At 57.5% G+C, this 44,726-nt stretch carries 37 protein-coding genes; 2 read left to right on the top strand and 35 right to left on the bottom strand.

Going from position 1 to position 44,726, the window contains the following annotated elements:
- The coding region (locus tag Q2B33_RS06285; protein ID WP_300913913.1) for a PAS domain-containing protein at positions 1-444 on the bottom strand (444 nt) is incomplete at its 3' end.
- A 144-nt stretch (positions 445-588) separates the two neighbouring features.
- The gene (locus Q2B33_RS06280) at positions 589-1,671 is read right to left on the bottom strand and encodes an HD-GYP domain-containing protein (protein WP_300568389.1); all 1,083 of its coding nucleotides are present in this window, start codon (positions 1,669-1,671) and stop codon (positions 589-591) included.
- Positions 1,672-1,858: 187 nt separating this feature from the next.
- Between Q2B33_RS06280 and Q2B33_RS06275 the strand changes: the two genes are divergently transcribed.
- Positions 1,859-3,499 (top strand): PocR ligand-binding domain-containing protein, encoded by a 1,641-nt coding sequence (locus Q2B33_RS06275; protein ID WP_300568391.1) that lies wholly within the window; start codon positions 1,859-1,861, stop codon positions 3,497-3,499.
- Positions 3,500-3,625: 126 nt separating this feature from the next.
- On the opposite strand, the gene Q2B33_RS06270 is transcribed toward Q2B33_RS06275, so the two are convergent.
- From Q2B33_RS06270 to Q2B33_RS06185, 18 genes are all read right to left on the bottom strand, one after another.
- Positions 3,626-4,882, bottom strand: coding sequence for an ABC transporter permease (locus Q2B33_RS06270; RefSeq protein WP_300783490.1), 1,257 nt, complete (start codon positions 4,880-4,882; stop codon positions 3,626-3,628).
- Positions 4,879-5,799, bottom strand: a complete 921-nt coding sequence (locus Q2B33_RS06265; protein WP_300568395.1) for an ABC transporter ATP-binding protein — start codon at positions 5,797-5,799, stop codon at positions 4,879-4,881. Before Q2B33_RS06265 ends, Q2B33_RS06270 begins: the two co-directional genes overlap by 4 nt.
- A gap of 242 nt (positions 5,800-6,041) precedes the next feature.
- Positions 6,042-6,377, bottom strand: coding sequence for a PadR family transcriptional regulator (locus tag Q2B33_RS06260; protein WP_300568397.1), 336 nt, complete (start codon positions 6,375-6,377; stop codon positions 6,042-6,044).
- A 570-nt stretch (positions 6,378-6,947) separates the two neighbouring features.
- Positions 6,948-7,508: a hypothetical protein gene (locus tag Q2B33_RS06255; protein ID WP_300815443.1), complete on the bottom strand. Its 561-nt coding sequence runs from the start codon at positions 7,506-7,508 to the stop codon at positions 6,948-6,950.
- A gap of 258 nt (positions 7,509-7,766) precedes the next feature.
- Positions 7,767-8,642, bottom strand: a complete 876-nt coding sequence (locus tag Q2B33_RS06250) for a hypothetical protein (RefSeq protein WP_300568401.1) — start codon at positions 8,640-8,642, stop codon at positions 7,767-7,769.
- Positions 8,643-8,911: 269 nt separating this feature from the next.
- Complete coding sequence (locus Q2B33_RS06245; protein ID WP_300783493.1) at positions 8,912-10,075, bottom strand: DUF6056 family protein; 1,164 nt, start codon at positions 10,073-10,075, stop codon at positions 8,912-8,914.
- A gap of 12 nt (positions 10,076-10,087) precedes the next feature.
- Positions 10,088-10,822 (bottom strand): histidine phosphatase family protein, encoded by a 735-nt coding sequence (locus Q2B33_RS06240; protein WP_300568405.1) that lies wholly within the window; start codon positions 10,820-10,822, stop codon positions 10,088-10,090.
- Positions 10,810-11,451 (bottom strand): hypothetical protein, encoded by a 642-nt coding sequence (locus tag Q2B33_RS06235; protein WP_300568407.1) that lies wholly within the window; start codon positions 11,449-11,451, stop codon positions 10,810-10,812. Before Q2B33_RS06235 ends, Q2B33_RS06240 begins: the two co-directional genes overlap by 13 nt.
- Before the next feature lie 207 nt (positions 11,452-11,658).
- Entirely contained in the window at positions 11,659-12,471 is an 813-nt protein-coding gene (locus Q2B33_RS06230) for a helix-turn-helix domain-containing protein (protein WP_300783497.1), read from the bottom strand.
- Between the two features lie 295 nt (positions 12,472-12,766).
- Complete coding sequence (locus Q2B33_RS06225; protein WP_300568409.1) at positions 12,767-14,875, bottom strand: HAD-IC family P-type ATPase; 2,109 nt, start codon at positions 14,873-14,875, stop codon at positions 12,767-12,769.
- Between the two features lie 283 nt (positions 14,876-15,158).
- Positions 15,159-15,380, bottom strand: a complete 222-nt coding sequence (locus Q2B33_RS06220; protein WP_300568412.1) for a cation transporter — start codon at positions 15,378-15,380, stop codon at positions 15,159-15,161.
- 297 nt (positions 15,381-15,677) lie between these two features.
- On the bottom strand, positions 15,678-15,908 hold the full coding sequence (locus Q2B33_RS06215; protein WP_300815346.1) for a hypothetical protein: 231 nt from the start codon (positions 15,906-15,908) through the stop codon (positions 15,678-15,680).
- A gap of 85 nt (positions 15,909-15,993) precedes the next feature.
- Positions 15,994-17,538 (bottom strand): ATP-dependent Clp protease ATP-binding subunit ClpX, encoded by a 1,545-nt coding sequence (gene clpX / locus Q2B33_RS06210; RefSeq protein ID WP_300568415.1) that lies wholly within the window; start codon positions 17,536-17,538, stop codon positions 15,994-15,996.
- Positions 17,539-17,823: 285 nt separating this feature from the next.
- Positions 17,824-19,167, bottom strand: coding sequence for a S1C family serine protease (locus Q2B33_RS06205; RefSeq protein ID WP_300568418.1), 1,344 nt, complete (start codon positions 19,165-19,167; stop codon positions 17,824-17,826).
- Between the two features lie 121 nt (positions 19,168-19,288).
- The gene (locus Q2B33_RS06200; protein ID WP_300568421.1) at positions 19,289-20,212 is read right to left on the bottom strand and encodes a glycosyltransferase family 2 protein; all 924 of its coding nucleotides are present in this window, start codon (positions 20,210-20,212) and stop codon (positions 19,289-19,291) included.
- A 183-nt stretch (positions 20,213-20,395) separates the two neighbouring features.
- On the bottom strand, positions 20,396-21,484 hold the full coding sequence (locus Q2B33_RS06195) for an LCP family protein (RefSeq protein ID WP_300568424.1): 1,089 nt from the start codon (positions 21,482-21,484) through the stop codon (positions 20,396-20,398).
- 15 nt (positions 21,485-21,499) lie between these two features.
- The gene (locus Q2B33_RS06190) at positions 21,500-22,906 is read right to left on the bottom strand and encodes an undecaprenyl-phosphate glucose phosphotransferase (protein ID WP_300568427.1); all 1,407 of its coding nucleotides are present in this window, start codon (positions 22,904-22,906) and stop codon (positions 21,500-21,502) included.
- Between the two features lie 70 nt (positions 22,907-22,976).
- Positions 22,977-23,999, bottom strand: a complete 1,023-nt coding sequence (locus tag Q2B33_RS06185) for a glycosyltransferase family 2 protein (RefSeq protein ID WP_300568430.1) — start codon at positions 23,997-23,999, stop codon at positions 22,977-22,979.
- 215 nt (positions 24,000-24,214) lie between these two features.
- Between Q2B33_RS06185 and Q2B33_RS06180 the strand changes: the two genes are divergently transcribed.
- Positions 24,215-24,823 (top strand): hypothetical protein, encoded by a 609-nt coding sequence (locus Q2B33_RS06180; protein ID WP_300568433.1) that lies wholly within the window; start codon positions 24,215-24,217, stop codon positions 24,821-24,823.
- A gap of 136 nt (positions 24,824-24,959) precedes the next feature.
- Here the strand turns inward: Q2B33_RS06180 and Q2B33_RS06175 are convergent, their stop codons facing one another.
- The 15 genes from Q2B33_RS06175 to Q2B33_RS06105 form a co-directional block, all read right to left on the bottom strand.
- Positions 24,960-26,552: a beta-L-arabinofuranosidase domain-containing protein gene (locus Q2B33_RS06175; RefSeq protein WP_300568436.1), complete on the bottom strand. Its 1,593-nt coding sequence runs from the start codon at positions 26,550-26,552 to the stop codon at positions 24,960-24,962.
- Positions 26,553-26,674: 122 nt separating this feature from the next.
- Entirely contained in the window at positions 26,675-28,486 is a 1,812-nt protein-coding gene (locus tag Q2B33_RS06170; protein ID WP_300568439.1) for an extracellular solute-binding protein, read from the bottom strand.
- A gap of 55 nt (positions 28,487-28,541) precedes the next feature.
- Positions 28,542-29,444 (bottom strand): carbohydrate ABC transporter permease, encoded by a 903-nt coding sequence (locus Q2B33_RS06165; protein ID WP_300568442.1) that lies wholly within the window; start codon positions 29,442-29,444, stop codon positions 28,542-28,544.
- Between the two features lie 16 nt (positions 29,445-29,460).
- Positions 29,461-30,417: an ABC transporter permease subunit gene (locus Q2B33_RS06160; RefSeq protein WP_300568445.1), complete on the bottom strand. Its 957-nt coding sequence runs from the start codon at positions 30,415-30,417 to the stop codon at positions 29,461-29,463.
- Positions 30,418-30,581: 164 nt separating this feature from the next.
- Positions 30,582-32,390: a sensor histidine kinase gene (locus tag Q2B33_RS06155; protein WP_300568448.1), complete on the bottom strand. Its 1,809-nt coding sequence runs from the start codon at positions 32,388-32,390 to the stop codon at positions 30,582-30,584.
- The gene (locus Q2B33_RS06150; protein WP_300568451.1) at positions 32,387-33,925 is read right to left on the bottom strand and encodes a response regulator; all 1,539 of its coding nucleotides are present in this window, start codon (positions 33,923-33,925) and stop codon (positions 32,387-32,389) included. The genes Q2B33_RS06155 and Q2B33_RS06150 overlap by 4 nt, the downstream gene beginning before the upstream one ends.
- A 260-nt stretch (positions 33,926-34,185) precedes the next feature.
- Complete coding sequence (locus Q2B33_RS06145) at positions 34,186-35,109, bottom strand: Rpn family recombination-promoting nuclease/putative transposase (RefSeq protein ID WP_300568454.1); 924 nt, start codon at positions 35,107-35,109, stop codon at positions 34,186-34,188.
- Between the two features lie 300 nt (positions 35,110-35,409).
- Positions 35,410-35,964 (bottom strand): hypothetical protein, encoded by a 555-nt coding sequence (locus Q2B33_RS06140; RefSeq protein WP_300568457.1) that lies wholly within the window; start codon positions 35,962-35,964, stop codon positions 35,410-35,412.
- 52 nt (positions 35,965-36,016) lie between these two features.
- A complete protein-coding gene (locus Q2B33_RS06135; RefSeq protein WP_300568460.1) occupies positions 36,017-37,792 on the bottom strand; it encodes an ABC transporter ATP-binding protein in 1,776 nt (591 codons plus the stop codon).
- A gap of 309 nt (positions 37,793-38,101) precedes the next feature.
- Positions 38,102-39,880 carry an ABC transporter ATP-binding protein gene (locus tag Q2B33_RS06130; RefSeq protein ID WP_300568463.1) on the bottom strand — a complete coding sequence of 593 codons (1,779 nt, stop codon included), beginning with the start codon at positions 39,878-39,880 and terminating at the stop codon, positions 38,102-38,104.
- 132 nt (positions 39,881-40,012) lie between these two features.
- Positions 40,013-40,243, bottom strand: a complete 231-nt coding sequence (locus tag Q2B33_RS06125; RefSeq protein ID WP_296470451.1) for a helix-turn-helix transcriptional regulator — start codon at positions 40,241-40,243, stop codon at positions 40,013-40,015.
- A gap of 130 nt (positions 40,244-40,373) precedes the next feature.
- Positions 40,374-40,841, bottom strand: coding sequence for a DUF2975 domain-containing protein (locus Q2B33_RS06120; RefSeq protein WP_300568467.1), 468 nt, complete (start codon positions 40,839-40,841; stop codon positions 40,374-40,376).
- A gap of 39 nt (positions 40,842-40,880) precedes the next feature.
- Positions 40,881-41,672 carry a TatD family hydrolase gene (locus Q2B33_RS06115; RefSeq protein WP_300568470.1) on the bottom strand — a complete coding sequence of 264 codons (792 nt, stop codon included), beginning with the start codon at positions 41,670-41,672 and terminating at the stop codon, positions 40,881-40,883.
- Positions 41,673-41,915: 243 nt separating this feature from the next.
- Entirely contained in the window at positions 41,916-42,545 is a 630-nt protein-coding gene (locus tag Q2B33_RS06110) for a histidine phosphatase family protein (protein WP_296470442.1), read from the bottom strand.
- A gap of 27 nt (positions 42,546-42,572) precedes the next feature.
- Entirely contained in the window at positions 42,573-44,003 is a 1,431-nt protein-coding gene (locus Q2B33_RS06105; protein ID WP_300568473.1) for a DUF6709 family protein, read from the bottom strand.
- Positions 44,004-44,726 lie beyond the last annotated feature (723 nt).

Here is a 44,726-nt window from a genome sequence, read left to right as displayed (position 1 = left end):
GCGCAGCTCATGGGTCACATTGGCCACGAATTCCGACTTGACCCTGGCCGCCTGTCTGGCCTCCTCCCGCACCTGTTCGATCTCCCTTCCCAGGTGCTCCTGCTCCAGGATATCGTTGGCCATGCAGACGAAGATGCCTCTGGCCTGATCCCGAAGGAATCTGGCCTCCACCGGAAAGCAGGTACGGTTCCTGCGGTACATCACCAGATGGGGCTTCTCCTCCCCCTCCGGGATGCCGGATACGCTCCCCGGGAATCTGAAGACGCCGGGAAACACCTCCCCCATCTGCCTGCCCCGGAGGCTGTCCTCCGCGCCCTCCGGCGCGTATCCCAGCCTGCTCCTGGCAGCGGCATTGGCATAGGTAATCTCACCTGTCCCGTCAAACATCAGCACCATCTCCAGCGCGTCCTCCACGGGAAATGCGCCCGTCCAATCCTCTCCCATATCGTCCCTCCGCCGGCATCTGTTTTCCCCATAAATGAAAACAGCCCAACAATAGAATTCCCGCTTCGCGAAAATTCTATTGTCATGAATGAAAACAGCAGCAGAAGCGTCATCCCCACTTTGCTGCCGTTCCTATTGCAATAACTAGGACGCTCCCAGCATTTCCATGATATTGTGGAAATCTTCCCTGGCAAGCCTGAAGCATTCCAATATATCCGGCGCGAACTGGCCGCATTCGCCGTTGGTAATCATCTCGAACGCCTTCTCCTCCGAGAAGGAACTCTTATACACTCTCGGGCTTACCAGTGCATCATAGACATCCGCTATGGCGACGATCTGCGCGCTGATGGGGATATCGTCTCCGGCCAGGTGATCCGGATACCCCCTCCCGTCCCACCGCTCATGATGGTGGCGGCAGATTTCATAACAGAAACGGTAGAATTCGCTGGTCCTGTCCTTATAGAATTTCTCCAGGATGTCGCAGCCGATGGTGGTATGCGTCTTCATGATATCGAATTCTTCGTTGGTCAGGCGGCCCGGCTTCAGCAGGATGGTGTCCGAGATGCCGATCTTCCCGATGTCATGCATGACGGACGCTCTGGATATCCCGTCCACCGTCACGGGGGTCAGGCCGTACTTGGGAAAATGCTCCATCAGGTGGTTCGCCATGATCCGGGTGTAGTACTTGATACGCTTGGTATGGTCCCCCGTCTCCGCGTTCCGGGACTCCACCACGGTGCTCAGGGCGTCCACCATGAACTCGTTGGTCTCCCTGATTTCCTTCTCCTGGGCCCTTATGGCGATCTCCTGCTCCTTTAAGCGCCGCTCCATATTGCGCTTGTTCTGGTACAGCTCTATGATATTCTTGCTGCGGCGCCTCACGATATGGGTCAGGAAGGGCTTATGTATCACGTCCGCCACGCCGAAGTCATAGGCCCTGCCCTCGCTGTCCTCAATGCTCTCCCCTGTGATAAGTATTACAGGGATGGCTTCCAACAGTCTCTTCTCCTGCATATGCTCCAGCACCTTGAAGCCGTCCATGATGGGCATCACCACATCCAACAGGATCAGTACGATATTTTGATTCCTATCAATCTGCTCCACTGCCTCCAGGCCGTTCCCCGCCTCCAGCAGTTCATACTCGTCCAGGCTGTCCTCGAACATCTGCATGAGTATGATACGATTTATTTCCTCGTCATCGACAACCAGTATCTGCTGCTTATCCATCTCTCCACCATTATTTCTGAATGTATTCGTTACGAAATCATGATACCACTTTCCAAAAAGAATGTCAATTCATTAAAGCTTTGCAGCACAAAAAGAAAATGCACAAAATTAAACCCTTCCAAGGCCATATTCTATAGACAAATGCCCTGTAGCTGTGGTAAATTAGAATTACTAAAAGAGGTGAATTATGGATACATATACATTTCAGGACATATTCGACATGGATTTCCTGCAGAAGCTGATAGATTCCCTGTCCGTGGCGCTGCAGGTGGGCATCAGCATACGCGGCCCCAAGGGCGAGCGCTTCACCAAGGACAGCGACTACTGCCGCTTCTGCCGGGACGTGGTGAAGAAGTCCCCGGTGGGCAGGGCTCGGTGCGACCTTTCCGACAGGGCCTTAAGCGCCCACAATGACGAAAAACCATATATCTGCCACTGCCAGTCCGCCGGGCTCACCGACGCCAGCGTCCCGATCATCGTGGAGGGCAGGCATCTGGCCAGCATTTTGGTAGGGCAGGTGCGCCTGGCGGAGGACGTGCCGGAGGAGGAGGAATACCGCACCAATGCCCGCATCCTCCAGCTGGACGAGGAGGAATTCCTGGAGCATGTGCGGGCGATTCCCACCATCACCAGGGCGCAGTTCGAGCATATCTTAGACCTGCTGTCCCTCCTGGCAGGCCAGTTCTCCCAGCTGGGCTGCGGGAACCTGCGGCTCCAGGACGCGATCCGCTCCCTGGAGAGCCAGCGGCTCCTGCACCAGCAGGAGAAGACCGTCCTGGAGACCCTGGCGGAGAAGGATTCCATGACAGGGCTCTACAACCGCCGGAAGTTCGAGGAGGTGGCGGACATGTATGCCGGCCAGAAGGGCCGCCGGATCTGTATGGTGTCCGCGGACGCCAATTTCCTGAAGCTGACCAACGATATCTTCGGCCATAAGGCCGGGGACCAGCTCCTGATCAACATCGCCAAGATCATGGACAGCCTGGCCAAGAGCGACTGGCTGGTGGCCCGCTGTGGCGGGGACGAGTTCCGGGTCATCCTGCCGGACACCACCCTGGAGACCGCCCTTGACTACTGCCGCCGGGTGGCCAGGGACTGCGGCAAGGACACCACACTCTCTTTGCCCCTGTCGGTGGCTTTGGGCGCGGCGGACTGGGACAGCGAGAAGGAGACCCTCCAGGACTGCTTCTCCAGGGCGGACGTGAAGATGTACCAGAACAAGCAGGCCCTCAAGCATGAGCAGCACGTCCCCGAGTACATCATGGAGCGGCTCTACGACAGGCAGATCCTCAGCAGGATCGTGGTGGACCATGCCGCGGAGATGGCCCAGGCCTTTTCCCTCTGTCTGGGCCTTTCCCGGGAGCAGGCCCGGGAGGTGGGTCTGGCCGCCCGGTTCCAGGACATCGGCATGGCGAAGCTCCCGGAATCCTTCTACATCCGCGGGCAGTCCAGGACGGAGGAGGAGACCCTGCGGATCCGGACCCATGTCACCCAGGGCTACACCATGGCAAGACAGTTCGAGGAGCTGTACAAGGTGGCGGACGTGATTCTCCACTCCCACGAGAACTGGGACGGCACCGGCTATCCAAACCAGCTGGCCGCGGAGCAGATCCCCCTGGAGGCCCGTATCATCCACATCGTGGGCGATTACACCTACTGGACCATGCCCACCATTTCAGGGGGGAATTATCCCAGAGACGCTGTCCGGCGGAAAATGGCAGAGCTGGCCGGCAGCATCTACGATCCTGGGCTGACGGAGGATTTCTTCCGCTTCCTGGAGGGCTATCGCCCCTCCGAACCGGAGCCGGACGCGGGGGAGCAGGACTGACCCCCGGAGCAGGCCCCGGAAGCGGGCCGCAGAGCGGAGCCATAAAATGGAACTATAAAATTGAACCCGGAATCGCTAAAGGCCCGCAGGCGGATGCATCCGCTCTGCGGGCCTGGCTTTGGCATATCAGTCGCTTTTGCGCATATCTTTCAGCGCTGTGCCGATTTTAATCGGATTGCCGTACCGCAGTGTACCCATGCGGTATAGCTTTGCCCCCAACACGCCGGTGCCTATGATGGACAACACCAGTATCAGAAAGGACAACACGATCTCCCATGCCGCCACGCTGCCCATGGCCACCCGGGCGAACATGGTGCTGTAGGAGCTGATCGGCAGGAAGGACAGCACCTTGATCACTGTCCCGTCCACATTCATCAGCTGGAACAGGGAGAAGAAGTACACGCCCATCACCACCACCATCAGGCCGGAGACGCTCTTGCTGATGTCCTCGGTCTTGCTCACCAGAGCGCCCATGGCCCCGTAGAGGAAGGCGTAGAACAGATAGCCCCCCAGACCGAAGAAGGCGAAGGCCAGCAGCACGTCCCCGGGAATGTGCAGGAACATATCCAGCATGCCGCCCCACTGCTCCCTGTTGATCTGGTAGGACAGAAGCACCGCCCCCAGAATCACGCCCATCTGGAACACGCCGCCGATGGCCCCGGCAATCACCTTGCCGAAGAGCAGGCTGTTGGGGGAGGTGCTGGTGACGAGCACCTCGATGGCCCGGTTGCTCTTCTCGTTGGTGACGGACACCGCAATCATCTGGCCGTAGTACACAATCAGCATGAACACGATGATGACAAGCACGTAGCAGTACCAATAGTTGCTGCCGGAGGCCTTGTTCAGAATCTGCTCCGTGACCGTGATCGGCACATCGTACATGGCCGTAATCTCCCCCAGATCCCAGCCCTTCTCCTGGCTGTAGCTCATCCGGTAGAAGAGCTTCATGGCCTGGTCGAAGACATCTGTGTTCCTGTCCGTCATGGCCTTGTTGTAGACATAGTATTCATACTGGGTGGCCCCGGTGACCACGAATCCGGCCTCAGCCTCCTGGGCCTCCACCGCGGCCCTCAGGGCATCCGCGTCCTCAGCCTCCTGCCAGAGCACTCCCGGGAACATTCCCCCAAGCGCCTCCTCCTGCAGGACGCCCGCCTGGTCCACGTACAGGTACAGGGATTCCTCCCCCTCCCCGCCGTCACCCTCTGTCTCCTCCCCGCTGCCGTCGGTCACCTGCACGCCGGTGAAGCCGGACATGTCCACGAACCTGGGCAGGAACAGGGCCGCCACCCCCAGGACGGCCAGGACTACGGTGAGCCCCATGAACACCTTGTTGGTAAAATATTCCTTCAATTCATATTTCAGTACGATTGCGAATCTTTTCATTCATCTTCACCCACCTTTACTACAAATATATCGTTCAGCGACGGCTCATAGATGCCGAACCGCTCCACTTCCACGTCGGAAGCCGCCAGCGCCGCCATGACGCCCCGCCTGTCCGCGCCCTCTTTCAGCTCCAGAATCAGGAATTCCTTCTTCCTGCCGGAGAGGCTCACCAAATCCGGCCATTCCTGCTCCACCTTCCGGGCCAGCTCTTCCACGGACAGATTCTCCGACGCCAGCATCAGGCGGTTCTTTCCGTACTCCCGCTTAATGTCCCGCAGCCTGCCGGCCAGCACCACCTCGCCCTGGTTGATGATGGCGATCTCGTCGCAGAACTCCTCCACATAGCTCATCTGGTGGCTGGAGAATATCACGATCCTATTCTCCGCTATGAGCTCGTTGACCACGTCCTTCAGAATCTGGGAGTTCACCGGGTCCAGGCCGCTGAAGGGCTCATCCAGAATCACGATCTCCGGGTCGCTCACCAGCGTGGCTGCCAGCTGCACCTTCTGCTGGTTGCCCTTGGACAGGGTCTCCAGCTTCCTGGTCTCATACTCGGAGACCTCCAGCCTGGCGAGCCATTTTTTCGCGCTCTCTCTGGCCTCTCTGGGGTTCATTCCCCGGAGGCATGCCAGGTATATCATCTGGTCGATGACTGTCCTCTTCGGGTACAGCCCCCGCTCCTCCGGCAGATAGCCTATCCTGTGCCTGGCGGGCACGAACTTTTTGCCGTCCAGCAGGATTTCCCCGCTGTTCGCATGGAACACGTCCATGAGGATGCGGATCGTGGTGGTCTTGCCCGCGCCGTTCCTGCCCAGCAATCCCAACGCCTTACCGCTCTCCACATGGAAGTCGACGCCATGGAGCACTTCCCTGTCCCCAAAGCTCTTGCGTATGCCTTTCACTTCTAATCTCATCATGACACCAATCTGCGCGCTGCGGCGCGCGCTCACACATAACCGGCCGGATGCGCTTTTTTATCCGGCCGTCCCTCCTGTCCGGCGCAGTGCGGCTTCTATGCGCACCACGCCATTCAGGCACAGTCCTCCTTCCAGACACGGTATGCCTCCCGGCAGACCGCGCCATTTAGGCACAGCCCGCTCTCCAGGCCCACTGTGCTCTCCGGACCCATGCCGCGCGGCGTTTTGCCGCAGCAGCCTCCTCAATCCACCGTTTGTGCCCCCCCTGACAGGATTTTCAGCCCGTCGGACAGTTGCTGGCCCAGGCGTTTTGTCTCCTCCCCCAGCAGCTCCAGGCCCATCGGTGTCAGCAGATAGGCCTTCTTGCCCTCCTCCTGGCGCGCCTCGATAATGCCGTCCGATGTCAGCCGCCCCACCATGGTGTAGAGGGTGCCCGTGCCCAGCACCAGCCGCTCCTGGGTCAGCCGCCCCACGAACTGCATGATGGCATAGCCGTGCCGGGGCGTGGTCACTGCCAGCAGGGTATAGTAGATAGTCTCGGTCATGGGTATGTACTTTTTCCGTAAAGCCTCATCCAACGATATCCCTCCTGACGTAAGATTTCGAAAGTATGTCTACCATCAACATGTCGAGTCTCGACATATCGATGATAGATATAAAATAGCACATCTGCGGTGCGCTGTCAACCATGAATTTCATGCCGCCGCAATGCCGCCCCGATCCTGTTGTAATCCCGCCCCAATCCCATATCCGCCATGCCGGAAATTTTCTGCGCCGAAAAAGGCCCGCCAGGCAATTTCACTTACCTGACAGGCCCCTCTCCCCTCGCCGGGATTCCCCCTTATGCTTCTTCATATGCTCTCGGAACCTCCAGGCCGCATATCACGCGGCTTTCCGGAGCTCCTTTAAGCGATTCCCCCGCTTTTCCAGGCGCCTTCCTGCCCCAATGCCTGATTCTGCTTTCTGAAATTCCGAGAGTCTGTTCTTCCGCATACCGCCCCAGCCCGCACCGGCAATCTGTCTGCGGCAGTCTCAATCAGGCGCGCCACGGCCTGAAAAGAATCGGCAGTTCGCACACCCTTGACGGCCTGGAACTGCGAAGCAACGAACCGCTGCAGCCCCAGCGCAAAGGCGCACACTCTTAACGGTCATAGAACTGCGCCTGCGCCGCGTACAGCCTGGCGTACTCCCTCCTGGTTCCGCTCCTTGAGGCGCTCCCTGTACCGGCCTATGAGGTAATCGGCGTTCCCGCAGGCCTTCAGCTCCCTGGTGAAGTTCCGTGACCGCAGGTATTCGCCCAGAATGGTGTAGCGCCTCTCCTTCTTCCAGTAGGTCTCCATCTCCATATAGATATTGTAGTTATTCCTGCTGGACAGGACGGTTTCCAGGGCAAAGGGCGCCAGGACCGTGATCAGCAGCCACCAGCGTATGCCGCATATATAGCAGAGCGTGCCTATGCCGGCGATCAGCCCGGAGAACCGGAAGTAGACATACATGGGGAACAGATGCCTGGCGGCGTTCTCCACCCGGTTGTAGGCCTTGTCGATGCTCTCCATGGACTCCTCATTCTCGAAATGCTCGTATTTCAATGTCTTGAGCTTGCGCAGCATCCGGCCCTTATAGGCTGTCTTCAGGATCAATTGGGAGCGGGGCTCCACGTACTGGAAGATGATGCCGGAAAGAATCTCCGGGAGAAGGGCCGTGGCCACGAACAGGGCAGGGCAGGGAAGACAATGTAGTCTTCCATCGGCAGTTGGCCCCGCGCCACCGCCAGGCCGCCGTCGAAGACATTCTGGTTCACATAAATGCTTATGGGGACCAGGATTCCGTCTATGATCGTGGCCAGGAAAGTCAATATGACGATCCAGGGGGATTCCGAGAAGAGGATGCTGATGAGGTCTTTGTAGGCTTTGAAGATTTTTTCATGATATGCTCCTTTGCACGGCTTTTGGTCCTTCGAATCTTTTTCACAGGTGGTACACGCTCATGATTTCCAGCATCCGTTCCACAGCCCGCAGCCAGAAGCCGCCGAACAGAATCCAGCCCCAGGCGTTCAGGCCCGGATGGGCATCGTGCAGCTTCTCCCACAGAGAAAAGGCGGCCGCAAGCAGCAGATATACGATGAGATAGACACAGATGTCCGACAGCGCGGGGAACAGCAATGAGACAGCCGACAGCGCAAGCGCCGCAAGCCCTGCTGCCCGGGGAAGCCAGGGATGGGGGCGCGTCTTTTCGGAGCTTCCCGCTCCCTCCGCTTTCCCTGCCAGGTCCTTCGGGCTCCCTGCTTTCCCTGCCAGATTCTCCGGGTTCTCCGCTTTCTCTGCCAGCTCCTCCACGCTCACAGCTCTCCCTGCCAGCTCCTCCGCACTCCCTGCCCGCACCATGCCGAAGGCCAGTATCAGCACAGGCAGACCAGCAGACAGCGCAGGCAGCAGCTCCCCCAGCCATTCCAGCAGGGCCGCCCCCGGCTGCCCCATGGAAATCGCCTGGCGGAGGGCCATTTCCTCCGTGCCGTCCGCCAGGTGGACCAGCAGGGCCATGCTCACCACAGGCAGAAAGGCCAGGCTGGCGGAGGCAAAACGCAGGAACGGCGCCGGGCGCAGCCGCTTTTGCAGGAGGCAGGGCAGCAGGAGCAGCAGCAACAGGCAGAGCATCCCCGCCGCATCCACCGCGAAATCGTACATCCGGCGATCCTCCGCCCCCGCCTTGATTGCCAGATAAAGGCCCGCGCCCTCCGCAGTCTGCATGTCATGGAGCGTCAGCCCGGCCATCGCGATGAGAAGCAGGGCAGACAATGCCTGAATCCATTCCGCATATCGCTTCCGCAAGCCCTTCCCTTTCATTCTTTTCCCATCCTTTCCCGATTTGTCGCTACTCGTTCCTGTTTGTTTCTATTTATTGCCGTTTATGGCCATCTGCTTCTATTTATTCCCGCGAACAATAAGCCAAGCGGCCATGCTTACACGGCCAGTTGGCAAATGCCGCGAGGCTCAAATACCAAAGTGTCCGAAGGACACCTTCTGCTCCGCGGCGTTGCAGGCTTGATACCACGTTGCTTGCAGCGGGGTATTTGATTTTCCATTTGTTCCTGTAATCGGCATTCGTTTTTCCGTCAACCATTTTGCTGTACCACGGCCAGCACATACACCGCATAGGCCCAGTAGCACAACGCCATGCCCCCCGCGTAGATTCCCATGTCCCGCCGCTTCGCCAGGATGCCCTTCAGCACCGACAGGCTCAGCGCGATGCATGCCACCATTGTCCCGAAGGTGGCCCTGTCCGGATAATGGGGCGACAGCACCATGGCCCCGTAGGACAGGACGGCCAGGGCCAGCAGCATCCACTGGGCGGGCCGAAGCCTCTCCTTCAGACACACCGTCCAGAAGAGAAGCACCGCCGCCAGCAAAAGGGCCGCCGGGAACAGATAGTCCGCCCCCGCCCGCAGCATGGAGAACAGCCGTTCATACAGGAAAGCGCCCAAAGGCAGTTTCTCCACAGCCTGGGCCCGGACGAAGTTGCCGGGGGCGGCCACCACCAGGATGCTTCCCAGCAGGCATGCCGCGGGGCCGCCCGCCATCCAGGCTTTAAGCCTGCGCTTTTTTCCCTTCACCAGATAGCCCACAGCCGCCAGGGCCGTCACCAGGCTGGCGGGGCCCATGTTCTCGTTGCTCCAGCCCGCCATCAGCCCCAGGGGCCAGATCCAGAGGTTCACAAGCGGCAGGTCGTCCGCCTCCGGCTCCTCCGTCTGCCTGAGGTAGGGCCACAGGAACGCCAGAATCCACACGGTGGAATAGACATAATTCACCGTCCCCGCCTGCCAGAACATGCTCATCTTCACATTGGCATTCAGGGCCACGATCAGGGAAGAGGCGCACAGAAAGCAGAAAAGCTTTCTCCAGCCTGCCGTCACGCACACCATCCAGCCCAGCACAAGCGTGGCAATCATATTCAGCATATCCGCCCCCAGCTCCCCGCACATCAAAGTGAGCTGCAGGATGCCATGTGTCACGCAGCGTCCCCCCCAGTTCAGGAAATGCCAGACCTGGCTCTCCATCACGTCCCCCAGGCCCTGCAGAGGGCGGTCGGTGGCCAGGTTGGTGGCATACCAGAGGTCGTCCATCATGAAGGGTATCCGCCTGTGGCCCAGCCACTCCATGACGGCCAGAATCAATATGCCCGCTACTATCGCGGCGGTTGCGCAAAATGCCCTGTTTTTCTTTTCCATATGCTCACCGGACTCCCCAATCCTTACATGCTCCATGTCCCGAACCGCCATGCCGCCCCCCGCTCAGCCATGCCTCTCCCCCTGGCTGTCATAGGTCTCGCAGAACCTGGCCGAGAAGGAAGGCTCCTCCCCCGCCACGTACAGATGGGAGATGTCGCCGAAGGCGCTTACGCGGAAAATGGCTTTCCCGGGGCAGCGCTCCTCTGTATGAACCGTGGTCACAGAGGACGGCGCGGCACAGAGATGGTGCCAGAGTATCATGGGTGAGGTGTTCATCAGGCGGCTCAGCAGCACGCACTCCATGCCGAAATGGCAGAAGAAGACAATCGTGTCGCGGTTGGGGCGCTCCGCTCTGTAGAAATCGCCCTCCCGGACATAGCCATGCTCCGCCAGCACGGCGTCGAAGTTCTCGACTACTTCCGCGTAGGCTTCTCCCACTCTGCCCTCCCGCATGATGTCCGTATCCGCCCAGCTCTCCCGCCGGAAATAGGCCTCCTCTGCCGTCCAGTCCTGAGGCAGCCAATCCCATGCAATGCCCCGGCTCCCCTCCGCCACGTCGGGCCTTTTGATGCCGGGCCAGAATTCCCGCAGCCACTGGCACTCTATGGCTGTCTTCCCCATCTTCTGCAGAGTCAGGGAGGCCGTGTCCTTTGCCCTGCCCAGGGAGGACACGTAGACTTTCGCCACATCCATCCGTGAAATCCTGCGGGACAAAAGCTCCGCCTCCCGCCATCCCTTTTCCGTCAGGGAGTCCTTCTCATAGTCCGGGTCTCCGTGCCTGATAATCAGCAATCGCATGTCTGTCCTTCCTCCTGTTCTTCCCCCGCCTCGCCGAAGAACCTGTCGCAGAAGCGGTCCCATTTCTCTTCGTATTCCCCGTGGCTTAGAAGTGCCAGATCCGCGGGCGTATATACGCCGCGCTTCCTCGCTTCCTCCACGAACCTGTAGACCCAGTCGTCCGATGTCTCCGCCACGGCGCGGACATGGCTCCAGCCCTGCGTGACCGCGTAGTACAGCCGCGTGTGCCCGTCCAGGGAGATAAATCTGTCCTCCCAGGGCAGCACCTGGATGATGATGTCGTCGGCCTTGTGGATGAAGCTGCCCACTGCCCGGACCTTGTCCTCATCCACGTAAAACTGGGAGGGCTGAATCTGCTCCAGCCCAAGGGTCAGGAGCCGCGCCGGGGGATATTCCCTGATGACTACACATTTTTCGTCATAAAACCGGGTGATATGAGGCGTATAGAAGCGGAACCTCTCTATGACCTGTCCACAGGCCTCCGGGCCCGCCCCTCTGACGACGGCCTCGCTGTCGGATATGATCTCCACCTCACAGGGCATGCCGTCCACCAGAAAGCAGCCGTGCTGGCAGAGCACCCGCTGGGAGAAACGCCCGTCCCGGTAGGTGTCTATTCTTTCGATTTCCATAAAAATCCCCTCTTTCCTTCCGAAATCCGGCGGTTCCCTGTCAGCCCTGGCCGCAGATTTCCAGTCCTGCCCATTATAGCATCAATGCGCCGGCTTTTCCATTCTTTTTTGCCTCTTCCCGGAAACCCGGAAGCCTTTCACCGGCCCGCGGCAGGCCGGACAGCGCCCCGAACCGTCGCGCAGGCCCTTTTCCCAAAAAAGCGGCTGTCAGGACAGAAGCTCGCGCATGATGCTTTTCAGGGAATCGCCGTCCAGGTATTCCAGCATGTCCTCTATGGACTCTTTCTTCCGCGCCTTGCGTATCGCCAGCTCCTCCAGCTGCCTGTCCTCCATGTAATCATAGAACGCCTCCACAGGGTTGCCTGCCTCATACTGCCCCAGCGCGAGCTCCCCTATGTCGTCATCGTCCAGGTACTCCAGCATGTCCTCTATGGACTCCCCCTTCCCTATCCTCTGTTCCGCCAGCTTCCTGAGCTGACTGTCCTCCATATATTCATAGAAGGCCTCCACAGGGCCGCCCGTCTTGTACTGCCCCAGCGCAAGCTCCCCTATGTCGTCATCGTCCAGGTACTCCAGCATGTCCTCTATGGACTCGCCCCTTTCTATCCTGCGCTCCGCCACCTCCCGCAGGGTCTCGTCGTCCAGATACGGGTAGAAGGCTTCGATGTGGTCTCCGTTCTTCAACAGCATGCTGTCTGCCAGCTGCTCCACCTGATCCGGCCGCAGTATGGGAACCGCGGCCTCCAGCTCCTCTTTCGACACCTCGTTGTGCTCCACATATTCCTGGATGCCGTCCTCCATGGCGCTGTGGAGGAGCTCCACCCTTCCGTCCAGGAGCTCGTCCACCGTGCAGTCGAACAGGGCCGCCAGCTGGGGCAGCTTGGAGATGTCCGGCATGCTGTTGCCCCGCTCCCAATTGGACACGGCCTGGAAGCTTACATCCATTTTGTCTGCAAGCTCTGTCTGCGTCATATTCCGTGATTTTCTCAATGAGACGATTTTTTTACCCACCTGTTTCATATTGAACATAATCTTACCCTCGCTTTGAATGTTTGAAAAAGCTTTTTCTGAATGGATTGTAACACAGAAACCCGCATCCTTGCTATAAAGAAATGCTTGAATTTCAGCCATCCCCATGATTCAAGCAGCCCTTGAAGGGATGGCTTCCATCCAAGGCTTCCAATAAAGCTCCCGCAAAGCCCGGGGAATGCACCCTGGCCGTCCAAAAAAGGCCCTGCAGGCTGCCATGGGTCGCTCCCCCGGCAGGCCGCTGCAAGGCCTTTTGTACTACAATTTTGTAATTATTCTTTCCCTGTCAGGCAATGCTCCGGGCACCGGAACCGGAAACCTTCAGGCACCGGATGGCGTTCAGCACCGCCAGCACCATGACGCCCACGTCCGCGAAGATGGCGATCCACATATTGGCCAGGCCCACGGCCCCCAGGAGCAGGCAGGCCGCCTTCACAGCCAGGGCGAATACGATGTTCTGATAGACGATGGCCAGGCATTTCCGGGAGATCCGTATGGCCAGGGCCAGCTTCATGGGATTGTCGTCCATGAGCACGATGTCCGCCGCCTCGATGGCCGCGTCCGACCCAAGGGCCCCCATGGCCACGCCGATGTCCGCCCGGGACAGCACCGGCGCGTCGTTGATGCCGTCCCCCACGAAGGCCAGGTTCTCCTTGGGCCCTTTCCGGGTCAGCAGGGATTCCACCGCCTCCACCTTGTCCCCGGGCAGCAGCTCGCTCTTCACCTCGTCCAGGCCCAGCTGCCCCGCCACATGCTCCGCCGTGAGCCTGGCGTCCCCTGTGAGCATGACGGTCTTCTTCACGCCTGCTGCCTTCAGGGCGGCGATGGCATCTTTCGCCTGCTCCTTCACCACGTCGGCTATCAGGATATAGCCCGCGTAGGCTCCGTCCACCGCCACATGGACGATGGTGCCAATCTGCTGCGTCTCTTCATAGGGCAGCTTCAGGCTCTCCATGAGCCTGGCGTTTCCCGCCGCCACGCTCACGCCGTCCACCAGGGCTTTCACGCCGTGGCCGCTGATCTCCTCCACATCGGATACGAGAGAGGGACGGAGCTCTCTGCCGTAGGCTTCCTTCAGGCTCTTGCTGATGGGATGGTTGGAGTAGCTCTCGGCGTAGGCCGCCAGCTCCAGGAGACGCTCCTGGGCCGCCTGCCGACCGCCGGCTGCCGCGGAACCGGTTTCCTTCGAATGATGTCCACCATCAGCTTCCGGCCCTGTCCCTTCTGCCTGCGTCCATCTCCCGGCTTCCCGAGCCTGCCCTGCGCTCTCAGCTTCCGGGCTGTCTTCCCGGAGCCCCATCGGCGCCCCCTCGCGGGCCTGCCCAAGCTTTTGCGCGAATTCCGCCGCCGGGCAGATTTCCGTCACCTGGAACACGCCCTTGGTCAGCGTCCCCGTCTTGTCGAAGACCACATACTTCGTCCTGGCCAGGGCCTCCAGGTAGTTGGAGCCTTTCACCAGTATGCCGCAGGAGGACGCCCCGCCGATGCCCCCGAAGAAGCTCAGGGGAATGGATATCACCAAAGCGCAGGGACAACTGATGACCAGGAAGGTCAATGCCCGGATGACCCATGTGCTCCAGTCCGCCGGGTTGCCCAGGAGCAGGTTGACCACCGAGGGAACCACCGCCAGGGCCAGGGCGCTGTAGCAGACGGCAGGGGTATAGTATCTGGCGAACTTGGTGATGAAGTTCTCCGTCCGGGCCTTCTTCATGCTGGAATTCTCCACCAGGTCCAGGATCTTGGACACTGTGGACTCCCCGAATTCCTTCGTGGTCCGGATCCGCAGCAGGCCCGTGAGGTTCACGCAGCCGCTGACGATCTCCTCCCCCTCCTTCACCTCCCTGGGGACGCTCTCTCCGGTGAGGGCGCTGGTGTTCAGGGTGGAGCTTCCTTCCGTCACGATGCCGTCGATGGGTACTTTTTCCCCGGGCTGCACCAGAATCACCGTGCCCACCTCCACATCGTCAGGATCCACCTGCTCCAGGTTGCCCTCCTGATCCTCGATGTTGGCATAATCGGGACGGATGTCCATGAGGGCGCTGATGTTCTTCCGGCTGCGCCCCACGGCCACGGCCTGGAACAGCTCGCCGATCTGGTAGAAGAGCATGACCGCCACGCCTTCGGCGAACTCGCCCTCCAGCCCCCTGCTCTCATTGTAGATGCCCAGCAGCATGGCCCCCACCGTGGCCACGGCCATCAGGAAGTTCTCATCGAACACCTCCCCGTGGCAGATGCCCAGCACCGCCTTGCGCAAGATGTCATAGCCTATGATGAAGTAGGGCACCAGGTACAGCGCGAACCGCGGATACCCCTCCACGGGCACGAAGTGCAGCGCCACCATGAGGACTGCCGCTGTGATGATGCGGTACAGCACCTTTTTCTGTTTCTTTGTCATGTCGTTATCCTACCTTTCCATAATCAATCCGATTGAAAGGAGAGCCGCCTTTCTCTGCCGCCACATGCACACCGGGCTCAGGCTTTCCCCAGCCTTCTGCACGGTTTGGAGCCGCCCAAGTCTACACGATATGGGCCCGAACGCATTCTCCGGCGCGGAATAGAGCATCCCGCTTTGCCGTAGACATGGCCAGCCCCCCTCTCCAAGCGTTTTCCTATATGGCACATATTTTCCTATGTGACGCAAAAGAACCGCCGAAGCGATTCTTTTGCGGGACGGCCCTTTAGTCCAGAAAAATCTCGCAATCGTCCTCCACCTTCTTGCAGGCCTTGCGCACGGACTGCATGACTCCCTTCTCGTCCGCGCCCTCCGTGAACTCCACTTTCATCTTCTGGGTCATGAAGCTGACGGTGGCCCCCTGGACGCCCTCCACCTTCTTCGCCGCTTCCTCCATCTTCAGGGCGCAGTTCGCGCAGTCTACCTCGATTTTGTAGGTTTTCTTCATAAGTCCTGTCTCCTCCTCATTTTGGGTTTTATAAGAATGGATGTTTTTTCATATGAACCATTGTTCATATGTTTATATTACCATATTTTCAGGGGATGTCAAGTCCTGATTGAAAAAATCATCGCTGAAAATCATCCGGTTATGTAGAGCCATGCCATCAAGATTGTCTTTTCTTTATGAAAAATCTTTTCTTTATGAAAAAATAGAGCATATAGATCCTAATCCTCTATATGCTCTAACGCTATTGCCATATTAGGTTTTGACTCCCATGATTTCATTCGCCGCAAATGCCTTTAATCATGCTTTATGGAAAGCTTTCCATAAAGCATGGACCACAGCATTAATTAGTGCCTCCCTCATGGGAACCGGTTCAACCAGATTCTTTTCCACTCGTTTCGTATTGGTCACCTTCGCTTTTGTGGTATTCTCTATCTTCATTTTTTCGAGGACATTATTTGTGGCCTTAATCAGCGAACTCCCTGCATACTTCGCAATCTTAATGGATACTCCGTTTTCATCTGCCAGCAAATAAGCGATATAATTATATTTCCCATCCGGCGCAAGCAGTTCAAGGCTATTGGCAAACTTTACGTTCAGTTCAAGCCCCCGCTCCTCACTGCGCCGGTATCTCCTTCGGCCGCTGCGCCGTCTCCAGCAGCAGGTTCCCCCGGATGTCGATGACAGGCCCGCCTGTGCCCTGGATGTACTCTTTCGTGATGGTGACCCGGCCGATGTTGTCGTCCTTGGGTATCTCGTACATGATGTCCAGCATGAAGTCCTCGATGATGGAGCGCAGGGCCCTGGCCCCGGTGTCCCGCTCCATGGCCTTGTCCGCGATGGCCTCCAGGGCCTCTTCCGTGAACTCCAGCTTCACCTCGTCCAGCTCCAGGAGCTTCTGATACTGCTTCAAGATGGCATTCTTGGGCTCCTTCAAGACCTTCACCAGCATGTCCCTGGTGAGGCCCCGCAGGGTGAATATGATCGGCAGACGGCCGATGAACTCCGGAATCATGCCGAACTTCCGGATGTCCTCCACCGTCACCTTGGAGAGGATGTCCTTGTCCTTGTCGTACTTGTCCTTCAGCTCGGCGTTGAAGCCGATGCCCGCGGTCTTGTTCAGCCGCTGCTTGATGATCTCCTCCAGGTCCGGGAACGCGCCTCCGCAGATGAACAGGATGTTCCTGGTGTTCACCGTGGCCAGGGGCACCATGGCGTTCTTGCTGTTGGCCCCCACAGGCACCTCTATCTCGGCGCCCTCCAGGAGCTTCAGCATCCCCTGCTGGACGCTCTCGCCGCTGACGTCCCGGGTGTTGGTGTTCTTCTTCTTGGCTATCTTGTCGATCTCGTCGATGAAGATGATGCCCCGCTCCGCCTTCTCCACGTCATTGTCCGCGGCCGCCAGGAGCTTGGACACCACGGACTCGATGTCATCGCCGATATAGCCCGCCTCCGTCAGGGAGGTGGCGTCCGCGATGGCCAGGGGCACGTCCAGGAGCCTGGCCAGGGTCTTCACCAGGTAGGTCTTGCCGCAGCCCGTGGGGCCGATCATGAGCATGTTGGACTTCTCGATCTCGATATTGTCCATGGTGCCGGTGGCGACACGCTTGTAGTGGTTATAGACCGCCACGGAGATGACCTTCTTGGCATGGTCCTGTCCCACCACGTACTCGTCCAGGCTGGCCTTGATCTTATGGGGCGCTGGGATATTGCGGATGTCCAGCGCAGGCGCCGCATCGGCTTCCTTCTTCTTTTTCTTGATTTTCTGTTTGTTGGGGATGCCCCCGTCCCCACGCAGGTCCGCCAGGTTCACGAAGCTGATGTTGGGGAATCCCCCCTGCTTCGTCATCTGATCCAGCTCGTTCTGGAGCTGGGGATTGTTCAGCATCCCCTGGTAGTCGAACTGGCTCACGGTCTCCATGGTCTTGTGCATGCAGTCGCTGCAGACGCAGATATTGTTGGGCAGCTTGAACATCTTTCCCGCCTTGCTCTCCGGGCGGCGGCAGATGAAGCAGACGTCTTCGTAGTCCTTGTTATCGCTCTTTCCCGCGTTCTTGGTGGCAGAGGCGTCCGGGTGGCCTTCGGTCAGGTCCGCCTCTTTTCCCCCGTTCTCCTCCCCGGACTTCTGCTCTTCCTCTTTTTCGTCATATATGTCAGACATGGCATTGTCTCCTTATTTTTTGCGTATTTGGAACCATGTCTCCAGTATACTGGAAAATGCGGCTGTGTACAAGTGAACTTTTTCTAAAGGAATCATAAATGTGCCTGTGCGGAAGCCCTGCGCCAAGCGGCCCCAATCTGCCAGCCCATATTTGGGGACAGACACACTGACACTTTTGGGCCAGACGCGCTGACACGGGAGCGGCAGCCAGGACATCCATCAGATGCGGTGGCAGAAAAACCCGGGCAGGTCTCCCTGCCCGGGTCTTTTGTCATAATGCCATTCCTATTCCGCCGCAGGCTGGCTCCCCAGCGTCACCTCCAGCTCCAGGTCCTCGTACTGGCCCTCTTCGAAGCGCTTCACCGTCACATTGACAGTCTCGCCCGCCTTATAGTATTCCACCTGCTTCTTCAGCTCCATGCGGGTAGAGACCTTCTGGCCGTCGAACTTCACGATGACATCGCCGCGCCTGATCCCCGCCTGCTCCGCCGCGGAGCCTTCCGCCACCTCGTATACATACACGCCTCCCGGGATGCCCAGCATCTGGGTGATCTGATCCGTCACGTCCTGCATGGTGATGCCCATATAGCCTACCTCGCCGTCCGCCACCTTGTCCGTCCTGGTCTCACGCTCCAGAAGGTCCGCGATGATGGGGCTGGCGGAGCTGATTGGGATGGCATAGCCCATGCCCTCTACCTGGGACGCCGCTATCTTGTTGGAGTTGATGCCGATCACCTCTCCGTTGATGTTCAGCAGCGCGCCGCCGGAGTTGCCGGGGTTGATGGCCGCATTGGTCTGGATGAAGATGCCCGTAGACCCGTCGTCCATGGTCATCTCGCGGTCCAGGGCGCTGATGATTCCGTTAGTGACAGACTGTCCATATCCTAACGCATTGCCGATTGCGATTACCGGCGTGCCAAGCTTCAGATTGTCGCTGTCCCCCATGGTGGCAATGGTGATGGCCGCCTTTGTCTCTGGGGTCACATTCTCCAGGGGCACCGCAATCACCGCCAGATCCATGTCCGCATCCGTCCCCTTGATGTAGGCCTGGGCCACGGAGCCGTCGATGAAGGTGACATCCAGCGTGTCCATGCCCTGGATCACATGGTTGTTGGACACGATGAGAAGCTCGTTCTCATTCTCGGCCACGATGATGCCGGAACCGCTGGACGCGCCCTGCTGGCTGTACTGCTGCCCCCAGAAGGTGGTTCCGGTCTGGGTGTAATTGTTCACGATGGACACCATGGCCGGCATCACTTTCTCCACTACATCGGAGACATCCGAGTTCACATAAGTGATGTTGCTGACATTCTTCAGCATGGATTCCGCCATGTTGTCCGGCAGGCCGGGCTGGTTGTCGCTCTCCGTGGAAACCTCTTCTGCCTTCTCTCCGGCTATCCTGTCCACCCCCATGTGCACCACATAGAACCCTGCCCCGGCGAACAGGCCGAACACAAGGCCCAGGCTCATGCTCAGCAAAATCTTGCGGAAAGCCCCCTTCTTCTTTTTGCCGCCCTTGGCGGGTTCGGGAGCCATGCCGAAGTCCGTCCGCTGACTGCCGCTTCCCTCTGTCTGGTAGGTGGTGTAGCTGCCATTGTCGGAATTGGAATAAATATCGTTTTCGTACATAATGATTACCTCCTCTATGAATATTTGCTTTGTTGTTTCATCTTTATGTACTTCAGTATATCTTCCAATTGTGTTGGAATTGTGTTCTCTATATGAAACGATTGTGAAAAGTTCTCTGCCGTCATTTTTGCCAGTATTCCCTGTTCGTAGTCAGGTGCAGCACCAGAAAGCGGGGCAGGCTTTCATAATGCTTCCCCAGGAGATACCCCGCGTATTTGAAGGCGCACTGCACACAGAAGCCCGGGAAGCGGTGCGGCTGCCCCTTCTCCACAAGATAGCTCCAGGTCCCCTTCACGAAGCGCATCCCTTCGGACTCCGAGGCCGCCAGGCCGAACACCTCCGGATGCCGGGCCTGGGACACGCCCAGGTCGAAATTGCGGCGGAGCTGCTGCAGGTTCGAGTAATTGTGGGAGTGGATCACACGGGCCCGGGCCTCATAGGCGATTCCGTACCCCGCCTGCAGGGCCCCGGCGGCATATATCATATCCTCATTGAAAATGGCCCGCCGCACAAATCCTCCCAGTTCATCGTAGATATCCCTCCTGTAGGCCGCGCAGACATTGGAGCAGAAAAAGGCCTTGACGCCCATGCCCTCCAAATCCTCCAGGGTCTTCACCCGGGAGGCCTCCGGATAATTGAAATGCCTGGAAGCCTTCTCGAAGACAGAGGAAGCGGCGTCCGGAAGCTGTCTGGCGTACGCCGCCGCCACTTTCCCGTCCAGGGCCTCCACCAGCCGTTCCAGCAGATGCCTGTCCGCCGGCATTGCGTCCTGGGTCATCATCACGAATGCCTGGGCGTCCGAATAGCCCACAGCCTCTCTCCTCGTTCCCCCATGGTCGAAATCCCGTTTATCCAGGTGGTGTACCTCCGCCTTCGGATATCTGTGCGCGAACTCATTTTCCTTTATCAGCGCATCGAAATATTCCCGCCCCGTATTCATCAGGATGATTCTGTGGATGGGCACGGACTGCTCCAGCAGCCTGTCCAGCAGCGTGAACAGCCCCTCATCGGGCTTATATATGGGAATGATGACATCGATCTTCAAGTGAACTACCTCCTGCTCTCCTAATGCCGCCGATTGGGCATAGGAAGGACTTTCCCTGCCCGCCGCGGGGCCATTCGCTGTTTTATCATTATATCTTAAATGTTACATCGTTTTGCGCACGGGCCTGCACATCTAAAAAAGGAGAGCGCCAACTCTCCTTTTCAGATATGCGTCCGTTTATCCTCACTCCATGTAAGGGGAGGTGTCGGAAAGGATCCTCTGGCTGTACTCCCTCACGCTGTCCGAAACCGTGTATGCGGCGTCCTCGAAGAGGAACTGGTGCAGCCATTCCACATTGGTTACCAGGTCAGTGGGGATGACGCAGGCCCCCTTGGCCCCCATATTGGCGTTCCCCCGGAAATCCGGCTGGGGGAAGCCCTCCTCTTCCACGATGCGGTAGTTGGCGATGTTCCCCAGCAGGTCCAGGATATCCTTGGAATCGAGGCTGGTATAGATATCGTCGATGCAGTCGTTGAACACCTTGGTCAACGTGGCCAGATCCGCCTCCTTGGCCCGGTCCTCGATGGCCTGTATCACCTCCCGCTGGCGGGCCGCCCGCTGGAAGTCATCCCCCTTGGTCTGGCGGATGCGGCAGTAGGATGTGGCCTGCACGCCGTTCAAGAGCTGGTAGCCGGGCTCCGTCACCGGGGTATACTGGCATTTGAGCACATTGGACACGTCCACCTGGTAATTGTTGATATGCTTCAGCTCCTCGCTGTCCACGTCCACATACACGCCGCCCAGCCCATCGATGACCTCGCTCAAGCCCTTATAGCCCACGGCGACGAAATTGGTGATGTCCATGTCCAGGTTCATGTTCAGCATCTTCACCGCCTGCTCCGCTCCTCCGTAGGAGTAGGCCCCGTTGCACTTCTGGTACTCGTCCGTGCCGATATTGAGATAGGTGTCGCGGTATATGCTGACCAGCTTGATGTCCCCGGTGTCCATGTTGATGCTGGCGATGATCGTACTGTCGCTGCGGCTCCCCTTGAACAACTGGCCGTCTGTCTGGGCGTCCACGCCGAACAGAGCGATGTTCATGTACCCATGCATGGTGCCGCCCTCCTCCTTCATCTCCTGCACCTGTGAGGGTATGGCCAGCTTCTCCGTGTCAAAGACCGTCACCTTGGGCCCCTCGCTGGTCTTGTTCATCACCAGGTACAGCACCGCCACCATCACCAGGATGATGATGATCTCGAATGCGAAGAGAACCATCTTCCTCCTCTGCCTTGCGGCCCGCTGCCTCGCGTTCATCTTTCCTCTCGTAGCCATAATACCGTCTCCTTGTCAATAAGCGTTTTTATTGATGAATCCCGTGAAAAAAGTCATCAGGATTATTTTCAGGTCGAACCATACGGTCCAGTTCTCGATGTAATAGATATCGTACTCAATCCGTTTCCGGATGGAGGTGTCGCCCCGCAGCCCGTTCACCTGGGCCCAGCCGGTGAGCCCGGGCCTCACCTGGTGCTTCACCATATACCTGGGGATCTCCTCCTTGAACTTATCCACGAACAAGGGCCGCTCCGGCCTGGGCCCCACCAGGCTCATGTCCCCCCGCAGGATATTGAACAGCTGGGGCAGCTCGTCCAGGCTGGTGCGCCGCAGGAATTTCCCCACAGGCGTGACCCTAGGGTCATTGCGCACAGTCCAGGCCTTTTTCTCCTCCCCGGGGACCTGCCGCTCCATGGTGCGGAACTTATACATATAGAAGGGCTTGTTGTGGAGCCCCACCCTCTCCTGCCTGAAGATCACAGGCCCCGGGCTGGTCAGCTTGATGAACAGCGCCGCCAGCAGCATGAGGGGGGAGGTGAGCGCCATGCCGAACACCGCGCCGCACACGTCCACGATCCGCTTTATGATGATGTTCCCCGTGTTGGTCAGGGGCACATAGCGGATATTGATCACCGGCAGCCCCATCAGATCCTCCGTGTAAGGCCTGCTGGGTATCAGGCTGTTGTAGTCCGGGATGAATTTCGTGTGCACCCCGGATTTCTCACAGGTGGCCACGATGCCCTCCAGATGGTCATAGTCCTGTAAGGACAGGGAGATGGCGATTTCGTCCAGCTTGTTCTCCGGCAGGATGACCTCCAGGTTCCCAAGCCTGCCCAGCACCTTCACCCCCTTGTAGACCGTCCCCGCCGGGATGTGGTCGTCCAGGATCCCGCAGGCCACATAGCCCCACTGGGGATTGTCCGTCAGCCGGTCGATGTACTCCTCCGCCGCCCTGGAATACCCCACCAGCAGGATATGCTTCAGATTGTAGCCCTTCCTGCGGATCGTCCGAAGCCCCCGGCGCAGGGCCAGCCGGAAGCTTGAGGTGATGCCTACGTTAAATATATAGAACAAGGCGATCACCGAGCGTGAGAAATTGATCTCGCGGATGATCATGTACAGGGCGATGATCAGCGCCACGATCCCAATGGTATTGGCCTTGATGATGCCGAAAATCTCAAAGCGCCGCCGCACCGTCCGCTTGGGCGCGTACACGCCGCAGGCATAGTAGATCACCGCGTAAAAAGGTAGCACAAAAGGCAGGAGATTGATGTACTCCCCCACAGGCAGCACGCCGATTCCCGGCCCGTCGTTCAAGATATAGAATTTAAAACCATAGGCCAACACGAAAGACGCGGCAGTGATGCCCACATCTATTACCACCATCAAACGGTTGAATACTTTCTGATTGTCCTTTATCATAAGCGCCACCCAAGGTTAGCATACAATATTATTCTGAAAAGCACAACTTATGATTTTATGAAGCTGTTTCTTAAGTTTTCTTAAGAAGTCGCAGGGTATTGGCGTAAAGCTGCCCCTGAATCGAAAGGTAGTTCCCCAGGTTCTTCCAGCGGAAAGGAACCTTCGCCCTCCTGCCCTCCTCAGAAAGCGCTTTCCCGAATCCCTCCCGAATCCCTTTTAAGTACAGTATCCCCATTCTCTTCTTACAGAAAAATAAAAATTTTACCAAAAAACCGGGCAGCAGAAAAGGCAGGTTCCAGATCCACTGCGCAGGGGGCATGTTCTTGGCGATGACATATATGCTGTTAGCTGCCGCTAACTCCGTTTTCCTGGCGTTGTAGCGGGAGCCGGTGGAGGCGCTGCCGTAGTGGACGACCTCCGCGCCCGGCTCGTAGTAGCTGCGGTAGCCCTGTATGCGGGCCCGCCAGCCCATGTCCAGATCCTCCAGGTAGGCGAAGTGCGCCTCGTCAAAAAGGCCGATTTCTTCCAGAACGCGCTTCCGATAGATGGCGGCCCCGCCGCAGGCGGAGAAGATTTCCGCCGGGGCATCGTAGCGGGAGGCGTGCTGCCCTTTCCCGCGGGCATAGGCCCAGCCCAGGGCGCAGTATCTGTCCCCGGCGTCGTCCATCAGCTCCGGCCTGTCCCACATGCGCATCCGGGCGCTGACGGAGAAAGCCTCCCGCCTTGCCTCCAGCGCGTCGCACAGCGCCCCCACGAAACGGGGATGGACCTTCGTGTCATTGTTGAGCAGGATCACGTAAGGGGTCTTGGCCGCCCGGATCCCCACATTCACGGCATGGCAGAAGCCGGTGTTCCCGGGCAGGGCGATCAGCGTAACCCCGGGGAAGGCCTCTTCTATCAACTGCCTGCTTCCGTCCGTGGAGCCGTTGTCTACTACAATGATGTGATAGTCCGAGGGCGGGACGTCCTGGGCCAGGAGGGATTCCAGGCATCCCCTGATGAATTTGATGCCATTGTAGTTCGGGATGATGACGGTTGTCTTCTGCATGGGATCCTCCTCGGGCCTTCTGCGCCCCTTCTGTTTCTTCTGCATGAATCGGCTCCTCTTATTATAAGCCATTTCCGGCAGGAATACAATTCATATCGCCCCTGCATCCCAAGGAATCGCTTCCACGGAAAGAGCCTTTTCCCGATACGGTTCATGACATTTCCGTAAAGAATTCCCGCAGGGTGTCGATATTCCTGGTAGATAGACACGTTCCCACCGCGGAATCGCAAATAGCAGCAGTCAGCGAAACGGAGGTCACTATGAATATCAGATTGCAGAATCCAAGTCCCCTGCCAGTGGGGCGGAACCTATTATCCGGCGGCGGCCTGATGAAGAGCACGGCCCAGAAGCTGGAGCGGCAGGCCAGGCGCGACAGCCAGGTCGCCTTCTTCGAAAACAAGAAACAGGGCCTGAAGGACATCCAGTGCTCCAGCCCGGAGGAAGTGGCGCGGGTGCTGGAGCTGCTGCACTCCTATGAGGACCAGATTGCGGCAGCCAAAGCGGAATACAACAATTCCCAGATGTTCCATCTGATGGACGAGGCGAAGGAGCGGGGCGAGGAGATTGCCAAGGCCATAGAGAAGAGCGAGCCCAAGACTGCGGAGGAGCGCAAGGAAGAGGCCGTGGAGGAAGCCCTGGGCATCGATGAGGGGAAGGGGCTGCTGGACGATATCCTGGATCAGGTTGCCGACAAGGCGGCGGAAGCCCTGGAGGATATGGCCGAGACGGAGGCCTCTCTGGATCGGGAACCCGCCCAGGCGGCGGAGGTGGCGGAGGCCCTGGAAATGACGGAACCGGACTATGGCCAGCCGCAGGAGATACCGCAGGAGCCTCCTGCTGTATACAGGAGGTTCGATGCTTTTGCGTAAGGGCAATCAGGGACGAAAAACCGTATAAATGAAAACATACCATATATTGTGCCTGAGTGCAAAATGCGGCTTCTGGACACAATATATGGTATGTCTATATTTACCTGAGCCTAAAAGGCCAGGAGCGCGCGGACATTCAGAAATCCACCGGCTCCGCCTTCACAGCCTCCGGGCGAAAGACATACACCGCCTCCATCCCGTCATCCGGGCCTTCGATCACTGCCGCAGCACCTTTCTGCCGTGCCGTGAGAAGGTCAGGACCCTGGCGCAGCAGGAACGAATACCCGTCCTCAGCCGAAATGCTCCGGCCGAAATACCGATTCTCTACGTAGACCGGACAGTTCGCACTACAGGTATATTCTGCCGTTTTGTCCTGTACCTGTAAAGTGACCCATCCGTCCTTGGCATCGACCGCCTCTCCCCCTGTGCCGCACACCTGAAAATCTCTGGCCCAGTCCGGCACCCTCAGGCGAATCGTCATGGCCTCTTCCCCTTTCAGGGAGACAGACAGCTTCCACTTCCGTCTGCCCGCCGCAGTGCCGCCTGCGGAACCGCACTCCTGAAACGCCACTTCTGCCCTGTCGTTCCCCGCAATAAAGTCCAGCAGCAGCGGAATCTGAAGCGTCCCCCGGCCGCCCTCCTCCAGCAGCACGCAGCTTTTCAGATTCAGCAGCGCCGCTGCACCGTGGAAAGCACAGCACCAGACAGCCTCCGCGTGGTACTTGCCGTAGCCCGCCACGCCATGGGCGTCATACAATACCCGCCTGTGGCCGAACCCCCCGGCCTCACACTGGTTGATCCGCATCTGATTATACAGGACACGCTCCGCCATGTCCAGGTATCTGCTCTGTTCCGTCAGGCAGTAGAACAGCAGATTCACCCGCAGCCAGTCCGCCTGAGAGCAGCCCTCATCCAGGGCATAACCGTGCACCGCTTTCTCCAGCAGCCCGCCGGAGGGGAGCACATAACCGCCATCTACCAGATTCTCCCAGTCCCTCTGTGCCATGGAAAGCCATTCCCCCTCCCTGTCCTCCCAGGCCAAAAGCAGCAGCCCGTACACGCTGCACAGGAATCCATGGGAATGCTCGATAGGAAGGCTGTCGAATCCATACTCCCTGCGGAACAGGGCCATCCGCTGCGCCTCCCGGAAATACTTCTCCTGACCGGTAGCCCAGTACAGCCGCATCAGCCCTTCCATGGCAGGGAAATAGCAGGTGGCGTATCCCGGCGCATAGGTGCCGCTGGCCCTGTATTCCTCTATGCGGTTCGGGTCTGCCATATCCTTTGCTACAGCCAGGTAGAAATCCCCCAGCTTCTTTGCGCTCTCCAGAAGCGCCTCTTTCCCAAAGGTCAGCCATGCCTCCACCAGCGCCGGAAGCATCCTTGCGTTGCCCCACAGGATGGGCATCATCCTGGGCACTTCTTCCAAGGAATCAATAGGCCCGCCAAAATCCATCTCGATTCCGAAATGCCCATCCTCCCGCTGATTTTCGGGTATATTCTCGAGCATATAGGCGAGGGCTTTGTGGCTGCCTGCCGTCTCCTTCCCGGAGAGCGCCATGCACTCCAGAAAGCGCCCGGAAATGTCGCCGCTGTAATTGGTGAACCATCTCTCCTGATTGAAATCCAAATCCGCTATCAAAAACTTCTCGTCAAATTCGGAGCCCCAGAGCCTATTCTGGCTCCGCGCCTGCATTGCGCCGATGCGTCCGCCCAGCTTTGTCTCCACTCCGTATGGTCTGCCTAAAGGTCGAAGTCTGTCATGCCCCATCACTCTTAACCACCTTTCAATGGCAGCAGCCCGGGCATCTGTCCGAACCGCTGCCCTCTTCCGTCTACCACGAAATCCTGTTATTCAAAAGATTTCACCGTCTCCTTGGCTTTCTCGAACTTCTCCTGCTGTTCCGCCAGGGCCGCCTCATAGCCCATGGCCTTTACGTCGTTTATCATCTTTTCCTTCTGTGCCGCAAAGGCCGCTTCATCCGCACAGGTAATGATTTTCGCGATATTGGCCTGGAAATACTCGTCCGCCTTGTTGAAGATCTTCGCGGATTCATCCGACACCGATTCCATCAGCCTGCCGGTCTTCACATTCTCGGACAACGTCTTGAATCTGCCGTCCTCTACCATCTGCACATAAGCCTCGCCTGGGTACTGTGCTTTTCCGTCGGTGTAATAAGCGCTGAAATCCTTCTCTGCAGGCTTCACGTTCTGCAGATTGTATTCCTTGGAAGTGGTCAAATCCAGTGGATAGCCGTCTGCTGCCGGATTGGTGGCGGTCTGAGAGGTCAGCCAAACATACGTTCCCAGCCCTCTGCTCTTCGCATATCCGGGCTCCACCGTGTCGCCGCTCAGGAAATTCTCCAGGCGGGTGCCTATCAGCTGCGGGACACCGTCCACCACGTCCCAGTCCTCGCCGGGGATACCGGAGCGCACCAGTCTGGCTCCCTCATCGGAGTTCAGATAATCGAACAGCTCCATGGCCTTCTCAGGGTGCTCGCAGTTCGCGCTGATGACCAGAGCGTTGGTGGTCATGTATCCCAGGCTGCTCTCGATGGGATAAATCTGTGCGATGTAAGGGAAGGGACCGGGCAGCATGTACATGCCGGCCTCCTCGCCACAGACTTCCGTGTCGGGTTGGCACCAGTTGTATGCAGCCACCAGCACTTCTCCGTTCTTTAGCTTTGCATCATACTGCTCCGCTTTCATGGTGAAGGCCTCCGGATCCATGAGCCCCATGCGGTAGGCCTTATTGAAGAAAGCAAGGGCCCTCCAGAACACGCCGTCCTCATCCAGGAACTGATCCTCCAGCTTATCGTTCACCTGGTCATAAAGCTGGTTGTTGTCCAGATTGGTGTATCCAAAGCAGAAAGGATAGCTGATTTTGTAAGGCCACAGGCCCCAGTCAATCCATCCCGACAGGGCGTACACCTTCTTGCCGTCAGCCGTGGTGGGATGGGCCTCTACCATCTGCTTCAGCACGTCAAGGTATTCATCCTCGGTATTGATTTCCGGATAGCCCAGCTCCTTATAGTAATCCCATCTGGTGAAGAATCCGACGAAGCCGTTCTTGTTGGGGCTTTCCGGATTGGCAATCTGCACTTCCGTGGGCAGGAAATAGGTGGTCCCCTGACCTACCACCTCCTTGGAGTATTTCAGGGCCTCCGGCAGCTTCGCCTTCAGATTGTCCCCATTGTTCTCCAGCCATTCGTCCATGGCCCAGAGGGCTCCCGCGTCAATCAGGTTCTGCACCATCTCCGGCGCTTCATGCAGCATGACGATGTCCGGCAGGTCGCCGCCCGCCGCCATGACTTTCAGGCGGTCATTGGACACCTGGGTATATTCCAGCACGATTCCCAGCTCGTCCATGATGTATTGACCGATAGGGTCATCCGTGGAGACGCCGTCCGTGCCTCCCATGGAACCCAGCACCGTCAGGGTGATTATATCTTTGTCTCCATTTCCCTCCTGTCCGCCTTGCTCGCTCTTCCCGCTTTCTCCTCCGGCATCCGAAGCTTCCGAGGTTTCTCCCACACTGCCTCCAGCGCCTTCATTGCCTCCCCCTCCGCTGCCGCCGTCATTCCCACAGGCGCTCACGCCTGAAAGCAACGCTGCCGTCAAAGCTACGGACACTGCTTTTTTCCACAAGCTCTGTCTCTTCATTCCACATCCTCCTTCTTTTATTCCTATTCCACTGTTGCCACTATAAAAAAGGTCTTCACCCTTTTACAGCCCCCATCATGACGCCTTTCACGAAATACTTCTGCAGGAACGGATAGACCATCATCACCGGCAGCACGGCCACGATTGTGGTCGCCATTTTAATGGTCTCTGCCGACAGGGACACTGCCCCCGGCGCCTGTACCACGCCGTGCTTCATGCTGTCGGCCAGAACCTGGGCCTGGTTGATGCAGTTGTACAAAAGCAATTGTACGGTCTGCAGCTTCGGGCTCTGGGCCAGCAGGTAATTGTCCTGCCAGGAATTCCATGCCCCTACGGAGGCATATACCGCCACCGTGGCGATGATCGGCTTGGACAGGGGCAGGATGATTCTGGCATAGACCTTGAAGAATCCCGCGCCGTCCATCCTGGCGGATTCCTCCAGAGAGGCCGGAATCTGCTCGATGAAGGTCTTGATCAAAATCACGTAATAGGCATTGAGGATGCCCGGTACGATGTAGAGCAGAAAAGTATTGTTCAGATGATAGCTCTTCATCGTGATATAGTATGGAACAAGCCCGGCCCCCAGATACATAGTGATGATCACAAATCTGTAAATGAACTTCCTGCCGATCATATCCCTCTGGGTCACCAGATAGGCGAACAGCGAAGACCCCAACAGGCAGAGCACCGTGTTGATCAGCGTCCTTGAAGTCGAAATCAGGAACGCGTGGCCGAAATTCGTGTTCTCCATGATCCATTGGTAGGCATAGATAGTGAAGCCCTTTGGCAGCAGCCACACACCCCGGGATGCCTGTGCCGGATCCGAAAGGGAATAGATGATCAGATACCAGAAAGGATACATGCACAGGAATACCGCCAGCACCATACAGACAAAGTTTACCACCCGCAGCGCCCTCTCCTGTCCCGAAACCTTAATCGTGCTTTTCTTGTGCCTCATGGCGTCTCCTCCCTGCCTATACAATGGCGTCTCCTCTGATTTTCTTCGACAGCCCGTTTGCCGTGAACAATAGGACTATGCTCAGAAGCGATTTCAGCATCCCCAGCGTGATGGAATAGGGGTAGTCGTTGATGATGAATCCTACCTTATAGACATAATAGTCCAACACCTCGATCCGGTCTGCCACCAGCGGATTGTAGAACATGAAATACTGGTCGAAGCCGTTGGTGAGGATATTGCTCACCGCCAGCAGGAACATGACCACATAGGTGGGCAGGATGCCCGGCACGGTGATATGCCAGATTGTCTGCAGCTTGTCCGCGCCGTCCACCCTGGCCGCGTCGAAAAGTTCCGCGTCTATCCCTACGATAGCCGCGATATAGATGATGGACGACCAGCCGAAGGACTTCCAGATGCCCAGAAACCACTGCAGGAACCATACCTTGTCCACATCCCCCAGGATGCCCGTGGGCGACGGCTCGATGCCGAACTGCCGCAGGACCATGCTCACGAAGCCGTTCACAGAGAAAAAGGCAAAGGCGATACCGTACACCGTAATCCAGCTTATGAAGTTCGGCAGCGTGGTGGTGGTCTGGACGAATTTCTTGAAATGCTTCCCCCTGATCTCATTGAACAGGATGGCGAACACCACCGGAAGGGGCGTGGATAAAAGCCCCAGGCCACTCATCACCAAGGTATTGCGCATCACACGCAGCACCTCGGAGCGCTCGTTGTACAGCTTTTTGAAATTGTCCAGGCCCACGAAGACCATGTTCCCGAAATCCAGGAACTTCTGTCCCAACCTGTAATCAAACACGGAATACAGCCATCCTATCAACGGCACATAGTTCATGGCGAATATATAGACCATGAATGGAACTGCCAGAAGCGTATATTTCAGCCCTCTGACCCTCCGCCTGCCCAGGCGCCTTACCAGCAAGCTTTCCTCTCCTCTGCCCTGCATTTTCCTCATCCCCCTTTTCCCGCGTGCAATCACTGTCTGTGTCCTTTAAGTGTAATTATAGTAAAAATCAGAGAAGGGTTCTATTCCCGATTCTCCGATTTTTGTTCAAATCTTCTTTAATTTTCTTTTTAATCGAAATATATTTGTATAATCCAACAAAAAGTATAATAATCTTACGATTTCTCATTTTCCCAATCCCTGTAGGGAAGATGCACCATCACCGCAAACCCTCTGTCCGGCGCACTGTCAATCTCCAGCCCGTACCTCTCCCCGCAGAGGAGGCGGATCCTGTCATTGACATTGGACAGGCCGATGTGAGCCGTCTTTTTTCCCATGCGGATATTCCCCCGAAGCGCCTCCAGCGCCTCTGTTCCGATTCCGTTCCCATTGTCCGCCACCACCACCAGCAGGATATCCCCCTCCTTTTTGCTGTCCACACGGATTTCCACCAGCGCTGCGCCCTCCTCCCTTCTGCCGTAGAGGAACGCATTCTCCACAAGAGGCTGCAGGACGAACTTAGGCACGCTGGCCTCCAGCGTGTCCTCCTCCGGCTCCAGGATCAGGCGGGCCTGGCCTCCATATCGGTGACGCATCACCCGCCCGTAATCTTCGATATAGTCAATCTCCTCCGCCAGGCTCCAGAACGGGCTGCTGCCCTGGTACATGGGCCGCAAAATATCCCCGAGCGCATCCAGGCAGTCCACGATGTCCTTCTCCCCCTTCATGACAGCCATCCATTTGACGGTATTTAAGGTATTATAAAGGAAATGGGGATTGAGCTGGGACTTCAGCGCCTGAATCTCCATCTCCCGCTTTTTCTTCTCCATGGCGGCATTCTCTTCCACCAGGCCCTCGATCCGGCCCGTCATCCGGTTGAACTGTCTTACCAGCAGCCCAATCTCATCCCGGCTCTCCCCGCCCTCTAAAGGCGCGATCTCCAGCTCGCCGCCCTCCATGCGGCGCAGCGCCTCCGTAGTGGCCCGCAGCGGCCGAACCAGACGGTTCACCCAGAATACCGAGAAGAAGACCACCAGGCAGATTGCTACGGCAATGGTGGCCAGGAAAGTCACCTGCATACCTTTCGTATCCTCCAGAATCGCCTCCAGCGGCATTTCATCAATCATGGTCCATCCCGCAATTGTCAGCGGATAGCACAGAACCTGACATCCGTTTTCCTCAAAGGAATAGATGGTGTCGGCCTCCTCCCGCCGCCAGTCCCCCTCCCTTTTCCTCCCCAAGGCCTCCTGCAGGGGATGGGAGATCACCTGTCCCTGGGCATCCACAATGTACGTCAGTTCTTCCGGCACTCCTCCTCTGGCATCAGAGTTATAGATATCCGTAAAGTAATCCAGGCTCACGTTGACCACCACCCAGGCCTGGTAGGAGCCCCAATACATGGGGCGACAGGCAGATAGATAATAGACGGTCTCGTCATCCTTGTTCAGAGCAGGAAAGAAATCATTGTTCGTATAGCCGCCGAACCATTTCACTCCCCAAAAGTCTGATTTTTGCCCGGAGCAGAACGGTTCCAGCTTCTCCTCATAGAAAATGCCCCTGTCCCGCTCTCTTCCCTGTATGATATTCTGCCGCCCGTCCATGGACAGCACCAGCCCTTCCGCGTTGTAGAAACAGATCGATTCCACATACTGATATTGCTCCAGAATCTGTCCCAGCTCCCGGAAATAGGCTGCCCGCATGGAAAACTCCGTCCCCGGGCTCTCCTTTCCGATATAGACCATATCCGTCAGCGCCGTCTCTGAAATCAGACGCCCCGTCAAGCGCTCTACATCCTGGCAGAAAGTGTCGATATTATAGCCCAGTTGGCGAAACGACTGGATTTTCTCCGCATCCGTCCTCTCCTTGAGGGAGTCGCTGACACTGGCATATAGGAAAGCGAAGCTGCCGGAAAGGATTGCCAGAAAGCTGAAGGAAACCGCCGCAATCATACGCCAAAAGACGCTTCTGTAAAAAGGAATCTTCATTTCTTATCCCGCTTTCTGTAGAAACTGGGCTGCTTTCCCGTAATCCGCTTGAATGTCCTGGAGAAATAGCTGTCGCTGACGAATCCTGTCCTCTCCGCCACCTCCCAGGTCTTCAGATCCGTGTTCATAAGCATTTCCCTGGCCCGCTCCACTCTCTTCTGGGTGACATAATCCACAAAGCTGACATCCATCTCCTTCTTGAACAGGCTGCTGAAATAGTTGGGGCTCAAGCCCACCCGCCCGGAAACAGACTGCAGGGAGAGCTTCTGCTCCAAATGCCCGTCAATGTAATCCAGCGCCTCATAGATTTCCACGCTGAGCCGCTCCTGGCTCTGCCGCTGTATCTGCCGGCAGGCCTCCAGGTAGACCGATACGGCCTCCAGGAACGTGCTGCTCTCCCGAATCTTCTCTGCCGCCACCGCGTCCTCCGGGCCGCACAGGGCCAGGGCTTCTGTCAGAAGCGCCACTGTGCCTGCTCTGTCCAGCGTCCCCCGGGCCGCCTGTTCCGTAAGCAGCGCACATAAACGCTCCTGCTGCTCTTCCTTCCAGGGAAGGAGCGTCCGGATGCGGCGGTAGGCCTCCTGGGTCTTCCTCTGCCAAAGCAGGGCGCGGCGCCCTGCCAGGGCGGCATAGACGATGTCCTTTCCCAGCCAGGTCTCCTCCAGCGCGCCCACACACTCCTGATACAGGTCGGGGAGGCGCTCCCAGGACTCCGCCACGCTGCTGACAATCCATACCGCTCGCACGTCCAGGCTCTCTGAAAGAGTTCTGGCGATTTCCCGCAGCATGCGCTCCGGTGCGGCATATCCACCGTCCTCTCCCCGCAGGGCATTGGTCAGGAACAGATAGCAGTCCTCCCGTTCCCAGATCAGCTCCCCCGTCCCATGTCGCCGGACAATCTCCTCCCCCATGTTCAGGACAAGGAAGCGGGCCAGCATCCCTCCGTCGTCCACATGGGTGGGGCGAACCTTTTTATATTCCAGCAGCACCAGACGGCACAGCAGAAACGCTTCCTCCTGTACGGCAAGCCCCATGGGTTCTATGCGGCTTCGGAACACGCTCACGGGCATCTGGTGGTAGAAGATGTATTCCTTGAACAGTTCCTCTTTCTGCAGCCGCAGATCGGGCATCTGTCTGCTGTTCCCGCTGCTGTCCAGCTCCTGCTTGAGCCTGCACATGACATTCTCGATTTCCGCAGGCTTCATCTTCAGCTTCAGGATGTAATCCGATACCTCCATGCGCATGGCCTCCTGCAGATATCGGAATTCCTCCAGACAACTCAGCACCACGATTCGGATAGCCTTATCCCGTTCCCGGATATGGGCAATCAGTTCCAGCCCGTCCATCACAGGCATCCTGATATCCGTCAACAGGATGTCGGGGCGCTCCTTTTCGTAGAGCTCCAGCGCCTGCTTGCCGTTCACTGCGCTCCCCACGATCTCCATGTCCAGGCGCGCCCAGTCAACGATGCTCTTCAGGCCCTCCCGTATCAGAATCTCGTCTTCAGCAATCAGCACCTTTCTTTTTCCTGCCATTCCGTACCACTCCTATTGTCATTGCCCCTGCCACGCTTCCAGATTTTGGGGCAGCCCATGTCATAATCTATACTGACGATCACAAAATCTGCCAGGCTGCCCGACTCACGAGCGAAAGCCAAAGGGGACTTTGCACTAAATTTCATCGCTCGTGAGTATATATATGCAGCGATTAAATCTTGCCCCAAAACCGGATAAACGGCATGGCGTACTGTACTATGTGACTGGCAAGAATTCAATGCCGTTTATATATTTATCGCTTATTCCTGGTGAGTTTTCCCTTTCAGGCGTTCCAGTTCAGCCTTAAGGGCCTCTATAGTGGAATCCTTCTCGGAAAGCAGCTCAGCCAGCTGGGCTATCTTTCCCTCCTGCTGGGCCATCACCCTCTCCCTCTGGGCTATGATCCCCGCCTGCTTATTCATGTAAATCTCCATGTCCCGCTGGCTGCGGTAGTAATCCTCTCTGGCCTCACACTGGAGACGGATTTTGTCCTCCTGGCTGAGCTTACAGATGGTGTTAGCCGCTTTGGCGATGTTTTCATCTCTCTGTGCAATCATCTTGATCTCCTCCCATGTGGCCGCCTTGAAGAACGCTGCCCAGCGGTCTATGCCATGCTGCATGTCCTCCTGTGTGGCTAAGTCTATGTGAGTCAAGTCTACCACAGAAAGCTGCAGTTTGTCACTATACAGCATGTGATTTTTTATGTTCAGCAGCTGATAGGTGGCATAGAACTCCGGAAGCTGGGGGAACAGAGTAAAGTCCAGCAGCCCGATATGAATCACGGGCTTCACCATCTGATACCCCTCGCCGGGATTCAGGTTGTCAAAGGCCCGGCAGAGATAGCTCAGAGAGCGCTCCGGCCAGTTATGCTGGTTGATGACCTGCAGCTCCAGGTTGATGATGGCCCTGTCATCAAGCAGCACCTTGATGTCCAGGATGAAATCCTTGGCCTCGATGGATGCGCCCAGCTCAATGGGATTGATGACTACGACGGACTTCACCTGTCCCGCCTTCAGCCTCAGAAGAGCGCAGATAAATCCTTTCAGCGCCTCATTGTCATACTGGAGAAGCACGTGGAACAGGTAATCATTGGTAAGTCGGATGACGACAGGCCCCTTTGCCATGCCCAGGTAATCCGGGCGCTGGGCAGGACTGCCGTCAGACGGAACACTTGTTTTGTCCATAGGCAAATTCCTTTCCTGAAACATGCGATTAGCGGAAAATTTACTGAGTCGTCAGAATCTTAAAGCATTTCCGTGATAATAGATTATCGACATGGGCTGATTCCCACTTACATCATACCATATCCCGGGACATATGCAAGCCAAATCCGGTCCTGCAGACGTAGAAAATGCAGCTGCCCCAAAAAGGGGCAAACAAAAAACACACACTATATATTGATATCAGCCCGAGAAAAACAGACCTGCGATACAATATATAGTATGTGCAAATTTACCTGTCCTGAAAAGGAGTCCAGAAGCGCATCAGGGCTGCAGCCGTACCTTCCCCGCCATCCCCTTCGGCAGGACCTCTTTATAGATGGCATGGTACTGCTCAAAGGTAAGCGCGCTCCCAAAGGTGAGCACCTCCATCTCCACCCCGAACAGATTCACCTCAAACGCCATGGGAACCATCCCGTTCCTGAGATAAAAGGCCTTTCTGCGAAGCCTCAGGCCGCTCTCCCCCGCGGGCTCCCCTGCGCTGCCCTCATCGCCTGCGGTGCTCTCGATTTCCACCACGATCCGCTCTTTCCCGTAGCGCTCCCCCAGCTCCTCCAAAGTCCGGCTCCCAAAGCCGCTGCTCTGGCAGCGGGGCGCGATGGCCAGGTAGTCCAGCAATGCCCGCCCGCCGGAGAGCATCATGATGGCCAGGCCGCAGAACCGCCCTTCCCCGTCCTCAATGGACAAGACATCGAATAAGCCCTTCTTCCGCTTCTTCATGATGAACCCGAAGGGCTTTTTCTCCGATTTCGGAAAGGAGGCCTCATACAGCCGCCTGACCTCCTCCAAACGATTGGCTGCCACCGCGTCTCTTAACATCGTCGTCCCTCTTACTTCCTATTATCACATCTGAATTACTGCGCAGCCTTTCCTACGCCGTAGCCTCATGATGAATCTGAAGCTCATACAGCTTTTTGTAAATGCCGTCCTGGACCAGCAGCTCCTGATGGGTGCCCTGCTCCCTGATCTTGCCCTTGTGCATGACCATGATGCAGTCCGCGTGCTGAATCGTGGACAGGCGGTGGGCCACCATGATGGTGGTACGGCCCTGCATCAGCTTCTCCAAAGCCTCCTGGATCAGCAGCTCCGTCTCCGTATCGATATTGGCCGTGGCCTCGTCCATGACCAGGATGCTGGGCTTGTGGGCCAGGGTCCTGGCGAAGGACAGGAGCTGCCTCTCCCCCGCGGAAAAGGTGGAGCCCCGCTCCGTCACAGGCTCCTGATAGCCGCCGGGGAGCTTTTCGATGAAATGGGAGGCGTTCACGTACTCCGCCGCCTCCCGGATATCCTCCGGCGAGATGTCCCCGTCGTGCAGGCGGATATTGTACTCCACATTCCCCTCGAACACGAACACGTCCTGCTGCATCTGCCCGATGGCGCTGCGCAGCTGCTTCTTGGAAAGCTTCCGGATATCCACGCCGTCGATGTAGATATTCCCCTTCTGGATATCGTAATACCGCCCAATCAGATTCAAAATAGAGGACTTTCCCGCGCCGGTAGCGCCCACGAAGGCCACCCTCTCTCCCGGCTCTATCACGAAGGACACGTCCCGCAGCACGTAGTTCTCGTTGTCATAGGCGAACCACACATGGGAGAACTCGATGCGGCCCCTAATCTCCGGCAGAATCACCGGATTCTCATCCTCCTTCACCAGAGGCTCCTCGCTCATGATGGTGAAAATCTTCTCCGCCGAGGCGATGGAGGACTGCAGGGTGGAGAACTGCTCCGCCAGCTCCTGAATCGGCTCGAAGAAGGATTGGATATACTGTGCAAAAATATACAGCGTACCGATAGAAATCGTGCCGTTCAGCACGTCCTTGCTGCCCACCCCCAGCACGGTCATCAAAGCCAGGATGCTGAGAATGAATATCAGGGGCCGGAAGATGGCGAACACCATCATCTCCCGGTAAAAGGCCCGGTACAGCTTATAGTTCTTGTCATTGAATTCCTCGAACTTCCGCTTCTCCCTGCCGAATATCTGGATGATGCGCATACCGGAGATGTTCTCGGACAGGAAGGTATTGATGTCCGTGAGCCTGGTCCTGGAGATGCGGTAGGTCTCCCTGGCAATCTTGCGGAACACCACCGTCAGCACCGCCACCACGGGCAGCAGCAGGAAGGAGATGACGGACAGCCTCCAGTCCAGCATCAGCATCACGGCGGCCAGGCCGATGATCTTCACGATGTTCCTAAACAGCCGCACCAGAATGCCGGAGTACATCTCGTCCAGGGCCTCCACGTCATTGGTCACCCTGGTCACCAGCTTCCCCACAGGGGTCAGGTCGAAATAGCGGCTGCTCAGGGACTGGATATGGGCGTACAGTTCCTTGCGGACAGTGAGGATGATGCTCTGCCCGGTCTTCTGCAGGAGCCAGCTCTGGGTGATATTGAACACAAAGCTCAGCACCAGGACAATGCCGTATTTCACAGCCGTGTCCACGATGACGCCGTAGTCCCCCTGGGTCTCGAACAGGTCGATGGCATCGCCTATCAGAATAGGGCGGTAGAGATCGAACCCGGTCAGCACCAGGACCAGCACCAGGCAGACTGCCATCCACCCCGCATATGGCTTCATATAAGAAAGCAGATGAAGCAGTGCGTTCCCTTTATAATTGGATTCAATCTTATCTTCCGTCAAAGCGCTCATCTGAAATCCTCCTAATTAAAATCGCTGCACGATAGCTCTATAGGATATACTGCACACCGTTTAAATTTGCAGTGCAACCTGACTGCAGACCGCCAGCCAAGCACTTTCCCGGAGATGCCACTGTAAATCCTGGCGGTCTGCAGTATAAAGTCCCTTCGGCGCACCCCCAGCCGGTACACCAGCACATCCATTCCAGAGCAATCAGCCCTCCATATCCATGCCGGGACAAGGCATCGTCGGCTGACGACAACAAAGCCGCGGCGGGCAGCGCGTGCCGATTGCTCAAGGCTCAATGCACCGGGCTACCGGCTATATAGCCGTCAGCTCCTGCTCAAGCTGCTGCTTCTCATAGATATGCGCATAAAAGCCCCCCAGCTCCAGAAGCTCCTCGTGGGTGCCGTACTCCGTCAGCTCCCCTTCCGTCAGCACCGCGATATGGTTCGCCTTCTGCAGGGTGGAGATGCGGTGCGCGACTACAATTGTAGTCTTCCCCTTGCGCAGCTCCATCAGATTCTCCAGGATCTGCTCCTCCGTGTCCGTGTCCACAGCCGACAGGGAATCGTCCAGAATCAATACCGAAGCGTCCATCAGAAGCGCCCTGGCGATGGAGCTGCGCTGCTTCTGGCCCCCGGACAGGGTCACCCCACGCTCACCCACCAGCGTCCTGTACTCGTCCGGGAACTCCACGATATTGTCATGGATACAGGCGGCCCGGGCCGCCTTCCGGATGCTGGAGCGCAGCTCCGGGTGGTCGCTGATCCGCTGCTCCAGCCCGAAGGCAATGTTCTCCTCCAGGGTATCCGAGAACAGGAAATTGTCCTGCGGCACATAGGCCATGTCCCTGTGAAGCACGGCCAAAGGGAAATCCGTAATCGGCCTGCCATCTACAAGCAGCGCCCCTTCCCTGCAGTCATAGACCCGTAGGAGCAGGTCCGCCAGGCTGGACTTTCCGCTGCCCGTCCGGCCCAGGATGCCCAGCATCTCCCCTGCCTCCACATGAAGGCTCACATCCTTCAGCACCGGCGTCTCCCCGTCCGGATAGGTGAAGGTCAGGTTCTTTAAAGTGATGTCCCCCTTGATATGTACGTCCTTTCCCGCCAGGGAGGCCGGGGCCTTGTCCACGATGTCCGGCTCCTCCCTGAAGATGGCGGCGATCCTCTGGAATGCCGCTGCCGCCTGGGAAAAGTTGTTGATGCAGTCTCCGCAGGCAATCATGGGCCACACCAGCATGCCGATGTAGGAGTTGAAGGCCACGAACTTCCCGATGGATATGGTTCCAGCCAGCACCAGCCGTCCGCCGAACAATAATGTCATCAAAAGGCTGATGCCTATGACCGTGTCCAGCGCAGGGCCGAACACCGCCCGCAGCTTCACCACGGAGAGGTTCTTCTCCATGCTGTTGCGGCTGGCCTTCTCGAAGGCCTTGAAGTCCTCTTCCTCCTGGACGAAGGCCTTCAGCACCCGCACCCCCGCCAGGCTCTCCTGCACCTTGTCCGACAGGTTGGAGAAAGCCTCCTGCCTTTTGGTCTGGCGCTTTTTCGCCTCGATTCCGTAGAAGTAGCAGCCTATGGAGATGAGGATCATGGGCACAAGGGCCAGAAGGGTCATCTTGAAGTCCACATAGACCACCATCTTCACCAGCACCATGGCCGTCATCACCACCGCGTCGAACACCGTCACCACCGCCATGCCCACTGCCATGCGGATGGCCTGCAGGTCATTGGTGAACCGGGCCATCAGGTCTCCGGTCTTGTGGCTGTTGAAATACCGGGCGGACAGGGTCTCCAGATGCCCGAACATGTCGTTTCGCAGCTTATACTCGATTCCTCTGGCCGCGCCGAAGATGAAGAACCTCCAGCCGAACCGCCCCAAAGCCATCACGGCCCCTGCCAGGAACAGCCGGAACACCAGCCCCAGCACGCCCTCATAGGCAAGGGTCCCCGCGGTCAGCCCATCGATGATCTCCCCCGTGTACTGAGGGATGTACAGATTGGCCAGGTCTACCAGCAGCAGGACGATGACGCCGCCCAGATAGTACCATTTATATCCTAATATATATGGAAGCAGAGAAAATTTCTTTTGTTTCATATGCCTTTTCCACCCCTTGACCGATTCGAAAGAATCCTTTTGAAAATCCGGCGCCTGACGCCACAGATATATATTGTACCCCCACTCCGGCGACAGCGTCAATAGAGGGGATGGTTTATAATGCTAAACTTTTTATAAAATCCTGCTGCCCTGATTCGCATCCTCCACATACTCCAGAATGTCCCCCGGCTGGCAGGACAGGGCCCTGCAGATGGCCTCCAGCGTGGTGAAGCGCACGGCCTTGGCCTTGTTGTTCTTCAGGATGGAGAGATTGGCCAGGGTGATGTCCACCGCCCCCGCCAGCTCCGTCAGGCTCATCTTCCGCTTCGCCATCATCACGTCCAGATTCACTACGATTCCCATACCCACACCCCTATGTCCGCTTTCGGCGGATTTCAGTCCCGGCCTATGTCACGCCATGTTCCCTCAGACGTTCCCCCCGAAGCCCTGCCGGAACCGCTTCCCATGGCACAGCCCCCTGTCTGCCCGGCAGTCATATCGTCAGGTCGTTCTCCAGCTTATAGCGCACGGCCTCCCGGAACACACAGGCCAGCACCTTGCTGAACAGGCCGGCGATCACGAACACCAATATCACCACTGCCATGGCCACGGTCATGTAGACGACGCAGCGCGCCACCGACATCCCCGCGATGAAGAAGCTCCAGTTCCCCATCCTGCCCAGGCTGTCCACGTTCTCCTGCACGAAGCAGTCTTCCCTGAGGACTGTCTGGAAAATCCGCCGCAGCTCCCGGATCAATGCCAGCGCCGCCACGCCCAGCACGAAATAGATGGCCACCGTCACCCAATAATGCTCTGCCATATGGGGGAGCGCTTTCCCGATCTGCCTGATGGTAAAAGGCAGCGTGGCCGTTACCAGGATTCCGGAATAAAACATGAAATCCAGCAGATATTTGGTCCACATGGTCAGATTCTTCTTTTTCTTCTGCTGCTTCTCTTCCACTCTCCACCTCCCGCTCCGGGGCAGGCCCTTTCCCTGCATTTACAGGCCCTCCATGCGGTACAGCCTCAAAGAATTCTCCCAGACGGTCCGCCTCACGTCCTCCTCGCCGATTCCCTTTATCTCGGCCAGGGCCGCCGCCACATAGGGCAGATACAGGGAACTGTTGCGCTTTCCCCTATAGGGCACAGGGGCCAGATAGGGGCAGTCCGTCTCCAGGACGATGCACTCTAAGGGAATGTACTCCACCGCCTCCTTCAGCTTCCTGGCGTTCCGGAAGGTCAGCACGCCCCCTATGCCGAAGAAGAACCCCATGTCCAAAAATGTCCTGGCCGTCTCCTTCGTATAGGAAAAGCAATGGACCACACCGCCGATTTCCCCGGCTCTTTCCGCTTTCATGATGTCCGCCGTGTCCCTGGCCGCGTCTCTGGAGTGGATGATGACCGGCAGCCCCAGCTCCCTTGCCAGGTTCAGTTGGCGGGCGAACCATTTCTTCTGGACCTCCCGCTCCGGCTCGTCCCAGTAATAGTCCAGCCCGATTTCTCCCACGGCCACGCATTTTTCCGCCCTATACAGCTCCCTCAGGCTCTGCCAGGCGCCCTCCTGTTCCAGCTCTGCGGTCTCGCTGGGGTGGATGCCTATCGCGCCGTATATGAAATTATGTTTTTCCGTCAACTCCACGGTGCGCTTACAGGAGGCAAGGTTTGCCCCCACGTTCACCACCCTGGCGATTGCCTGTTCCGGCAGGCTGGCCAGCAGCTCCTCCCTGTCTTCGTCGAAAGCCCTGTCGTCATAATGGGCATGGGTGTCAAAAATATCCGTCAGCTCTGTCATATCCTCTCCCTGCGCCCCGGTACCCCGATGCATGAATCCTTGTGCGATCGGCCCTGGCTGTCCACCTCAACACTACGTTGTCGTCAGCGGGCGATGCCTTGTGCCCGTCTCCTTCCTCCGCCCTTCCCTGTCTTAATCCCGGTCCGGCCGCTGTTCCATCCCCCGGTTTCCCATACAGCCTTTCCCGTCCATGTCCCTGTGCCGCCTCATTATGCCTGCGCCCGACACACGCCCCTCTCCCCGTCAGGGCCTGGCGTTCACCGGCGTGCCGTAATAGACCTTCCCCATCTCCAGGATGCGGAATTTTCCGCCCTCCAGCGAGAGGATGGAGGCCGCGCAGTTAGGCAGCCCTATCTCCCAGAACTTCTCCAGGGGGATATTTCCGATGGCGCTCAAAAGGCATCTGTTCAGCGCGCCGTGGGCTACGATCAGGACACGGCCGCAGTTCCCTTCCAGCGGAAGGATCCTCTCCTGCAGGAACGCCTGCCCCCTGGCCTGCGCCTCCCGGAAGGACTCCGCGCCTCCCCGGGGCGAAAAAAGCTGGGGCCTGCAGAAAAAATCATGGAGCGGATGCTCCGGATCTGCCTTCGGCAGGTCGAAGGCCCCGCCCTCGCAGTCGCCAAAGCCCATCTCCATCAGACGCTCGTCCGTCTCCAGCGGCACGTTCCGGCCCGCCAGGAGGATTTGCGCGGTCTCAAAGGCCCGCTTCAGGGGAGAGCTGAAAGCCCTGTCAAAGGTCAGCCCGGCCAGGGAACCGGCAGTCTCCACCGCCAGCTCCCTGCCGAATCCGTTCAGGGGAATGTCGCTGTGCCCCTGGAGCCTGCGCTCCTTGTTCCAATCCGTCTCCCCGTGCCTGAATAGATATATCTCCACCTTTGTGCCCTCCCGTAAAATATCTCCCTACGACTCCCTGATTTTCACGCCGTCCACGCCCTTCTTCACTGCAAGCGCCAGGAATCCTGCCCTGCCGGACAGGGTCTGGAACGTGAACGCTTTATCCGCATTGTCGTAGAGGGCGGTGCCCTGGTAATAGAAGTTGGCCACATAGGACTCGTAGGACACCCGCACCTTGCCGCTGCGCACGGAACCGGAAATGGTCTCCGGCTCCACCCGTTCCAGCTTCGACACATCCACTATGGTAGGGACGCCATGGCCCCAGAAGGAGCTCCAGTACCGGTCTCCCAGCCGTCCGTAGAGCATGGAGTCCTTCTTCTTCTCCCGGAAAGCCCATTCCTCCCCCGCTTTTAGGAAATCCTCCGCGAACTCCTCCTGGGCCCCCGGAGCGGGGAACGCCTTCCTGATATGCTTGGCCATGCGCTTCAGGATTTTCTTCGGCTTGGACTGGCCCTTCTGCACCCACAGTATGAAAAGCGCCGTGAGCTCGCCCAGAAGCAGCCCCAGAGGCAGGTAGAAGACGAAAATCTTCTGCGTGGGCATTTTGATGAAATAACCCAGGGCGCCCAGCAGCACCACCCAGATTGCCACCGCTATATAGGCGGAACGGCTGGCCCTGCCCAGGCTGTACCGGCACCATTCCTCCACCCAGCCCCTCTGCTCATACAGGAACCGCTCCATGGCGCTGGCAGTATCCGCCGGCCTGGCGCCCCGGTCAGACTTGCCTCCGGCAATCAGGGAAACCAGGCTGCCCAAAGCGATCAGCACGCTCAGCCCCGCCGCCAGGACGCAGATCCACATGTCCGATATGGCCAGGCCGTTTACGCTTCCGCTCTCTATGCAGTACCATTCCGCCTGTGCCGCTCCGTCATAGAGCACCTGCCCCATTTCCTCCAGGACCTTGCCGTATTCGTCCCCGTAATAAGTATCGGCATAGGACTCATAATACGATTCGTCGCCGCGCAATTCGTAATAGCGGCTCACGATTTCGCTCTCCTCCAGCGCCGCCAGGGCCCGTTCTATGCCGGCCTGATCCATAAGCTCCAAAGACCCCTCCACCACGGCGGGCGTCATGTCCTTTGTGGCCCGCAGCTCTGCCATCAGCTCCAGATTGTACAGCAGGCTCGCGTAGTCCCCGTCCCTCTGGTCGGACTCCCTGATGCAGAAAAAGTTCTTCCTGTCCGCATCGTATACGACATATCCGTAATCCTTCGCCCGATCCGGGTCTCCGGAGTAATACTCCGCCACATAGGAGGCCACCGGATACGCCACCTCACGGGATACGTACTCCCCCTGCGCCTGGGCCGGGTCGTCCTCCGGCCCCAGGGGGACCGCTCCTCCCCGGAACTTCAGGAACTGAGGCCCTGCCAGCATCCACAGGGCCGCCGCTGCCGCCAGCGCGCACACCATTGTCACAATATTGCGTACCTTTTTCATCTCTTTCTTCCTTTCATCCGGCATCTTTGAACCATTTGGAATATTATACAAAAAAAGGCGGGGTAATTCAAGCCCAATCCCGCACGCAAAAAAAGAACCGTCCCCAAGGCCATACAATAAAATAAATTACTCCGGGCGCATATTGCATTCCTGTTTCGCATATGCTATAATGCCATTAGGCAAAAGGTTTGGAATGCTCATGTAGCACAAAAGGAACGAACCCCCGGAAGTATTTGCGGTACTTCCGGGGGTTCTCCTTCTTTTGCGGAGAAGTCAACCGTTTGGGCTCGGCTACCGTCTACTCATCTCCATCAAGCCACTTGCACAGGTAGTAGGCGACTACGCTGGCCAATACGGAGAGAATAAAGGTTTGAAATAAACTCATGTGCACACCCCCTTTCCGTACCGGTATAGGGGCGGTAACAAAGAAATTGTATCACACTTGTTGCGACATCGCAACAGGAAGAAGGCCGCGAAGCGGTGACGAACCGTCACCAGATGAATGCACCATGACAATATAATATGCTTACCCAGGCAGCTGGGAGGGCGTGCGGCCATTCGTTCCGAGTCTTGCGGAAGGAGTGGTGCTTATGAGTACATATGAGGAATTAATGGTTATCTTGACCATGGCCTTGCTGATTGTAGCAATTCTGAATCTGAAAAATAAGCCCTAGATGAGAGAAAAAGTAGTACCACATGAAATTTTTCCTCACCAAAAACTTT

Source organism: uncultured Acetatifactor sp., assembly GCF_948601915.1.
Classification (GTDB): Bacteria; Bacillota; Clostridia; order Lachnospirales; family Lachnospiraceae; genus Acetatifactor.
Note: the sequence above shows the minus strand (reverse complement) of the source record. Positions and strands in the feature narration are given on the sequence as shown.

Excerpts from the sequence above, each read along its gene's own strand:
- Q2B33_RS06280 (WP_300568389.1), bottom strand. The coding sequence starts at position 1,671 with ATGGATAAGCAGCAGATACTGGTTGTCGATGACGAGGAAATAAATCGT.
- Q2B33_RS06275 (WP_300568391.1), top strand. The coding sequence starts at position 1,859 with ATGGATACATATACATTTCAGGACATATTCGACATGGATTTCCTGCAG.
- Q2B33_RS06270 (WP_300783490.1), bottom strand. The coding sequence starts at position 4,882 with ATGAAAAGATTCGCAATCGTACTGAAATATGAATTGAAGGAATATTTT.
- Q2B33_RS06265 (WP_300568395.1), bottom strand. The coding sequence starts at position 5,799 with ATGATGAGATTAGAAGTGAAAGGCATACGCAAGAGCTTTGGGGACAGG.
- Q2B33_RS06250 (WP_300568401.1), bottom strand. The coding sequence starts at position 8,642 with ATGAAAGGGAAGGGCTTGCGGAAGCGATATGCGGAATGGATTCAGGCA.
- Q2B33_RS06245 (WP_300783493.1), bottom strand. The coding sequence starts at position 10,075 with ATGGCGGTTCGGGACATGGAGCATGTAAGGATTGGGGAGTCCGGTGAG.
- Q2B33_RS06240 (WP_300568405.1), bottom strand. The coding sequence starts at position 10,822 with ATGCGATTGCTGATTATCAGGCACGGAGACCCGGACTATGAGAAGGAC.
- Q2B33_RS06235 (WP_300568407.1), bottom strand. The coding sequence starts at position 11,451 with ATGGAAATCGAAAGAATAGACACCTACCGGGACGGGCGTTTCTCCCAG.
- Q2B33_RS06230 (WP_300783497.1), bottom strand. The coding sequence starts at position 12,471 with ATGAAACAGGTGGGTAAAAAAATCGTCTCATTGAGAAAATCACGGAAT.
- Q2B33_RS06225 (WP_300568409.1), bottom strand. The coding sequence starts at position 14,875 with ATGACAAAGAAACAGAAAAAGGTGCTGTACCGCATCATCACAGCGGCA.
- Q2B33_RS06220 (WP_300568412.1), bottom strand. The coding sequence starts at position 15,380 with ATGAAGAAAACCTACAAAATCGAGGTAGACTGCGCGAACTGCGCCCTG.
- clpX (WP_300568415.1), bottom strand. The coding sequence starts at position 17,538 with ATGTCTGACATATATGACGAAAAAGAGGAAGAGCAGAAGTCCGGGGAG.
- Q2B33_RS06205 (WP_300568418.1), bottom strand. The coding sequence starts at position 19,167 with ATGTACGAAAACGATATTTATTCCAATTCCGACAATGGCAGCTACACC.
- Q2B33_RS06195 (WP_300568424.1), bottom strand. The coding sequence starts at position 21,484 with ATGGCTACGAGAGGAAAGATGAACGCGAGGCAGCGGGCCGCAAGGCAG.
- Q2B33_RS06190 (WP_300568427.1), bottom strand. The coding sequence starts at position 22,906 with ATGATAAAGGACAATCAGAAAGTATTCAACCGTTTGATGGTGGTAATA.
- Q2B33_RS06185 (WP_300568430.1), bottom strand. The coding sequence starts at position 23,999 with ATGCAGAAGAAACAGAAGGGGCGCAGAAGGCCCGAGGAGGATCCCATG.
- Q2B33_RS06180 (WP_300568433.1), top strand. The coding sequence starts at position 24,215 with ATGAATATCAGATTGCAGAATCCAAGTCCCCTGCCAGTGGGGCGGAAC.
- Q2B33_RS06170 (WP_300568439.1), bottom strand. The coding sequence starts at position 28,486 with ATGAAGAGACAGAGCTTGTGGAAAAAAGCAGTGTCCGTAGCTTTGACG.
- Q2B33_RS06165 (WP_300568442.1), bottom strand. The coding sequence starts at position 29,444 with ATGAGGCACAAGAAAAGCACGATTAAGGTTTCGGGACAGGAGAGGGCG.
- Q2B33_RS06160 (WP_300568445.1), bottom strand. The coding sequence starts at position 30,417 with ATGAGGAAAATGCAGGGCAGAGGAGAGGAAAGCTTGCTGGTAAGGCGC.
- Q2B33_RS06155 (WP_300568448.1), bottom strand. The coding sequence starts at position 32,390 with ATGAAGATTCCTTTTTACAGAAGCGTCTTTTGGCGTATGATTGCGGCG.
- Q2B33_RS06150 (WP_300568451.1), bottom strand. The coding sequence starts at position 33,925 with ATGGCAGGAAAAAGAAAGGTGCTGATTGCTGAAGACGAGATTCTGATA.
- Q2B33_RS06145 (WP_300568454.1), bottom strand. The coding sequence starts at position 35,109 with ATGGACAAAACAAGTGTTCCGTCTGACGGCAGTCCTGCCCAGCGCCCG.
- Q2B33_RS06140 (WP_300568457.1), bottom strand. The coding sequence starts at position 35,964 with ATGTTAAGAGACGCGGTGGCAGCCAATCGTTTGGAGGAGGTCAGGCGG.
- Q2B33_RS06135 (WP_300568460.1), bottom strand. The coding sequence starts at position 37,792 with ATGAGCGCTTTGACGGAAGATAAGATTGAATCCAATTATAAAGGGAAC.
- Q2B33_RS06130 (WP_300568463.1), bottom strand. The coding sequence starts at position 39,880 with ATGAAACAAAAGAAATTTTCTCTGCTTCCATATATATTAGGATATAAA.
- Q2B33_RS06125 (WP_296470451.1), bottom strand. The coding sequence starts at position 40,243 with ATGGGAATCGTAGTGAATCTGGACGTGATGATGGCGAAGCGGAAGATG.
- Q2B33_RS06115 (WP_300568470.1), bottom strand. The coding sequence starts at position 41,672 with ATGACAGAGCTGACGGATATTTTTGACACCCATGCCCATTATGACGAC.
- Q2B33_RS06105 (WP_300568473.1), bottom strand. The coding sequence starts at position 44,003 with ATGAAAAAGGTACGCAATATTGTGACAATGGTGTGCGCGCTGGCGGCA.